Source organism: Salinivibrio sp. PR932, assembly GCF_001996125.1.
Taxonomy (GTDB): domain Bacteria; phylum Pseudomonadota; class Gammaproteobacteria; order Enterobacterales; family Vibrionaceae; genus Salinivibrio; species Salinivibrio proteolyticus.
On record NZ_MUFM01000004.1, the window covers coordinates 57,672 to 115,061 of the forward strand.

Here is a 57,390-nt window from a genome sequence, read left to right on the forward strand (position 1 = left end):
CTTTGCCGTTTGTTGCGCCGAGCGGGTGCGAAACGGGTCGATATTTATTGTATTGCGCGGACCAAGCTCCCTTGAGATAAACAGCAGTGCCCACAAATTAGCCACATTGAACAAGGGGTGATAGCAAGTAAAAACCGGAGTACACTGTACAAAACACACTGGATTAGTCAGGTATTTGTCGTGTCAGAAGTCAAAATTTCAGAAAATGCACAAAGCCACTTTGTGAAGCTGCTTGAGCAGCAGCCCGAGGGCACCAATATTCGCGTGTTTGTGGTTAACCCAGGCACGCCAAACGCCGAGTGCGGTGTTTCTTATTGTCCACCCGAAGCAGTAGAAAGCAGCGATACCGAACTCAAATTCAACGGCTTCTCTGCTTTCATTGATGAGCTAAGCCTACCGTTTTTAGACGAAGCGGAAATCGACTTTGTCACCGATAAAATGGGCTCACAGCTAACGCTGAAAGCACCGAATGCGAAAATGCGGAAAGTGGCCTCCGATGCGCCTTTAATGGAGCGTGTTGATTACGTGATTCAAAGCCAAGTCAACCCACAGCTTGCCAGCCATGGCGGCCATGTTAACTTGATTGAAATCACCGATGACGCCGTAGCGATTTTGCAATTCGGTGGCGGTTGCAATGGCTGTTCAATGGTAGACGTGACCTTAAAAGAAGGGATCGAAAAGCAGTTGCTGGCCGAGTTTAGCGGCGAGCTAAAGGGTGTGCGCGATGTGACCGAGCACGCGCGTGGCGATCACTCTTACTATTAAGACGCTGCCCTTCCATCGCAAAAACAGGCCAACTGGCCTGTTTTTTTGTTGATAGGTCTCAGTGCGTGACGTCAAAAAAGCTATCTCGTCGCCAGTGGTAAACAAAGCACACCGCGAGACTGAGTCCTCTTAGCGCCATAAAAGTAAGCATCGCTAACCATAGGGCGTGATTGCCCCACCCTTGCGCTAACCACCATGCAGCAAAAAAGCCCGCGGTGGCGACAAACATCCCATTGCGCATGTCTTTACCCCGCGTGGCACCAATAAAGATACCATCGAGCAAAAAGCACCACATCGACACTAAAGGCATAGCCACCAGCCAAGGTAAATAACGTGCCGCTTGGTCACGCACCGCTTCGATATCGGAAATCAGCGCAATGATGTGATGGCCTGCCACGCCAAATGCCAGCGTGATCGCCAAGCAAATCACCAACGACCAAAAAGTGCTGCCTATCAGTGACACTAACAACTCAGACTTGCTCTGCGCGCCAATCGCTCTACCCACCATCGCCTCCATCGCATAGGCAAAGCCGTCCATCGCAAAAGAAATCAGCATCAGAAAGCTCATCAGCACCGCATTGGCGGCCACAATGTCATCGCCGAGTGTGGCCCCTTGGAAGGTCATGAAGGTAAACGCCAACTGCAAGCTAAGGCTACGTAAAAAGATGTCTCGATTAAGCTTTAGCAAGCGGCTCATCCCAGTCAGCCCACGCTCAAACACCGACCGAATGGTCGGTAGCTGACGCGATTGCCAGATACCTTTGACAAAATAGAGCCCCAGCATGAGGCCGAGATAATCGGCGGCCACACTCGCTGCAGCGGCCCCTTCGACTTTCATATCGAGGCCCACCACAAACAGTAAATCAAGAACAATATTGGCACTGTTAACCACAATCAGTAGCCACATCGGCTGGCGCGCATTTTGCGCCCCCAGTAGCCAGCCCATGATCACCAAATTCATTAAGGTCGCTGGCGCACTAAAGATCCGAATGGAGAAATACTGGCTCGCATAGTGTTTGACTTCAGCACTGGCATCACTAAAGTGCATCACCCCCTCTAAAATGGGCACATGCAGTGCGATTAACAGTACAGCTAGCAAGCCCGCTAAGGTCGCCCCACGCACCAAGGTGGCCGCCAGCTCACGGTTATCACTCGCGCCATAGGCTTGCGCGGTAAACCCGGTGGTCGCCATACGCAAAAAGCCCAACAGCCAAAAGGTGACATTTATCATGGTGCTGCCAACCGCCACACCACCTAAATACCATGCATGGTCTAAATGGCCGATCACCGCGGCATCCACTAACCCTAACAGAGGGACGGTGATATTGGAGATCACCATAGGTAAAGCCAGCGATAAGACCCGCCAATGAAGCTCACGCTGAGTGAGAGACTGCCACATACTTCCTCGTTCTCAATATTGGACGCCACGCTATGCGTCAGGATGATGTATCATTTTTGATAAAGAACACGATTGCAGCGATAACCGGCAAGGTCAGCGGGTGGCCCTTATCGATGCAGCAGTGTACCATTGCGGCAATCTCATCGACGAGCGGCCATTGCACTGCATCAGTTGCATTGCGCCAACTCGGCTCATCACCTCTGTAAAAAAGGAAAGGTTATGCGTGTATTTTTTGCCTGTGTGTTGGCGGTATTGCTAGCGGGTTGCTCGAAAGTGACCAAGCAAAACTACGATCAGCTCGAAGTGGGCATGAGCTATGACGCGGTTGTGAGCCACATTGGCGAGCCTAGCCAATGCGACGACACCATGGGCTTAACCCACTGTGTGTGGGGCGGCGATGGTAAGCACATCAAAGTGTCTTTTGTCGCCGACAAAGCCACCGTGCTGTCGGCGCAAGGGCTAAAGTAGCCCCTTAATAGCGCAACGCGTGGTCGGCAAGGAGCACCACAAAGGTCGCGAAGATATGCCATATCGAGAATTTAAACGTCTGCCACGCGATGCCTTTTTGCGACTGGGTTTTCAGTCGCCAAGCGTAACCGACAAAGACCAGATTTAACGTGGTCGCCCCTACCAGATACAACCAACCACTCATCCCGGTCAGCCAAGGGAAAATGCCCACGATGACCAGCAGTAGGGTGTAAAGCAAAACCATAGTTTGGGTAAACCCTACCCCATGAGTGACAGGCAGCATCGGCACATCGGCTTTAGCATAGTCATGGCGGCGATGTATCGCTAACGCCCAAAAGTGAGGCGGCGTCCAAGTAAAAATGATCATCACCAGCAGCAGCGCATGGGCGTGAAGCTCTCCGGTCACCGCGGTCCAGCCTAACAAAGGCGGCATCGCTCCCGCCAAACCGCCAATCACGATATTTTGCGGGGTCGCAGGTTTAAGCCACTGGGTATACACCAATGCATAACCGACCAGACTGGCAAACGTTAGCCAAGCCGTGAGCGGATTCAGCCACCAACAGGCAATGAATCCCATCACCATCAGTATCACCGCAAAGGCCAACGCGGCGCCTTGACTCACTCTTCCCTCGGCAACGGGGCGATGGCGGGTGCGCTGCATTTTCGTGTCAATTTTCCAGTCGATAACGTGATTAAACACCGCCGCTGCGCTGGCTTGCGCACCAATGCCAAATAATCCCACCAGCACCGCCGACCAAGGTGGCCAGCCGGGAGTGGCTAAGCACATGCCCACCAACGCGGTGAGAAGCAACATGGCAACCACACGCGGTTTGGTCAGCTCGTAATAATCACGCCAATTGGCGTCAACCCATGTCGAAACACTAGCGGTACGTTGAAACTGTGCCATCACGAGCTCCTTGTCGGGTCGACGGTGAAAGACATAAAAATCGAGTGAGGAGTAATGTGGCCAATAGCGACAATCCACCGAGGTTATGCGCCACTGCCACACTCAGCGGCAGTAGCGCAACCACATTGGTTACCCCTAACGTAATTTGCATCGCCAGCACACCACTCACTGCCATTGCCAGCGCACGCGCCCCAGCACGCCACAGCATCCATGCCCAAGCAAGTACTAATGCGGTGACCACCATGGCACCGAGACGGTGCGTGGCATGAATGGTCACCCGCTCGGCATGGTTCAGCACGCCAAATTGATAGGTGTCGCTAAGCGGACTGACGGGATGAAAGGCGGAAGGGGTGAAAAGCTGCCACCAAGGGCTTTCACAGATAGGAAGCTGAGTGCAGACGGTGGCAGCATAGTTGGCCGAGGTCCAGCCGCCGAGACCGATTTGTACAATCACCGCCACCAAAGCCAACGTGCCCACGCGGCGCGCGGATGATGACATCGAAAACACAGGCAATCGGAGCGCGCCTGTCGCCACCGCCAGCCAAACTAGCAAGCATACCGTGGTGAAACCACCGAGTAAGTGCGCCATCACCACCACCGGCATCAAACTTAAAGTCACGGTCCACATCCCTAAGGCGGCTTGCGCGATGACGACCACACTGAGCAAGGTGGTCAGTGGTCGTAAAGCCTGATAGTCAGGACGTCGCCAGCTGATCCACGCCAACGCAAAAATCGCCAGCCCTAAGGTGCCCGCCACGTAGCGGTGCAACATTTCATTCCATGCTTTATTGATATCAAGCGGCGCATCTGGGAAACGCGACATGGCGACCGATTGCGCGCTTTCACTGGCCGGTACTGCCAAATGGCCATAGCATCCGGGCCAGTCTGGGCAGCCAAGCCCCGCTTCAGTGAGGCGGGTAAACGCGCCGAGGCCGACCACCAGCACAGCCAGTATCAGTGTCGATAAAACGGCGAGTTGGTAGCGACGCGTTGCCATAATCAGCCTACCTTCGACAATTTAAGGAGCCGTTTGAGATCGCGCAATAAGCCTTTGCCTTGCGCGACCCACTTGGTTTTATCGTCACTGACCGGATAGGCCAGCACCACATTATTCATCGGATCGCTTAGATAAATAGTATTTTTATCAAATGCTTGTTGCTGCCATGCCTGCGCCTGCTCTGTGGTCAGGGTTTGCCATGTCAGTACCTCCGGCGCTTTCGGGGCGGAGCGCGTCAGTGCCACGCTACTGACCCGATCGCGCTCTTTGCCGACCGCAATCGGAATTTGTGTTAACTGAAACAGGGCTTGCTCACACACCGAATCACATTGCTCTGGCACCCGATAAATCAACCGCCACTGGCCTTCCTTTGACAGCCAATTCAAGGTCGCCGGCTCAGCGAGAAACTGTCCGTAATTAGTGACCCCTTTTTCATACCAGCTTTGCTCCAGCACCAATTTCGCCACCACCACAGGTAGGACAAAAATGCCAATCAATGCTACGAGCGTTATGCGTCCTTTCACACCGCTTCCCTCTGTTTTGTTTTATACCACCAGATGCCCGCGCCAATACTGACCGCAAGCGCCATGAGTGCCCATTGCAAGGCATAGCCATAGTGTTTTACCGGTGGCATCACAACCGGCTGCCACACCGGCGTTATCCCCGCTTGCGCCAAGGCATCCTGACTCGGCGTGGTCACATCCATCAATGTTTCTGTCCGTATCAACCACTGCGTATTCAACGTTAGCAGTTGGGCGTTAAGTGCTTTCAAATCAATGCGCTGAACCCGAGCGGGCCAGGCGTGCGATGCCGTTTCTTCCTTGAGTACCACCCGCTCAGAGGGTGTATCAACAAAGCCAGACAGCTGGTAGCGCGATGCCAATGCAGGCACAGCCGGCAAGTGGCGCACTGCTGGCGCGGCCACCCAACCCAGTTCCACCAGCCACCACTGCGATGGCTGTTGGCTCGGCACAAAAGGAAGAAAGAGGCGATAGCCTACCCGGCCTTGGTGGGTCTGATTATCCAGCCACACGGCAAATTCAGGGCGAAACTGGCCGTCGAGCGCCAACCGTTGGCCTTTTCGCACCATGCCTGAAAGTGAGTTGGGGGCTTGATTGGCATCAAACTGTGCCAAGTGTTGGGCTTTTTGCACGCCACGCGTCCATTGCCAATGACTTAACTTGACGAGTAGCGCGACCACAACCACAGTCAATATCAGAAACCCCATTCGCCGTCCTTGTTTCATGATTACCTATTGCGCTAAGGAGCGCTTATGCTGGTCAAAGCTATTCTGATTTGTTTGCTGATCTTTATTTTGTTTAACTTATTTCGTGCCATTCCTATTTTGCTCAATGGCAATCGCTCCGTGCCTTTATCTCGCTTTTTGGGTCGTCGCGTTTTATTTTCCGTCTGTATCTTCTTATTGCTTTTATTGGCGCTCTCAATGGGCTGGATTACCCCCAACCCACGCCCCTATTGATCTATAAGATGTATACAAAAACGAACAAGCATAACCACACCACATCAACAAAGTGCCAATACCAAGCACTGGCTTGAAAACCAAAGTGTTGTGTCGGCGTGAAGTGGCCACGTAATACACGTAACCAAATCACAAACAACATGATGGTGCCTAATGTAACGTGTAGGCCATGAAAGCCAGTTAATAAATAAAAGGTGTTGCCATAGACCCCAGAGTCGAGACGTAGATCCATTTCTTGGTAAGCATGGATGTATTCTTCACCCTGAAAAAACATAAACAACGCCCCTAATAACACCGTGGCCAATAGGAAGCTTTTAATTCGCCCCCGTTGATTTTTCTCCATCGCGGTATGGGCAATATGGAGCGTTACAGAAGAGGTCAGGAGTATAAAGGTGTTTAACAGCGGTAACCCCATCGCGGGCATCGCGGTGGTTTCAATCCCGCCTGGGGTCAACGTGAGTGGCCACTGAGCGACGAAATCTGGCCACAATACCGCGGCCGTCATGGCATTGTTACTCGCACCGCCCAGCCAAGGGACGGCGATAAAGCGGGCATAGAAGAGCGCACCAAAAAAAGCCCCAAAAAACATTACCTCAGAGAAAATAAACCAACTCATTCCTTGGCGAAAAGAACGGTCCATTTGCGCCGAGTAAAGTCCTTGCATGGATTCGCGGATCACGTCGCGAAACCAGCCGGTGAGCATAATCAAAATAAGCACAGTGCCAGCCAGTAACAGCCAAGGACCGTTGCCACCAAATAAACCGCCCACCGTGGCACCTGCACCAGCGGCAATCAAAAACAGCGCCACCGCACCCACAATCGGCCAGATACTCGCCGCAGGGACATAATAACGTTCAGGCGTCGCCATGAGCGCCTCCTTATTCCTTGGCGCTGGCGGTCACATCAAACAAGGTGTAGGCCAGCGTTAAGTGGTTAATGTCATCCGGCAGCTCAGGATCCACGTAAAACACGAGGGGCAAAGCCGCATCCTCGCCACGCGGTAAAGGCTGACGGTTAAAACAAAAGCATTCAATTTTGTTCAAGTATTGCGCGGCTATCCCGGGTGAGACCGAAGGCACCGCTTGGCCGATGGTGTCATAGCGCGCATTGTTGGTGGCTAGGTAGTTGATGGTATGGGTTTCACCGGGATGCACCTGCATACGTTTAACTTGGGGCTCGAACGTCCAGCGCATTCCCGGGTTGATGTAGGCAATAAATTCAACGGTCACCAAGCGATCTTGGTCAATGCCCGCACTGGATGCGGCGGCCTCATTATCGGTTTTGCCGTTTATCCCAGTAACGTCACAGAACACGTCATACAAAGGCACTAAGGCAAACGCAAAGCCAAACATCGCGACTGCGAGCAGCAGTAAGCGGCGCACCGAGCGCGCAGACTCAGTGGCCATCGCGCACCTCCTTCAGATCTGGCGGTGTCTCAAAGGTGTGATACGGTGCGGGCGATGGCACTGTCCACTCCAGCCCTTCGGCACCCTCCCACGGCTTCGCCGCAGCAGGCTCACCGCCACGCGCGCATTTGATCACCACCGCGAGGAAAATAAGTTGCGACAAGCCAAAGGCAAAGCCACCGATACTGACAATGGCGTTCACGTCCGCAAATTGCAGGGCATAATCGGGGATCCGGCGCGGCATCCCCGCCAGTCCCAGAAAGTGCATGGGGAAGAAAAGCACATTGACCGAAATCACCGAACACCAAAAGTGCCACTTGGCCAAGGTTTCATTAAACATATGGCCGGTCCACTTGGGGAGCCAGTAGTAAGCCGCGGCCATAATCGAGAACACCGCCCCCGAAACCAGCACATAGTGGAAGTGCGCCACCACAAAATAGGTATCATGATACTGAAAATCGACCGGGGTGATCGCCAGCATCAAGCCCGAAAATCCGCCGATGGTGAACAGCACAATAAAGGCAATCGCAAACAACATGGGCACTTCAAAGGTTAACGAGCCCCGCCACATGGTGGCGACCCAGTTGAAGACCTTCACCCCAGTCGGCACCGAGATCAGCATGGTGCAGAACATGAAAAACAATTCGGCAAATACCGGCATCCCGGTGGTGAACATATGGTGCGCCCATACCAAAAAGCTTAACCCCGCAATCGAGGCGGTGGCATACACCATCGAGCTATAGCCGAACAGGCGCTTGCGTGAAAACGCAGGGACAATGGCCGAGATAATGCCAAAGCTTGGCAAAATCATGATGTAGACCTCGGGGTGACCAAAGAACCAGAAAATATGCTGGAACATCACAGGGTCGCCGCCCCCCGCGGCATCAAAAAAGCTAGTGCCAAAGTATTTATCGGTCAGCACCATGGTGGCGGCCCCTGCCAATACCGGCATCACCGCAATCAACAAAAAGGCCGTGATCAGCCAAGTCCAAACAAACAGCGGCATTTTCATGTAGGTCATGCCCGGCGCACGCATATTGGTGATGGTGACAATCACATTGATGGCGCCCATGATTGAGCTGATCCCCATGATATGCAGGGCAAACACAAACAGGCCGGTACTGTCTGGGCTATAAGTGGTCGACAGCGGCGCGTAAAACGTCCAGCCAAAGTTAGGGCCGCCGCCTTCCATAAACAAGGAGCCAATAAGCAGTAAGAACGCGAACGGCAGGATCCAAAAGCTCCAGTTATTCATCCGTGGCAGCGCCATGTCCGGCGCTCCTATCATCATTGGCACCATCCAGTTAGCCAAACCGGTAAACGCGGGCATCACCGCGCCAAACACCATGATCAGGCCGTGTACTGTGGTCATTTGGTTGAAAAAGTTAGGCTCAACCAGTTGCAAGCCGGGCTGAAAAAGCTCAGCACGAATAACCATCGCCATCGCCCCACCCAGTAAAAACATGGTGAAGCTGAAAATCAGATACATGGAGCCAATATCTTTGTGGTTGGTGGTCAACACCCAACGCATGATCCCACGCGGTTTATGGTGATGATCGTCATGCAAGGTATCTGGGGTAGTATCTGTCATCACGCGCTCCTAAAGATCTTCACCTGACTTCACCGCGTTGATTTGCGCAGCTTGTACGGTATCACCGGTGTCATTGCCCCACGCATTGCGCTCATAGGTCACCACCGCCGCCAATTCTTTGAGCGACAATTGCGGACCAAACGCTTGCATGGCGGTACCTGCTTTGCCGTTGACAACAATATCAATATGGTCGACCAATCTATCCGGCTGAATGGCAATCTCAGCGCCGGCCAACGCGGGGAACACGCCCGGCATCCCTTGTCCTTCGCTTTGGTGACACATGCCACAGCGGCTGTCGTACACCTGTTTGCCTAGCGCCATTAGCTCATCCATCGGCATTTCCATGTCCAGCAAGCGTTGCTCTTCTTCGCGCGCTTTCTGCTGTGCTAGGGCCGTTTTTTGCACCCAAGCATCAAATTCCTCTTGGGGCTTGGCGATCACCACAATCGGCATAAAGCCGTGGTCTTTACCGCACAGCTCTGCACATTGGCCGCGATAAATGCCGGGCTTATCAATTTTGGTCCACGCCTCATTAATAAAACCGGGGTTAGCATCTTTCTTCACCGCAAAGGCAGGCACCCACCACGAATGAATCACATCTTGCGAAGTAATCAAAAAGCGCACCTTACGCCCGACTGGCAACACCAGAGGCTGATCGACCTCGAGTAAATAGGTGTCACGCTTTTGTCTCTCATTGCGGATTTGTTCGGGGCTTGAGGCAAGCAGAGAAAAAAAGGCAACATCATGGTCAAAATAGCGGTAATGCCACTTCCATTGCGAGCCCGTTACCTGCACTGTGAGGTCCGGCTCGGTGGTGTCTTCCATATCGAGTAGCACTTGGGTGGCCGGAATCGCCATACCCACCAAAATCAAAAACGGCACGAGCGTCCACGCAATTTCTACCTTGGTACTTTCATGAAATGAGGCAGGGTTTGCGCCTTTGGATTTACGGTGACGGATGATGGCCCAAAACATCACCCCAAACACCAGCACGCCAATTGCAACGCAGATATAAAAGATGGTCATGTGCAGGTCATACACCTGCTGACTGATGGCCGTGACCCCTTGGGTGAGGTTCCAACCTTCTCGTTCTGCAGCATGCACACCCACTGCAGGAAGGAGCATTGTCCCTATCAAAAGTAGTAATCGGCGCCTCAACACGGCTTCCTCCTGCCTCACTCATGATTGACGCTGGCGAGAATACGCACAGATACAATCACTAACGATAGTTAACGTTTTATTTACAATTAAGTTAGGCAAGGATGGCGAAAAGGACAAAAAATCGAGGCGAAAAAGATCATAAAGCCAGACACGTGCCCACCTTGTGTGAGCACGACGGCAGAAAAGCGATAGCGCGAAAGAAAAGTTATAACTCGAGATGAAGGACAACAGGCGTGAAGCGCAGACGATAGCGTGGCATGGCCGCTAATGCACGTTGCCATAACCGCCAACGGGGACAGGGTTTATCGAGCGGTGATTTTTCTTCTACGCGGCACGCCCACGGCAACGCGTTCACGATCGCCATTCTCGGATCGGCAAAACCATGTTGGTATTGTTCGCAGCCCAACTTTTGTCCCATGCGGGTATGACATTTGTCCCCCGCCAGCACTAAGCATGCCTCCATTTGCGGAAAATGGCGGCTGATATGATGGCAAAAGGCTGAAATTTCGCGGTTACTGCACTCTAGTAAGGCTTGGTCACAAATTAGCATGGTTGGGTGACCAGCAGGTACCGCTAATTGATCCAGCCAATCAAGCTGCTTGACCGAGCCTTGCACCATCCGAAACCGTTCACTGGTATGAAAGAGTCGCTCACGCCAGAGTAAGGTTTCGTCGACATCTACCTCTAGCCAACGGCAACGGCCATTGTCGAGACGGTAAAAACGGGTATCGAGTCCGCCCCCCACGTTAATAATCCACGCGGTGGGATGCTGGGCTAAGAATTGTTTTACAATCGCGTCACATTGACTGGTAAGCGTGGCATAAAGCAGCTGGGTTTGATCCAGGTTTTGCCAATCACATTCGGGCTGGAGAACACACCCCTGACAGGCTGCAGCCGCCACCGGATCGTAAATCACCCCATCATCGGTAAGGCTCTCACGACTGCGCAGCCACATCGGCTTAAATAGCTTGCTAGGAACAGAATGCTGTTGAGTACGCACGGACACCTCCACATACGATAATTATAGATGATAATAATTATCGTTTGCCTGAGCAATAATGCAAAGGTGTTTTTTTAACCGCGGTCAAATCATGGGCGAGCGACGCCCGTGCCAGAAACCTATTACATCCAATCAGCGTTACGGATCACACCCACAGCCACGCCTTCAATGGTCAGTGATTGTGCGGTTAAATCCACCGAGATCGGCATAAATTCGTCATTTTCAGCGTGCAATACCACTTGCGCGCCTTTTTTCTCAAGACGCTTCACGGTCACATCGTCATCAACGCGAGCGACAACGACTTGGCCGTTGTGCACATCTTGGGTCTTGTGCACCGCCAGTAAATCGCCATCTAGGATACCGATGTCTTTCATGCTCATGCCATTGACGCGTAATAAAAAGTCAGCGCGCGGTTTGAACAAGGCAGGGTCAACTTGGTAATGACTTTCGACATGCTCTTGCGCCAATATCGGCTCACCAGCCGCCACGCGACCAATCAGCGGCAAACCTTGATCTTCTGGGGCGACCACTTCTTCTTCGCAAATCAAACGAATGCCTCGTGACGCGCCGGGAATAATCTCCAGCACTCCTTTACGGGCTAAGGCTTTTAGATGCTCTTCCGCCGCGTTCGCGGAACGAAAACCCAACTGACGAGCAATCTCGGCACGGGTCGGCGGCATCCCTGTCTCTTCGATATGGGCTTTGATTAAATCAAAAACCTGCTGTTGTCTCGCGGTTAACGGCTTCATGCTCTTACCTGTCTTTTTATACAGTTAACTGTGAGTATATCCAGTAATTAAATGCTTGAAAAGGCCTAATTCGCGCAGCGAGAAGCGGATCTCATTGTGGCTTGAAACGGTGGGTTAGCGTAATTTCCCGACCTTTCGTTGCGAGTTCGCCGTACTTTTCTGCTATCCTTGGCGCGCATTTTGATTTTGAGGCGCTAACCGTTATGGCTCTCTGGCAAAAACTTTATTATAAGCTATTGAATTTGCCGCTCTCTGCATGGGTAAAAACCCACTGTATTCCATCCGAACCTATTGAGCAGCTCAACCTATCGTTAACACGGCCCATCGTCTATGTGCTGCCGTTTCACTCCCACACGGATTTACTGACCCTTAGGCGAACCTGTTTGCGTCAAGGGCTGCCTGATCCGTTAAAACCCCTCACCATTGGGGATACTACCTTGCCGCGCTACGTGTTTATTAGCCACGGCCGCAAGGTATTTAGTGGTCAGCAAGATTTACCGGCCCGCTCGTTGGCGCATTTTAAAGATTTACTTAACCTTCATCGCCAAGACAGTGAGCTAGATATTCAGCTCGTCCCCGCCTCGGTGCTGTGGCAACGGGATCCGGGTAACGAAACGCAGCGTGATCAAGCGATTTTGCGCGCCATGAATGGCCCTGAGAAACTGTGGACCATTCTGACCCGTGGCCGTGATGGTATGGTGCGTATCAGCCAAGCGGTATCGCTACGCTATATGGCCGACAAGCACGGCACCGACCAAGCGATCGCGCATAAACTCGCGCGGGTGGCGATGATCCACTTCTCGCGCCAAAAACTCGCTGCCTCGGGACCTCGCCTCCCGAATCGCGCCTTGCTCTTTAAGCGTCTGCTGGCCTCGAAAGCGATCGATAAAGTGGTTCATGATGAAGCGCAAAGCCGCAATGTCTCGGTTGAGAAAGTGCGCAAAGAAGCGGTCGATATGATGGAAGAGATCGCCGCTAACTTCTCCTATCGCTTGATTCGCTATAGTGATCGCCTGCTAACTTGGTTGTGGAACAAGCTATACCAAGGCATCAACGTCAACAACGCCGAGCGCGTGCGTCAGTTGGCGCAAGACGGCCATGAAATTGTCTATGTGCCCTGCCACCGCTCACACATGGACTACTTGTTGCTATCGTATGTGCTGTACAAAGAAGGACTGGTACCGCCGCATATTGCCGCCGGCGTCAACCTCAACTTCTTCCCGGCTGGACCCTTATTCCGCCGTGGTGGCGCCTTCTTTATTCGTCGCAGCTTTAAAGGCAACCGCCTGTATTCCACCGTTTTCCGTGAATACCTGGCAGAGTTATTTGCCCGCGGCTATTCGGTCGAGTACTTCTCCGAGGGCGGCCGCTCACGCACAGGCCGCTTGCTACCGGCGAAAACGGGGATGCTTGCCATGACCTTGCAAGCCATGCTTCGCGGTCAACAACGCCCAATCACCTTGGTGCCCGTCTATATTGGCTACGAGCACGTGATGGAGGTCAGCACCTACGCCAAAGAGCTGCAAGGCCAACGCAAAGAGAAAGAAAGCTTTGGTCAAGTGGTAGGCATTGTGCGCAAGCTGCGTAACTACGGACTGGGGTACGTCAACTTTGGCGAGCCTATTCCACTGAACCAACACCTAAACGACAAGGTGCCGGACTGGCATGATTACATCAATCCGATCGAGCCGCAGAAACCCGCTTGGATGAACCCAGTGGTCAATGACTTGGCTGAAAAAGTGATGACTCGGATTAACGATGCGGCCGCCACTAATGCTCTGACTCTTTGTGCCACCGCGCTGCTGGCCTCCCGTCAACGCGCCTTAAGCCGCGAGGCATTGGAGACCCAACTGGCGGTGTATCAACAGCTGCTTACACAAGCGCCGTATTCGGCCTGTTGCAGTGTGCCGCAAGACAGTCCCGCGGACTTAGTCGACCATGCTTTGTCACTGAATAAGTTTGTGGTCGAGAAAGACACCATGGGCGATGTGATCTCGCTGAACCGTCAGCAAGCGATTTTGATGACCTATTATCGCAACAACGTGATCCATTTGGTGGCGCTGCCTTCATTGATTGCGCAGATCCTGATCACCCACAAAACCATCAGCCAAAGTGGCTTACGCGCCTGCGTGCAGCAGCTTTATCCGCTGCTCAAAGCCGAGCTGTTTATGAGTTTTGACCAAGCCAGCTTAGATAGCTACTTTGATGCGCTATTGCATGCCATGCAGGCACAGTCGCTGATTTGTTGTAACGACGATAAAGTGACCATGAACAATGCCAAGCTGGGTGAGTTGCAATTGCTGGGGCGTACCATCGTCGAAACCTTGCAACGCTATGCAATTACGTTGACCTTGTATACCCACCAGCCGCATATTGAAAAGCGTGATCTGGAAAAACACAGCCAAATGTTGGCACAGCGTTTAAGCCGCCTACACGGGATCAACGCGCCGGAGTTTTTTGATAAAGGCGTGTTCAGTACCTTTGTGGATACGCTCCGTGAGCAAGGCTATCTCGATGACGATGCTAAAGCTAATGCTGAGCGCATCCAAGCACTGAATGATTTGGTATGCGGGCTGATTTCACCGGAAGTCCAGCTCACCATTCAGGCAGTGCTGAACCAGCCACTGACGGGCCGAGCAGAAAACACCGAGTCCGACAGCGGGCAATAAGCATCCGATATTGATGCACTAAAAAAGGCGCATGATGCGCCTTTTTTTATGTGTCAGGGTCAGTGATTACTTAAAGGTATACGCCCGCTAAGACGCCCAGAAAAATCACTAAACCCACATAGTTATTGTTCATAAACGCCTGAAAGCAAGGCATTCTTTCTCGATCACGCACTAAATACTGCTGGTAAACAAACAACGCGAACGCGGCCAGCAAGCTCCAATGAAATCCTGCCGATAGGGACAGCCAATTCCCCACCAACATCAGCAGTAACAGTGTCGATAATTGCAAACCACCAATCGCCGCTTTGTCCCAACGGCCAAATAAAATGGCGGTCGATTTCACCCCGATCTTCAAATCATCATCTCGGTCGACCATGGCATAAAGGGTGTCGTAGGCAATGATCCAACAGTTATTTGCCATAAACAAAAGCCATGCAACGGGAGGAATGGTGTCTTGCACGGCGGCAAATCCCATCGGGATCCCCCAACTAAACGCCAGCCCCAATACCAATTGAGGAAGATGGGTATAACGCTTCATAAAGGGATAGACAAACGCCAAGGCGACGCCGACAAAGGACAGTTGAATGGTCAACAGGTTTTGCGTTAATACCAGCGCAAACGAGGCGAGAACCAAGCCAAAAAATAGCGCGAGCGCCTCTTTTTCGCTAATACGTCCAGACGGCAGTGGCCTATCCTTAGTGCGTTTAACATGGCCATCAAAATGACGGTCCGCATAGTCATTAATCACGCATCCGGCGGCACGCATCATGTATACGCCCAATACAAAAACCGCCAGCACATCGAAGGGTGGTAGACCGTCGGCAGCCAAAAATAAGGCCCACAAGGTTGGCCATAAAAATAATAAGGTCCCAATCGGGCGGTCAAGGCGGGCCAGTTGAGCCAGCGCCACTAACTTAGGGCTCATGCGGGGATCTCCTTTCCGTACATGGGCGAATCAGGTAAAAACAATTCCGCCACCAACATCGGACGGTTATGCAGCCAAAGCCGCGAGCGACGCGCTTGAAGTCCACCCGTTGGCATCGCTACTTCCGCCACTTCAATAGCATCACGGCGCGATGCGCGCTGTTTAAAAACATGCTGACCTAACGGCACGGCGCCTAGGGCGTTCAAGTAACCGCCTTGCCCTTCAAGCGTGGAAGCGGGCAACAGCGTGCGTCCACAAACCCATGCGTGGCCGTCTCCCTTTAAGATCACTTCACGCACCACGCACGCCTCGTGACCGATTAATGCCACTTCGTCCGTGGTCAGTTTATCCGGCGTCAGTTGATACACATTGACCACATCCACATCAAAGCGCTGACAGTGGCGCTTGAGTCGAGCCGTCATCGAATGCGATTCGAGTAACCAACTCCCATGTTGAGAGCGTTTTAACGCGGCGATATCTGGTCGTTCCCAGCGCGCTTGTTTCAGCGCCGCCAAATAGGTTTGATTTAAATCCGACATTGTTTCCTGTGCCACATCGCGCAAAATTCGCCCGCTTCATCCCCTCGGTGGCTTACAATATTGCTATACTCGGCTGGCAATTGTAGCAAGCCAGTCCCGATTGGAGAATGCAGGGCGGCCTAACCCTATCATATGAGCAACTGAATTGCTGGGTGGATATGAGAAAGATTCAAACCTTATGGATGGCCTTAGTCGGCCTATTATTACTGACCAGCTCGGCCGTGTTCGCTGAAGCAGAGGGTGACGGACAAGCGCCCAAATACAGCTACTTTTCCCTAGAGCCTGAAATCACCACCAACTATGTCACTGAGGGGAGCCGGCTCGGCTTTATCAATGTCAAAGTGGAGCTGATGGTCGATGACCCGAAACTGGTGCGTGAGCTGGAATATCATGCGCCGCTGATCCGTGATGCCATCATCGAGACCTTGAGTCAGCAAACCGTCACCAAGATAAAATCGCTATCCGGTCGAGAAGCAATCCGTAAAGCCTGCCTGGAGCGCGTCAATGAGCTCTTATTAGCAGAAACCAATCGACGCATTCTCGCCGATCTCTTGTTTACCAAGTACCTATACCAATAGGCGATCGTTATCCGCTACGCGGATAACGCATCTTGCTCAGCATCGCTGGGCACCACTTCAAGGTGGCCACCTTGCGCTAACAGCATGTCGCGCACATTGCTCGGTGGCTCGGCATCGGTAAAGACCATATCGAGTTGGGTAATGTTGCCAAGATTCACCATGGCATTACGACCAAACTTGGTATGGTCGGCAGCCAGCATCACACAGCGGCTGTTATCTAGAATCGCTTTTTTGACACGTACCTCGTGGTAGTCAAAATCGAGCAGCGACCCATCATCATCAATGCCACTGATCCCCAAAATGCCGAAGTCGAGGCGGAACTGGGAGATAAAATCGAGGGTGGCTTCACCCACAATACCCCCGTCACGGTTGCGCACTTCGCCCCCAGCAATAATCAGGGTGAAATCCTGCTTGGGCATTAAGATAGCAGCGGCATTTAAGTTATTGGTCACCACCCGTAAGTTATGGTGATTGAGTAACGCGCGCGCGACCGCCTCCGGTGTGGTGCCGATATCAATAAACAAGGTCGCGCCATCCGGAATGTGCTTCACCAAAGCTTGAGCAATGGTGTCTTTTTCGTGCTGCTGCAAGACCTTACGCGTTGCATACGCGGTGTTTTCCGAACTCGACGGTACTGTCGCCCCACCGTGATGGCGGCGAATGTGGTTCTCTGCGGCCAATTCATTGAGATCGCGTCGAATCGTTTGCGGGCTGACATTGAAGCGCTCAACCAAGTCTTCCGTGCTCACGTATCCTTGTGACTTAACCAGATCAATGATTTGCTGATGACGTTTGTTTTGCTTCACTGCATCTCCCCTTACAAAAAGCCCCCGCGGTCACGGGGGCTTTCTAGTTTACTCATTGCCTATGGGCAATGCCAAGACTGATTGTTTAGGCAGCATGTGCCGGTGACTCACGACGCACGCGGCTCTCACCTACCCATGCTAAGCATAGGAAGAAAATCGCCAAGATACAGCCGCCGGTAAGGAGCATAAAGCCACCGTCCCAACCAAAGTGATCCACGGTATAACCCAATGCAATATTGGCCACTACGGCACCACCGAGGTAACCGAATAGTCCAGTTAAACCTGCCGCCGTACCGGCCGCTTTTTTCGGTGCAAGCTCAAGCGCATACAAGCCGATCAGCATCACCGGACCATAAATCAAGAAGCCAATCGCCACCAGCGCGACCATATCGACGCCCGGATTGCCCGCAGGGTTAAACCAATAGACCAATACCGCCAAGGTGACTAAGACCATGAACAGTACACCCGCTGGCGCACGTGCTCCTTTAAAGAACTTATCTGACATCCAACCACACAGCAGTGTGCCCGGGATCCCCGCCCACTCGTAGAGGAAGTAAGCCCATGAGGACTTATCGACGGTAAAGCCTTTGGCTTCATCCAGATACACAGGCGCCCAGTCCAATACGCCATAGCGAATCAAATAGACAAAGGCGTTAGCAATCGCGATGTACCACAAAAGACGGTTTTTCAGTACATACGTCACGAAGATATCTTTGGCGGTCATTTCCTTCTCAAAGGCTTCTTCGTCGTAGTTTTCTGGATAGTCGTTTTTGTATTCTTCAATCGGTGGCAAACCACATGATTGCGGGGTATCGCGTAGGGTTAACCAGATGAATACCGCGACCAAGGCTGCAAAAAACGCCGGGACATAGAAAGAGGCACGCCAGTCGTCATTGAACAGCCACAGGCCAAGCAAGAATAGCGGACCAATCAAGCCGCCCCCCACGTTATGCGCCACGTTCCAAACAGATACCAGCTCACCACGCTCGCGGCGTGACCACCAGTGCACCATGGTACGCCCGCAAGCCGGCCAGCCCATGCCTTGCACCCAACCGTTAATAAACAGCAGGATAAACATGATGGTAATACTGCTGGTTGCCCACGGCATAAAGCCAAAGCAGAACATCACCAACGATGACATTAACAGGCCAGCACTCAAGAAGTAGCGAGGGTTAGAGCGGTCAGACACGCTGCCCATGAGAAATTTAGACAGACCGTAAGCGATCGAGACAGCAGCTAATGCAAAGCCAAGATCGCCGCGGCTAAAACCATATTCTTCAATAAGAAATGGCATCGCCAAGCTGAAGTTTTTACGCACTAGGTAGTAACCGGCATAACCGATAAAAATACCAATAAACAATTGCCAACGCAGTCGGGTGTAGGTTGAGCCGACTTGCGATTCTGGCAATCTTTGCCGGTGAGGTGCCGGACGAAAGATTCCAAACATGAGAGGGTTCCTCAGTAAGATGTACGCGATGGATAGGTAAAAGGGTTACAAATCAAAAGAGTGAGCATTGAAATATTCGAATACGCTCAACGGGTGGAATATTTACTCAAAATGAAAACAAAAACCGTGAATCCGAACATAAATTATCGATCTAGAACAATAAAAATGTGTGTTCGAATAAAAAAAGAGCAGTAATCTGCTCTTTTTCGTTTGCGTTTGTTTGACGGACAATGTTAGGCCGCGCGTTTGGCATCCCAAAGGCCGAGTAAGCAACCGACGCCTAAACCAAACACGTGCGCCATATTGGCGATATTCATGCCCAGTGGTTGGAAGAACCCAATCACTAACCATGCCAACATAAACACGACATACGGTTTCTCAATGGTTAACCCGCGCTCGGGGGCGAGCCACGTTAACCACCATAAATAGCCTAAGAGCGCGTAAACCACACCGGATAAGCCGCCAAAATAAGGCCCTTCCAGCCAATATTGCCCCAGACCGGAGAAAAGGGCGGCAAAGAGGAAAATCTGCATCAGCTTGCTGCCACCAGCCCGTTGCTCGATACGTCCCCCAAGTACCCACCACCACAATAAGTTAAAGACGATGTGTAGCGCCGAGAAATGAAGCAAGGCGTGACTAAACAACCGCCACAATTGCCAGCGCTGCTCGCTATCAGCGGGAAACAGCAAGCTGCGCACGACGACCTCAAATCCGCCTAAGATCATCATGGCAAACAAGGCGGCACACGCGATCATCACGGTAATCGTCACTGGACCAGACTTGTCTTTCACCGTTTGCCATAACCCTGCGGAGGGATAATGAAACCGAGCGTGACGGGTTTCCGCTACCTGCCAAGACGCAGCCTGATAGCGGCTATGCATAGGCTCCGCCACAAAACGGGCCAGTTCTTGTTCAACCCAGGCGGCTTGGCTGTCATCGACCAGCCATAACGCCACTTGGGCATCCGCTTCCGGTGCCAGCTCAATCGCCACCTTATGCGCTGCTGCATAATCGACAAATGCCTGCGCTAGCCGTGCGTTAGGCAGTACCGCCATTTTTTGCATAGAGGCTCCTTGCGCCTATTCCAGTCCCGACTCAGTTGGCAAGGCCTGACGATGCCAAGCCTCAAAGCCACCATCGACACTGTAGACAGACTCGAACCCTTGGTTAATTAAATACTGTGCCGCCCCTTGGCTGCTAATGCCGTGGTAGCACATCACCAGTACGGGTTGATCAAAATCGACCTGATCCATAAAGGCGACCAAGGTGTCGTTGGTTAAGTGAAAGGCACCTTGAGAGTGCGCCACTTGAAAGGTTTGTGGATCGCGAATATCCACTAATACTGCATTTTGCTGATCATCACGCAGCATTTCCCACGCATCGGTCACAGAGATATGAGCAAACTGATCCATACCTAATTCCACTCCACTCACAGAGTTATTCCCAAAGTTATGTAGCACGATGCTATCGCGCCGCTCGTTATAAACGGCATTGTACCTGAGTTTAGGCCGCCTCGCTTGTTAGACAGGTTAAGTCATGGTCATTTATTGATCGTCTGTGGAAAAAGGTGTGGATTGCGTTGATAAGCGAAGATCGTCGAATAGGATCCACTAGATATAGATCTGATCATGGATAAGCTGTGAATAAGTTACGTGAAACTTTCTAACTCCGATGATCAACAGATATAAAAAAACCGGCCCGCGGGCCGGTTTATTCGCATGGATAGCGCTATAGGGCGTCACCCATGGCATGTTTCAGTTTCTTCATCGCATTTTTTTCAAGCTGGCGAATCCGCTCAGCCGAGACTTGGTAATGATCCGCCAAATCTTGCAACGTGGCCTTGTCATCATCCAACCAACGTGCGCGAACAATGTGTTGGCTTCGCTCATCCAATGCAGCCAGTGCATGGGCAAGACGACGGTTCGCGTGCGATTCCCAGTTTTCCGCCTCTAGCGAGGCCGCCACATCAGAGCTCTTGTCTTCTAAGTAGTAGACTGGAGCCATGGCGGCGCCATCACGCTCATCATCGGCGTTTGCTGGGGCTTCGAAGGTCGCATCTTGCGCGGCGAGACGTGCTTCCATCTCGCGGACTTCTGCTGCATCAACACCAAGTTGCTCCGCCACCATGTTCACTTCATCGTTGTTAAACCACCCCAAGCGCTTTTTGTTTTTGCGCAGGTTAAAGAACAGCTTACGCTGTGCTTTGGTGGTTGCCACTTTAACGATACGCCAGTTACGCAGCACGTACTCGTGAATTTCGGCTTTGATCCAGTGCACCGCAAAGGAGACAAGGCGAACGCCGACTTCTGGGTTAAAGCGTTTGACCGCTTTCATCAAGCCGATGTTACCCTCTTGCACTAAATCTGCCATGGGTAAGCCGTATCCGGTGTATCCACGGGCGATATGAACAACAAAACGCAAGTGTGAGAGGATCAGCGATTTCGCTGCCTCAAGATCACCATGGTAATGGAGACGCTCGGCCAACGCATGCTCCTCTTCGGCAGTGAGCATGGGGTGGCTATTCACCGCCTGCAGGTAACTGTCTAAGTTATCCTGTGCGATGGGGGCCAGTGCGTACATCTCTTTTGTCATTCAAACCTCGTTTCCGAATCGTCGAAGACCGAATTGCTGATTAAGCATGCAAAAATATACCCAAGCGGGGTAAAACTGCAAGCCCTGTTGTGTGTCTCGTGCTCTATGACCGCAATAAGTCTACACAGGTTCAATTTCTTTTAGATGACGACGTGTCGCCAACACCGCGGCCAACACCCCTAATAAGGTGGACACCATCAACAATAGCAAAGATTCATCCCAACCAAGTCCGGTGAGCGTAAAGCGATTGTCATAAAGCTGTGCCAATTGACTGACCGCCGCATCCATTAAAAACGTATTTAATGCGGTAATCACCCATGCTAACACCGCCGCCAATCCGCCTAACCAAGCGCCCATGTAGAGATAGGGACGCAAAATAAAGCTGTCGGTTGCCCCCACCATCTTCATCACTTGAATACGGGATTGATGATGGAGCACCTGTAACCTCAGGGTATTGCCGACCACTAGCAGCACCGCTGCCAGCATCAGCCCCGAGAACAACCAAGCCAAGGTGATAGCGATGTGCTTGATCGCTTCCAGTCTGGCTAGCCAATCGCTGTCGAGACGTACCTCTTCGACACCATCCAATGCAATAAGCTTCGCCGATAACCCTTGCGCCACTTGGCTGAGCGCAACCTGTGTGCCGCTGTCAGAGGCAGACACATCAACGCGCGGCACGACCACTAACACCGCCGGAAGCGGGTTGTTGTCGAGCAAGCTGACGGCTTGCTCAAAGCCACGTTGGACACGCAAAGTATCGAGCCCTTGTGAGGGCGAAATATAGGTCACACTGGCCACATCGGACCAACCGCGAATATCGCTAGCAAGGGCTTGCGATTGTGCCTCGGTCTGCGCTTTATCAAGATAGACACTCAACTCCGCCGGGTTGTGCCATTGGTCGGTCACTGCTAAGACATTTTTAGCCAGTAAGTAGAAAGTGACTGGCAAGGACAGGGCCACTGCCAGTACCGTCAGGGTGAGCAAATTCCCAACCGGACGTTGAAAGAGATCTTGCCATGCTGCGCGGGCGTGTCGGCGCTGGGTTTGTACAAAGCCTTCAGCCATGACGTACCTCCGCCAAGCTGCCTTGGTTTAGTTCAAAACGGCGCAAATGGCGATATTGTTCAAGCAAGGACGTATCATGGGTCGCCATTAAAATGGTGACGCCCACTTGGTTGAACAAACGAAATAGCTCCATGATTTGCGCCGATAATGCAGCATCCAAATTACCGGTTGGCTCATCGGCCAGCAGCACTTGGGGACGATTCACCACCGCACGGGCAATGCCGACACGTTGCTGTTCACCCCCTGACAACTGAATAGGATAACAACGCGCTTTATCCAGTAAGCCGACTTTATCCAGCGCCGCCGAAACCCGTTTTTTGATCTCGTTGTCAGACTGTTGCTCAATGCGCAAAGGGAGCGCGACGTTTTCATACACAGTCGCGTCCATCAATAGCTTGTGATCTTGAAAGATGATCCCTAAATGACGGCGCAAAAAGGGAACATCTTGACGAGGGATCCGAGAAATATCATGACCATTGAAAAAAATCTGCCCATCACTGGGCCGCTCAATGGCACAAATCAGCTTCAGCAAGGTGCTCTTGCCCGCGCCAGAGTGGCCGGTAAGCAGCGCCATATCACCCTTAGGCAAGTCAAAATTCACTTTTTGCAGTGCTTGGCGGCCGCCTCGATAGGCTTTACTGACCTGCTGAAACTGGATCACGGTTACTCCTCCCGGCTAAATAAGGCCTCGATAAAGTCATTGGCATTGAAGGTGCGAAGATCCTCAATGCCTTCGCCTACCCCAATATAGCGGATGGGAATATTAAATTGTTCAGCCACGGCAAAAATGACGCCACCTTTGGCGGTCCCGTCCAATTTTGTGAGGGTAATACCGGTTAGCGGCGCAATGTCATTAAACAGTTTCGCTTGGCTGATCGCGTTTTGTCCGGTGCCAGCATCAAGGGTCAGCATCACTTCATGCGGCGCGCCAACATCCAGTTTTTGCATTACACGCACAATTTTACGCAGCTCTTCCATCAAGTTGGCTTTGTTTTGCAAGCGTCCCGCGGTGTCGGCAATTACCACATCCACATTACGGGCTTTCGCCGCCTCAATCGCATCATAAAGCACAGAGGCACTGTCAGCGCCGGTGTGCTGGGCAATCACAGGCACTTGATTACGCTCGCCCCAAGCCTGAAGTTGCTCGACAGCCGCAGCGCGGAAGGTGTCACCAGCAGCTAGCATCACCGATTTGCCTTGGTCTTGGAATTGACGCGCCATCTTACCAATGGTGGTGGTTTTGCCCACCCCGTTCACGCCAACCATTAAGATCACATAAGGCTTTTGATCGCTAATCACCAGCGGCTGTTCAACTTTTTCCAGCATCTGCGCCATTTCTTGTTTGAGAATGCCATACAGGGCTTCCCCATCTTTCAGATCGCGACGGCTAGCTTTATCGGTCAGGTTATCAATGATTTTGGTGGTTGCTTCCATACCCACATCGGCAATCAGCAACTGTTCTTCAAGCTCTTCGAACAATTCATCATCGATCTTTTTGCCACTAAATAGGCCAAAGAACCCAGACCCTAAGTTGGTCTTGGTTTTTTGTAAGCCACGTTTTAGGCGGGCAAAGAAGCCTTCGCGCTGCGGTTTTTCCCGCTCGCGAATCGCAGTAGATTGTGAGTGTGAGTGTGAGTGTGAGTCTGGCTCTGGCTCTGGCTCTGGCTCTGGCTCTGGCTCTGGCTCTGGCTCTGGCTCTGGCTCTGGCTCTGGCTCTGGCTCTGGCTCTGGCTCTGGCTCTGGCTCTGGCTCTGGCTCTGGCTCTGGCTCTGGCTCCTGGCTCTGGCTCTGGCTCTGGCTCTGGCTCTGGCTCTGGCTCTGGCACGGTATGCGTGTCGCTTTCTACCTCAGGCGCAAGGCTTTCTTGTTCATTTTGTGATGCAGCCTGTTCATTGAGGCTATCAACCGATGTGGCTGACTCCACCGCGTCTTCCGCCACGTCTGACGGCTGAGTATGCGATTCTTGTTCTGGTTCTGGCTGTTCTTTTTTGCGGCCGAAACCCAGCCACGACATTAATCCACGTTTCTTTTTTTCTGCCATTGGCAAATCCTAAAGCATGCTTGGTACAATCAGCGGCACATTACCGAATCGGCATAGTCTATCACCTTCTTTACGGTCAAAAAATCTATGGTTAAACGCGCCTCCCGGAAACCTTCATCTGCTTCGCCATCCCGTGCGGCAGGTACTGTGAGAATTATTGCTGGCCGCTGGCGTGGCCGAAAGTTGGCAGTACAGGATGCGCAAGGCCTGCGCCCCACCACAGACAGAGTCAAAGAAACAGTGTTTAACTGGTTAGCCCCCTATCTGCCTGGTGCCCGCTGCTTGGATGTTTTTGCCGGTAGCGGCGGGTTGGGGTTTGAAGCTCTCTCACGCGGTGCTGCATGGGTCACATTTTGCGAAATGAATCCCCAAGCGGCGAAACAGCTGAGCACCAACCTCACCCAGTTACAGGCAGCGCAGGCGAATGTGGTACAAGGCGACGCCTTAGCCAAATTGCGCGCAGGCCATCAGGGTGAACCGTTTGATATCGTCTTTGTTGATCCTCCCTTTCGAGAAGGATTACTGGCAGACACTCTGAATGCGCTAGAATCGCAAGGTTGGCTGTCACCCGATGCCTGTATTTATGTCGAAGCCGAGAATGAACTCAGCACGCACGATGCACCGGCTAATTGGCGGTTGCACCGAGATAAATCCGCGGGCCAAGTCAATTATCGACTGTATTTTAGAGAGGATGCATGAAAGCACTGATTATTCTGGCTAAAGCTGCCATCGCCTTTGTATGGCTGGTATTGATTGCCAATATGTTTCACCCCTTCCCGGGCGTGGCCGCGATGGCGCTGTATATTATGACTGGCTTTTTATTGGTGATGCATGGATTGCAGATGCTGATCTTCTTAGGCGCGTTTGGCGATAAAATTGCGATGACGCGTTGGGAGAAGTGGTCCATTTTGATTTTTGGTATTTTCGCGCTGCTCGATATTCGTCGAAAATATATGGTCTGAGCTAGTCATCACGGTTGTGTTGGCATTGCCAGCACAACTCAAAACTGCCCGCATTATCCTCACCACAATAGCCACACACCCAGCGTGTCTGGCTTTGTGCTTCGTATTCTTGGAGTAACACGCGCGCTTGATGGGTATGCTCTGGTGCTACCCAAAGCGTGACGCCTTGCACATCGGTCGGCAGTTCACCGACCGCCGCGCTTAAGGCCTCACCTTTTAGCACACAATCGATATTGTGGCTCGCCAGCAACCCCTTCAGGCTGTGTGCTTCAAGTGTATTACTGGCTTGATAGACCTTTTCCACCCCGTCGCCTCACGATGCGTAAATCACTGATGCAGTGATCAGAGCTTGAGCCATAAAGTAGGTTGTCATTACTACTGCCTGAGAAGCACGAAACTCACCTTTAAAGCGTGAAAACGCCAACACCGTATCTGAGATCATAAATAAAATGGCCCCACCAAATGCCAATGCTGCGGGCGTCGAGTGGGTATTGAGCCAATACTCGCCGGCCGCCCATGCCATTTGTACGATCACCGCAATATAAACGGCAACTGGCAACGCTAACTTGCCGAGACTGGGCAGTAATAACAAAAAGACAATGATCCCGAGTCCGGACAGCAAGGACGGCAACCACCACACAATATGGCCATCGAACTGATACCAGAACGCGACGGTATAGACGATATGGGCAAACAAAAAGCTAGTGAGCCCCTGCACAAACCTATCTTTGGGCAGCATTAAGAAGATATCACCGACCAGCGAAAGCAGCAGCGCCGAGAGCACGAGCTGAGCGTAAGTCGACTCGGTAATCTGGGTACTGCCAATCAGTACCAGCAGCACTATAGTGAGCGGCTTAAACAGATAAAACTGCCAGCGAGGACCACGGTAGGCTGCGGAGATATGTAGCAGTCCAGAACAACAGACAGCGAACCAGCTCCACATGATTATCATTCCTTTCACGACAAGGACGCCAAGTCTATGCCGCGTTGGGCAGATGTCCAGCTACCCTTGGTGAGAACAAGATCCAGTTAGAAAAAATGACGACAAGAAAGGGCAATCACATTCGCCTTTGGTGTTAGCCGCTCCACTGAGGCCACACTTGTGCGTAAAACCAAAGCGCGCCGGCGGTAAAGAGAAAGATAAGACCGGCAGCCAGCCGCCAAATCAAACGATGACTGCGCGGGACCAGCTCCGCTTCACACGCTTTGCACACGGACACGAATTGGCGTAAGTCGTCCACTTCAAAGCCTTCTTCATGCACCACTTTGTTGCGGATCGTCGCCACAAAACGCAGCTTGCCGATCACATCATTGGGCAAACGTTTTTGGCAACTATCGACAAGCTGGTGCAAGCCTTTTCCATCCGCGTGGTAATGCTGACGCAGCAGGCTTTCTAAACGCCGACTGTGTTTGATCACCACTGCTACTTCATCCATGGTTTCTCCCTTCGCTGGTCACTCACCAGTTTATACAGTATGGCGGTTTTTGTGTCGATTGGATGGCGGGTCTATCACGATTGCGATCTTGACCAATGGATTGACCCTATACGTCTGACCGATTGGCCGCCCATCAAGGAACCAACCAAGCGGTGGCTCGGTGACGCTGCAGCCACGCTGTGACCAAAGCGGCGCCACTAAAGGCATACAGAGTAAGCACTGGGATCCACCACCAAGCCGGCGATAACGTGGGCCAATAAGTACGTATTGGCCACAAAAATAAAGGGTGGATAAGGTAAATGCCCAAGCTATAGCGACTAAGTTGCGCCAGCCATGCCGGGCTTGCCCGTCCCGCCATCAACGCACGCACAGCCAGAAATACTGCAGCGCTGATTAAAACGGTATTCACCGTGGTGTATGACAGCCAACCTTGGGTGATATAGCGTTGGTGGGCAAGGCTGGTCGCTAAAACCTGATACATGGTTGCGCCCAATGCCGCCACGCCCAAACCCCACCACAACACCCGAGCACGCGGGTATTGGTGCAACCAAAAACCTAGCCATAAATAGCCGCCATACAAGATGAAATCGTTGCGCCACCAGCCTTGTCCTCCGGTTAAATACCAAGCCGTCACGCCAATCCACAGCAAGCCGACCAGTGCGATGGCTGTAGACGGCAAACGAGCTAATATCGGCCGTAACACCGGCACCCAAAGCAGCAAGGGAATGTAGTAATAGAAAAAGCCCAAGTGGTAATAGGTTTCGTGCCATGGCGCCTCTTGTAGGGTCGAGAGCGTGGTAGCCAGCGAAAAGCCTTGCGCTGAAAGGCCCGAAATCACCGCAAACATGGCAGACCACACCACAAAAGGCACCACGACTTTCATCACCCGCCGACGCAAAAAGTGTGACCAATTAAAGGGTTTACTCGCCGACAACAGCAGCAAGCCCGAGATCATGATAAACACCGGTACCGCCCAGCGGCTGACGGTATTGAGTCCTACCGCAATCAGCCAATCGCTGTCTGGAATTTGACCCAGCTCCATACGATAGGGGCCCAATACATGAATCGCCACCACAAACAGGGCGGCCAGCACACGTAATCCATCGAGATAGTCGATATGCCCTTGGGAAGAATCATCCTGCATTTGTTAACACCTTTTTACGTTTCAGGCTGTCAGACGCTCTCAACATATTACGCGAACTTACGGTGAGATAACCGACAACTGCGCAAAGATACAGTCAAATATGTCAGTTTTTATCCATAAAACCAGTACACGGATCGGTTTATTGAGTTAAAAATTAGTGTTTAATCTTGCAATCTAGTTAAAAAAACAATTAACATCCGGCCTCCTTTTCCCAGAGACGGGAAAATGCAGTTCAACCAAGGAGACGATGACATGCACTCAAGTACCACTGAGCAACAAGGTGGGCCGCAAAAGCGCACGCTGTTTACGCGCTTTCTCGATACCGTCGAATGGCTCGGCAACTTGCTTCCTCACCCAGTGACACTGTTCGCAATCTTCTGTGTCGCGATTCTTCTCGCGTCCGGTATTGCCGGTTACTTTGATCTTGCCGTCGCCGACCCTCGCCCTGAGGGCGCGAAAGGACGTGCCGCCGATGGCATGATTTATGTGCAAAGCCTACTAAACGCCGAAGGCTTGCAAATGATAGTCACCAACTTGGTGAAAAACTTTACTGGCTTTGCCCCACTCGGCACCGTACTGGTGGCCATGCTCGGTGTATCGGTCGCAGAGCATTCGGGACTATTGTCAGCCTCGATGCGCGGCTTGGTAATGGGCGCGTCGCGCCGTACCGTGACCTTTACCATCGTGTTTGCCGGTATTATCTCGAATACGGCTTCAGAGTTGGGTTATGTCGTTCTGATCCCACTTGCGGCGATGATCTTCCACTCATTAGGTCGTCATCCATTGGCTGGCCTTGCCGCCGCGTTTGCCGGGGTATCCGGCGGTTACTCGGCGAACTTGTTGTTGGGAACTGTCGACCCTTTATTGTCTGGGATCACCGAGTCAGCCGCGCAAATGATTGACCCAGACTACAGTGTCGGCCCAGAGATGAACTGGTACTTCATGTTTGTCTCCACCTTCTTTATCGCCTTTGTCGGTGCGTGGATCACCGATAAGATTGTCGAGCCTAAGCTGGGCCAGTATGACCACGACCAAGCCTCTGAAGATGTCGCCGCCGCCTCCGCGAGCAAGCTAAATGATGACGAGAAACGCGGTCTTCGTAATGCCGGGATTGCGGTGCTGATTGTCAGCGGCATTTTAGCGCTCACCATCGTCCCTGAGTGGGGACCACTGCGTCACCCCGAGACCAATGAAGTGGCAGGCTCGCCGTTTTTGAAAGGCATTGTTGCCTTTATTATGGTGTTCTTTGCCGTTCCCGGTATTGTGTTTGGCCGTACCGTCGGCACCATCAATAACGATCGCGACGTGATTGATTCAATGTCTAAGTCGATGAGCGCTATGGGCATGTACATCGTATTGGTGTTTTTCGCCGCCCAGTTTGTCGCCTTCTTTAAGTGGACCAATTTTGGCCAAGTGATTGCGGTCGGCGGCGCTGACTTTTTGCAAACCATCGGTTTAACCGGGCCAGCATTATTCTTTGCCTTCATCTTGATGTGTGGCCTGATTAACCTCTCGGTCGGCTCGGCATCGGCGCAGTGGGCCATCACCGCCCCCATCTTTGTACCTATGTTGATGCTGGTCGGTTATGCCCCAGAGACGATTCAAGCGGCGTATCGGATTGGCGACTCCGTCACCAACATCATTACCCCGATGATGAGTTACTTCGGGCTGATTCTGGCGGTGGCGTGTCGCTATGTGAAAAACCTTGGCATAGGCACCTTGATTGCCACCATGTTGCCTTATTCGATGATCTTTATGGTGGGATGGAGCATCCTATTCTACGTATGGGTTTTCGTGCTAGGTTTGCCTGTCGGCCCCGGCGCAGAAACGTATTACAACTTCAATCAGTAATTCCCCCAGCGGGATGGTTTCGGCAAGCATGCAGTCATGCTTGCCTTTTTCTTTTCATTATCCCGTCATTTTCATCCCTACCCGAAGGCGGTTATAGTAGCTTTATCACAGCGATGGTAAGCAATGACAATGACAACCCCAGCTCATGCCGACAAACCGGCGGCCTTTGACCCTGACGCAATGGCGCGGGAAGCCCAATTTACCGATGCCTTTAAAGACGCCATTACCCCCTTTTGGCAACAGCGCGAACAGGGCACATTTCATGGCGAAGGCGGCCTAAGACTGCATTGGTGCAGTTTTACTCACCCAAAACACACCAAAGCGGTGGTGGTGATTAATGGCCGGATTGAAAGCGTGATGAAATACCAAGAGATCTTCTACGATCTCTTTCAGATGGGCTATGACGTCTACAGCTTTGACCACCGCGGCCAAGGCTTGTCTCAACGCTTGGTCTTAAAGCCACGCGATCTGGGCCATGTCGAACGCTTTGATGATTATGTCGCGGATGTGGCGACATTTATGCAACAAGTCCGTGCCCACCGTCATTATGATGATTGGTTTATGCTCGGCCATTCAATGGGCGGGGCAATTGCCACCCTATACGCTCACCAGTATCCGGGGGCTGTGCAAGCTATCGCCCTGACGGCCCCCATGTTTGGTGTGCAAGTTAGCCCTTGGCTTGGGCGTATCGCCCCTTGGCTATGTCGCTCCTTAGCGCGCTACCAACATCCACCACGCTTTGGACCCGGCCAAGTCGGCTATCGCCATGTACCCTTTGAGCAAAATCGCCTCACTCATTCTCGTGCCCGCTATGCGTGGTTTCGCCAGCTTTATATCAACCAGCCACAGCTACAAATCGGTGGACCCAGCGCGCGTTGGATAGCGGAAGGATTAGCCGCGGGGACGCGCTGTCTGGCCCTTGCTCCCTCGCTGACCACCCCGACGTTTATCTGCCAAGCGGGCGAAGAGTTGATCGTTTCTAACCCTGCGATGTCGCAATTTCACGCCGTACGTAAACAAGCCGGTCAACCCAGCCAATGGCGAACGTTCGACGGTGCTCGGCATGAAATTTTATTCGAAACGGATAATCACAGAGTCACAGCACTGCGTGAGATTGATGCCTTTTTCTCGCGCTATGTTGGCGAGTAAAAGCGGAAAAAAGACAGTGATACTGTTCCCTTTTTAACCCCAATAAGTTGCAGTAGACTCAGAGCATACTGTGATTATGATCGCCTGAACCAATGAGGACATGATGTACAAACTCGTCGCTTCTGATTTGGACGGTACCTTGCTAACCCCCGAGCACCGTATCGCCCCCTATACCAAGCAGGTGCTGCAACAACTTCACCAGCAAGGCATTCACTTTGTGTTCGCCACCGGACGTCATCATGTTGATGTGGCAAGCATTCGTGAAACCGTGGGGATCCCTGCTTATATGATCACTTCTAACGGTGCCCGTGTACACGACAGCAATGACCAGCTGGTGTATCAGCACAACGTTGATCCCGCGATCGTCGCAAGCCTGATTAACGAGGTGAAGCACGATCCAACCGTCACCATTCACCTGTATCGCGATAATGATTGGCTGTTGAGCAAAATGGATGAAGAGCTCGCACGTTATCACCAAGACTCTGGCTTTAACGCTAAGGAGTTTGATGTGGACAACCCACCGGTCGATAACATCGCGAAGATTTTCTTTATTCGCCACGATCACGACCACTTACTCAAATATGAGCATCAGTTTTTGTCGCAATACGGCGATAGCATCAGTATCGCTTTCTCGACCCCCTTCTGCTTGGAAGTGATGGGCAATGGGGTATCCAAAGGCGCCGCACTCGAGGAAGTCGCGCGTCGTCATCAGCTCAATCTGGCCGACTGTATCGCGTTTGGCGATGGCATGAACGATGTCGAGATGCTGCGCGCCGCCGGTCGCGGCTTGGTGATGGCTACCGCACAAGCGCGCGTCAAAGCCACCTTGTCGGACAACGCGATTATTGGCAGCCATGCCGATGAGGCAGTCGCGCGCTACTTAAACGCGCACCTGCTCGCACCACAATACTAAGCGGTTGGCTCACAGTGTGAGCCAAGGATGTCATCTGACGATGCACGACTCCCCCGCCATCGTCAGAATGGTCTGCCATTGCGCTGCGGTAACCGGCATCACACTCAGCCGGTTACCTTTTTTCACCAACGGCATCTCAGCCAGCGCAGGGTTTTGCTTCATCTGCGCCAGCGTAATCAACGGTAAATGACGCTGATACGCCACATCCACCATAAACCAACGCGGGGCTTCTGGGGTGGCTTTAGGGTCAAAGTAGCCACTGTCTGGCTCAAATTGGGTATGGTCGGGATAACACTCGCGAGTTACGGTCGCCACACCAGCCACCCCAACATGCTTACAAGAGGAATGGTAAATCAACACCTGATCGCCTACCTTAACCTCATCACGCAACATATTACGCGCTTGATAATTGCGCACCCCTTCCCAGCATGAAACCTTTTGCTGCTTTAAGGTGTCTATCGAAAACGTATCTGGCTCTGTTTTAAATAACCAATAACCCATGTTGGCTCACTCTCATTCGATGCAGTTGTCGGCAATCTTGCCCGTCAGTGTGTATCGGTGCAAGTCTGGCACGAGCCCACTATTCACAAGGAGTGTCGTGTGCAACGTCCCCATCGTTTACTGGTGATCACCACCGCTAGCCTACTCACGTTAGTCGGCTGTACCTCATCGAAAGGCCCTGTTGAACTGGGTCATCGCAGTGACATGCTAGACGCGGGGCTAAGCCATACACCGACCCCGTTTATGCTCAGTGGTATGGTCTCTGTCAGCCCTGAAACGGCCAGCTTCACACCCTGTGGCAGTCAAAAGCAATACTGGCTGAACTTAAGCCATGAGCAACGCACGGCACTCGATCAGCTGGGTGGGCCTGTGTATGGTGAATTTGAAGGCTTCTTTACCCCAGTGGAAAGCCGCGGTTTTAGCGCGGACTATCCTGCGTCAGTCACCATGACGCGTATCAATCTAGTCACTACCGAACTCAATAGCTGCGCGCAACCCCGCCATGCCGTCTTAGCGGACGGACAATCACCACGCATGTGGTCTGCCGCCGTTGGCGAACATAATATGGCGTGGGAAAGCGACGGGGATAGCCAAGAGATACCGCTGACAGGCAAGCAGAGGGATGACACCACCGCCCATTTTCGTGCGCGCAATGCCGCATTAACGCTAACCGCAACTGGCTGCCAGCAAAGTAATACTACCTTGTACGGTTGGCGCGCGACCCTAAAAACGCCCCAACGCACCTACCAAGGCTGTGCTCTGCTGCCCTCGTATGATCACTCGCAGCATTGGGCGGGCGAATATCAAGGGCAAAGTCAAAGTCCCGGTCAGCCGGTTTTAACCACACAGCTTACCTTGCTGCCTGATCATAGCGCCATCACCAGCTACCACCCGCAAGGGGAAGCGGTGACCAAAGAAACCGGGATTTGGCAGCCAGTCGGGGAGAATCAAGTCCAAGTGCTCACTACCCGCAGTGGTGAGCAAATGGTGGTGTCTGAGCGCATATATACACGCAACGGGTTTACCCTCACCGCCTCCGAGGAAACCTTTAATGGCAACACGTATCCTTTGGGCACAAAGGGGTTAACACTTAAACGCCAAGTGAGGAACCCAGACAGCAGCCAACAATAACCTGGCATTCGTGGCTGGGCTTGCGCACAATAGCGCGCTGTTAACAAAGGAGACAATGATGGCCCGTTCGCCCTGCCGCCAATGCGGTTTTACCTATCACTGTATCTGTCACTGCTATTGGCCGCTGGAAAGCCAATTGCAATGTGTACTGGTGATGCACGAAAACGAAGCGGCGCGCCAATCCAACACCGGCAAACTGGTTAAAGCGGCGCTGCCCCACACTCAGATAGAGATTTGGCAACGCAAACAACCACCGCAAGCCTTGCTCGACAGCTGGGCGCGCGGTGATGTGTCACCTTGGTTGTTGTTTCCCAGTGATGATGCTATCCCCGCCGATAGACTGTTCGCTGACGCGGCTCGGTCTGTCTCTTGCACGGAGACGTTAGCCGCCACCAATGCACCTCGCGCGCCGTTACAGTTTGTGGTGCTGGATGCCACTTGGCAGCAGGCGCGAAAAATGCTCAATAAAAGTCCGTGGCTCAATGGTCTGCCACGGGTCAGTTTGCCGTCGACTACCGCCTCACAATATACGCTTAGGCGCAACCAACCACCGGGACACCTGTGTACCAGTGAAGCGGTGAGTGCATTACTACGAAGCCAAGGCGACGTGAACGCCGCCACGCAGCTGGACCATTTTCTTGTCCACTTTATGGAGAGCTACGAAGCCGATCGCCACCATCACACTACACCGCTCCCCGCCCCCAAGATGCTGACGTCAAACGCGTGAACAAAAAAACGCCGAGCACAGCGCGCTGCCATGCTCGGCGTTTACGTCGTTTATGGGCTACAGCTTAAAGCGGCTGATCTCTTGCTCGAGGCTATGAGAAAGCTCGGATAACATCGCGGCTTGACGCGCGGCTTCATCCGCTTCGGTCGATAGCTCATTGGACACATCGCGAATGCCCTCTGAGTTACGGGTGATCTCCGCAGTGACGCTCGATTGCTCTTCCGCTGCCGAGGCAATTTGGGTAGCCATATCGCTAATTTGGCTCACCGCCGCGACAATCTGGCTCAAGCTTTCGTTCGCCGCGCTAGCATCTTCCACACTGGCATGAGCACGCTGCTGGCTGTCTTGCATCATGGTCACCGCGCGACCGGTTGCCTGCTGCAAGGTATCAATCATCTGCTGAATCTCGGTGGTTGAAGCATGAGTACGCTGGCTCAGAATCCGAACCTCATCGGCCACTACCGCAAAGCCACGGCCATGCTCACCGGCGCGTGCTGCTTCAATCGCGGCATTCAATGCCAGCAGATTGGTTTGCTCAGCCACTTCTTGAATGGTCGACAAGATGCTGGTGATGCTGTGCGCATGCTGATCCAGCTCACCAATCACACCGGTCGCCGCTTCCACTTCACGGGCAAGCTCGGTGATCGAGTGCTTACTTTGCTCCACTTGCTGGCCGCCATCGTTGGCAACGCTTTCAGTCTCTTGGGCGGTGCGCGCGGTGTTATCGGCATTGCCGGCAATATCTTGGGTCGCCGAGGCCATTTCATGGATAGCGGTCGCCACCATATTGATTTCATCTTGCTGATGACCAATCCGGGTGGAGCGCTCTTCCGCTTGTGCTGCGGTCAGCTCGGCTTGTTGCTTGAGCGAGCCAGACAGCTGACGTAAGTGTGACACCATAGTGTGCATGTTGCCGACAAAGCGATTGAAGTTGTTGGCAAGTTTGCCAATTTCATCATTACTGTGTGGCTCAAGGCGCTGGGTTAAATCCCCTTCACCGGAGGCAATTTCTTCTAGCGCGGCGGATACATTGAGCAAGTCACGGAACAACACGTACATCAACCACGTCACGGCACCGGCCACCAGCAAAGTGATCACCACCGCGGTCAGCACCAGATTGAACAAGGTATCACGCTGGCTTGCGTATTCAGTGCGCTTATCCAGCTCAATCGCCAGTACCCAATCGGTGTTAGGAACCGACGCAAAATAAAACAGTTTATCAACCCCATCGACAGGCAATTCTACTAGCGATTGCTGTGCCAACGCCTGACGCACGCGGTTTTCATTCAGCTCAGGAGACAGGCTGCGATACGGTTTTAGCAGGCGCGCTTTGTCTTTGTGGGCGAGAAAAGTGCCATCAGCACCTAACAGCATCGCGTTCGCATTTTTGCCCACTTTTAATTGGGTCACGTCACGGATCAGCTGGTCAATCAACACATCTGCGCCCACCACACCGATTAATTCGCCATTACGACGCACCGGCTCGGCCAAGGTCACCAGCATCGCACCAGTAATCGCATCACTGTATGCGGTGGTAATAATCGGGCTACCCGCGCTCACGGCTTGCTTGTACCACGGGCGGGCGCGAGGGTCATAATCATCGCGGTTGCGCTCTGGGCGCGAGCGATACATGGCGCCTTTTGGAGTACCATAATAGATATCGTCAAACCCACCGGCCTCACGTGCTTGCTGTAAATAGCTCACACGATGGCTACTGCTGGTGTAATCGGTAAAGGCACTGGTGATATCGGCACGGATTTGCACCCAACCGCTGATCGATTCGGTCGCCGCATCGGCGATACCACTGACGCGGCTATAGATGCTCGACTGGGTTTGGGCTTGAATTTGGCTTACAGCAAGCCAGGTGAGAAAGGCGGCCATCAGCAATACAGCAGATAAGCATGCCCCAATTAATTTTTGTTTTAGTGATAACTGCATGGGAACGGCTCTCAAAGCAACGACAGGTTAATTCCAAACTCCCCGATAACCGAGGTAGCAATAGTGAACAGCCGTCACCCCGTCCCTAGGGTACCGCGAGCCCATCCTGCGCGTCGCGGGTTCACAGCGCCGGATAATTTTTATCCGACATGGCAAGCGCGCGCTAATGTAACAGCGCGCAACAAAGATTGCCATTTTTTAGACAAAAAACAGTCAACTAGAGAATATTTAGAACAAAGATCACATAAACCAACCATCGCTTATGATACGCAGTTTGTTGCAAACAACACAAAAGCAAGCATCTGAGGATTAAGCACTCCTCGCAAGACCTACAGAAACGCGGCCTATTGGCGGACCTCAATAATAACTCGGCTATCTGCATATGAATCAATCAGCGCACCTATCTTTTTCGTATTCTCTGAATCGAGAAACGCATCCCATTCATCCAGAATCAAGTGACCCGAACTATTTTCCAGTAACCACTGAATACTCTTGGCGGAGTACATACCATCAGACAGTATTGCTGAATCATCCCAAGGCCACAGTAAGCGCTTAGACGGGTTGAAGTAGAGATAATCATTTTTGGCACAGAGGTGCCTTAAGAAAGACGTTTTCCCAGATCCGTTTTCTCCAACAACGCGAAAACGGCCCTCCTGCGCTTGAGTAAGGTTCACAGTATCAACGCTCTCGTTATCTTTAAGGATCGCGACATTCCATTGTGGTTGGTAAAGTGACTTACGTTTCGAAAAACACGTCATCACCGACAGCTGGCCTTTGATAGACGGAAAAGAGATTAACAAGCTAACAATATCAGACGCAGAATTTAAAAGATGATAAATGCGTGTGAGGTTAACAATCGACGCCACTTTTACCTCCATCGGGACACTGCTAGACGTAAAAATGAACAGTAATACACAGGAAGTTGGCGCAAGCGCGAGTAAGGAAGAGACCAACAATGCCTTATACCTAAACACAGCCTCTTTGATTCTCAGCCCTAAGTATTTCGCTTTCCCTTCCTCGAAGCGCGTTTGATAAGCCAATGCATTCACCGACGAACCAAAATGTACATTGTCATGGATAGTCGATAACGTTGATGTCAGTGATGAACCCGCTTTATGGGTGGTAACAGCGTTCTTTTCTAGGTGCGAGGAAATGGTTTTATTGAACCCCAAGATAAGCAGCACACTGATCATAACGCTGACAAAAAAACGCCAATCAATAAAAGCGGTGATCATTAGCAGACTCAGGAAGAAGTTGAGCCCAGACGACATCCCCCAAAAGGCATAGCCAATAAAGTCAGAAATCGCACTCTTCCCCTGAGAAACGTACACGCCCAGCGTATGGTCGACAGTGCGACTGTCAGTGCAAGATTGATAGCGATTAGTCGCGGATTGCCAAAATCGACTCAGTGATTCACACAACCACTTTTCTTTATACACATCAGAAAAGTAGCCGATTATATGGGGAAGAATCATCGCGACAATATATAGGAACACCCAGAGCTTCAATGCTTCATAATATTGATTAATTTCAAGAATATAGCCTGAGACCATCACAGAGGCGAAAATAGAAAAAGCAATCGAAGACTGATGAAGCAGCACAAATAGAAACGTATAGAGCGTGTTTTTATTCGATATACCACGGCATATCTCTCTCACGCTAAGAAAAGAAATCACTCAACCACTCCTTGGTTCTGCTTAAGGAAAAACGGGGCGTTTCCATCCTTTATCCACCCCGCAGCAGATTCTCTATGTGATTAGAGATTAAGTAATATATTCAGTAGGATAACGTGCATTTGGTCACGTTTTTTATACATGCTGTCCGGCCACCCAGCCGGAGCTCCAGGCCCATTGGAAGTTATAGCCGCCGAGCCAGCCGGTGACATCTAGCACTTCACCGATAAAATACAGGCCGGGAATATCTCGCGCTTCAAGCGTTTTCGAGGAAATCGCGTGGGTATCCACCCCACCAAGCGTCACTTCTGCAGTGCGGTAACCTTCAGTGCCGTTTGGGGCAATAGACCACTGGTGAAAGTAGTGATGAAGTTGATCGAGCTGCTTGTCATCGAGCTGCTTGAGCGGTTTATCCGGCAAGCTATCGCGCGCAATCAAGACCTCGACCAAACGTTTGGGGAATAGGCGAGACAGTGAGGTTTTTAAGGTTTGGTTGGGATGCTTATCACGCATCGCCACCAGCACGTCTTTTAGCGACTCACTAGGGAGTAAATCGATGGTGACCGCTTCGCCCGGCTGCCAAAACGAGGAGGTTTGCAACACCGCCGGTCCCGATAAGCCGCGGTGGGTAAAGAGCAGGTTCTCGGTAAAACACACCCCCGATTCGGTGGTGATCGAACATGGCACCGACACCCCGGAAATATCGGCAAAGCGCGTTTTGTCTTCTTGGTGCAAGGTATACGGCACCAAGGCGGCGCGAGTGGGCAGCACTTTTAGACCAAATTGCTCAGCAAGCTGGTAACCAAAAGGGGTGGCGCCAAGCTTGGGCATCGAAAGGCCGCCCGTGGCGACCACCAACGACTGGCAGCGTACCGGCTCTCCATTGAGTTTAAGGCGAAAGCCGGCTTCTTCTTTTTCGATATCATGCACTTCACAGCGATAGCGTTGACTGATGGTGGCTTGGTCGCATTCGGCCAACAGCAGGTTAACGATATCTTTAGCGCTGTCATCACAAAATAGCTGGCCGTGGTCACGCTCGTGATAGGCCACACCATGGGTGGCCACCAATCCAATAAAGTCCCATTGGGTGTATTGCGCCAATGCGGATTTGACGAAGTGCGGATTCTCACACAAGAAGTTATTGGCGGTGACGTCATAGTTGGTGAAATTGCAGCGCCCGCCGCCTGAGATCAGGATCTTGCGGCCCGGTTTTTTGGCATGGTCCACCACCAAAACACGGCGGCCACGTTGGCCAGCTTGTGCCGCACACATCAATCCTGCCGCACCGGCGCCAATCACAATTACATCATACTTAGTCACACGCTTACCTGTTTATTCTCTGCTCACCCTGTGGGAGCGGCATTGTAGCAGCCCGCACGTGAGCGGCAAGCGCGATTTAACGCGCCTGCACCTCAGGTGGTGCCATCATGGCACCTACGTTTTGCTCAATCATCCGAGGGTCCATATGCAACGTACGGGTTGGGAGGGCAATATCCGCACCGTGCTGATGAATAATACCAATCACTTGCAGCAACACATCTTGCTTCACGCGGTGATAACGTTGCCAGTTCACCGTTTTGGTGAAGGTGTAAATAAAGAAATCGAGCGAGTGTGGGCCAAAGCTGTTGAAGTTCACAATCAAGGTTTGTCGGGTTTCAATGTCTGGGTGGGCTTCAAGCATGGCATAGACATCATCAATCACCGCGCTGATTTTATCGGCGTCTTGGTAACGTAGTCCGATGGTTTCATAGATGCGGCGGTTGAGCATCCGCGAGGGGTTTTCCACCACTACGTTACTAAATACTGAATTAGGAACGTATAAAGGGCGCAAATCAAAGGTGCGTACCACCGTCATGCGAATACCAATTTTTTCCACCGTGCCCTCAATATTGCGATCGGGAGAGCGTACCCAGTCGCCCACTTTAAATGGGCGATCAAAGTAAATCATCACCCCACCAAAGAAGTTCGACAGTAAGTCCTTGGCGGCAAAACCAACAATTAAACCCCCGACCCCACCAACGGTCAGTAGGCCAGAAACACTGACCCCGAGGCTTTGCAGCAAAGAAATAATCCCCACGCACACAAACAGCGCACGCAGTATATTGCCCATGGTGTTGATGGTGGTGTGATCACGATTGCCGGTTTCAATCATGACTTCTTCACCGCTGTTGACCAAGCGCAGCAAAATCCAAATGACCACCCACACCACCACCAAGTCTTGCACCAAGGTGAGCCAACTGAGCGAGACATCGCCAGCGGTATTATCGATGATAATTTCAATGGAGTGCGAGGCATGCCATAGCCAAATCAGCACACTTAGCGGTGTATCGATAGCCGGCCAAATAATATCGTCCCAGCGGGTAATGGTCTTTTCCGCCAGCGCTTTGAGTCGCCCCACTAATACATGCCAAATCGCCCACGCGATAGCACTAAAACCAGTTAAAGTGACCACATCGGAAATCCATTCCCACGCGGCGGCTTGATGTAGGGTCTGCCACCAGTCAATCAGGCTTTGCATGCTTTCCTCAACAGACGGTTTTTCTCAGAATGTTGTCAGCCTAACAAAAAAAATGCTGACCTGAGTCAGCATTTTGTTGGATATGAGAGCGTTCGCTTACCAGCCCGCAAAAGCGACAAGAAAAAAGGTCGCGAGCAAAGCACCGAACAATGCCACATTAAGCATAAACAGGTGACGGACTTTATTGCACTTACCCACAAACAGCTCGTCATGATGGTGCAAGTACTCTTGGCTACGAATGTACTGGTACAGGCGCTTTTGACGAGAAATATCGCCTTGGGGTGAGAGTGAGAAAAAGTTGTTATCTCCACGACAAATTTGCTGATAAAGCAATGGATTGGCGTCGCGTAACATCACAACCAATGCGCGTAGTGAAGACAAGTAGCGCGCAAAATTAACCAATGTGACGGTAAACACTGCCACAATTAGGATATCACCGTTCATATACATCTCCCTCCGCAACCCAGTGAGGCGGCCGAGGGAGAAAGATAAACTTACAGCCCTGCGGTGCCGTCCATCACTGACGATGAGTCCTCTTGAGCCATGGCAGACAAGTCTTTATCAATAAAGAACAAGGCTTTGCCATCTTCGCCCACCAACTCGATCTTATCGAGTATGCCTTTAAACAGCTTTTCTTCCTCGTGCTGCTCAGCCACGTACCACTGCAGGAAATTAAAGGTTGAGTAATCCTGAGTTGTAAACGCAACGTGCGCTAGGCTATTGATCTTTTCCGTGATTAAACGCTCGTGTTGATAGGTTTCACGGAATACTTCGCCCAATGATGCGAACTCGTGGCGCGGTGCGTCAATTGAGCCCAAAATAGGCATCGCACCAGTCTCGCTCACGTAGGTGAAAAGACGCTGCATATGCTGCATTTCTTCCTGCGCGTGCTTATGGAGGAATCGCGCAGCGCCTTCAAATCCTTTGTCTTCACACCAAGCACTCATTTGTAAGTATAGATTTGATGAGAAAAACTCCAAATTGATCTGCTCATTGAGTCTGTCAACCATGGCGGGTGCTAACATATAAAACGTCCTCTTTATTTGGGGTTAGCTGTCATTCTGACCAGCAGCACGTCCCTTTTCAAGCGGATATCGCCGACAAACGTGTGTGGTGCCGAGTCATCTGCCGAATTTATGACAAACATCATTGTCGAATTCTTAATCGGAATGCGATCGCAGTGACTGTTTTTAATACGCAAGCTCGCTAGACTGCGATGACAACCTCACATAAAAAGGATAACTATATGTCATATAAGCATATTTTAGTTGCTGTTGATTTGTCGGAAGACAGCGAACGTTTGGTGGCCAAAGCCGATTCTCTTGCCCAAGCTGTCGGCGCGAAATTATCGCTGGTCCACATCGATGTGAATTACGCCGAGCTTTATACCGGACTTATCGATATTAACTTGGTCGAATCGCGTAACCGCGTCATTGAAGAAGCTCAGCACAAACTGAATCAACTGGCGGGCAACGCACAGGTGCCAGTGACGCATACCCTGGTTAGCAGCGGCGACCTTGCTGAAGAGATCACAGAATCGATTCAAAACATGGGAATTGATTTGGTTGTCGTTGGCCATCACCAAGACTTTTGGAGCTCGCTGCTCTCATCTACCAAGCAGCTGCTCAACAAAACACCGGTCGATCTGTTGATGGTGCCGATCCGCGACTAATCTCTGACGTCACACAGGGCGATGAAGGCGGTCACTCCGCCTTCTTTTTGACCTTATTGCACTGTGTTCAGCGAACCAATTGCGTCCCCGCGATGAAACGGTACACTGCCTTTTTATTTACAATATCGAAGGAACCGAGTCATGGGGTATCTTAGCGGGGTCACACTGCTGTGGGCCTTTTCATTTAGTTTGATTGGGGTGTATCTCGCCGGCCAAGTGGACAGTTATTTCGCGGTCATGATGCGCATTGTACTCGCCGGGCTGGTATTTTTACCCTTCTTGCGTCCTCGCCAAGTAAGACCGGCCTTTGCCGCTCAACTGATGCTGGTCGGGGCATGTCAGCTCGGCATCATGTACTGCTTCTTCTATCAGTCTTTCCTATTCTTGTCCGTGCCAGAGGTGCTGCTGTTTACCGTCTTTACCCCGCTTTACGTCACCTTGATTTACGATGCCTTGAAGCGTCAGTTTAGCGCGTGGTATCTGGTCACCGCCGCGATAGCGGTGCTCGGCGCCGTGGTGATCCGCTACGCCACCGTCAATCCAGACTTTCTGGTCGGCTTTTTGGTGGTACAAGGTGCGAACCTTTGCTTTGCGATTGGCCAAGTCGGTTACAAATACCTGATTGAGAAGGAGCAAACGCCCCTTCCCCAACATGCGGTCTTCGGTTGGTTTTATCTTGGCGCCTTAGTGGTGGGCGTGCTGGCTTTCGCACTGTTGGGCAATAGCGACAAACTGCCTGCTACGCCAACCCAGTGGGGTGTATTAATTTATCTAGGCACTATCGCGTCAGGGCTGGGCTATTTCTTTTGGAATAAGGGCGCTACGCTGGTCAACTCGGGGGCACTCGCGGTGATGAACAATGCGCTGATCCCAGCCGGGATTGTAGTGAACGTGCTGATTTGGAACCGCGATGCGGATCTTCTGCCGCTACTCAGCGGTGGGATACTGATTTTAGCCGCGCTGTGGTTTAACCAAACTTGGGTAAAGCGCCGCGTCGAGGCCCAGCGGGGTGCCGCCCAGCGGGGTGCCGCCCAGCAGTAGGTGGGCCCTCCAAAGACCTCAGTCTCCCAAGTACAAAACAGGCAGGGAAAGCCCTGCCTGTTTACTTAGCCGATAAAGAAGGCTCGATCAGATAAAGGCAAAGGCGTCTGAGTAGAGATGATCACGACTCACACCGCGTTCTTTGCAGAACATGTCGCGTGCGACACCTGCCATTTCAAAACGGCCCGCGATATAAATGTCATAAGCGCCAAGGCTGACAAAATCTTCCATCACCGCTTCTAACACATTGCCTACTTTGCCGCGCCACTCGCCTTCAGCTTGCTCCACGACAGGCATAAAGGTAATGTGCGGATGCTGTTCCGCCAATGCTTGCATCTCGTCATGGGCATAAAGCTGACAAGGGGTACGGGCGCCCCAATAAATAAAGATCGGCGACTGTATCTTATGGCTAATACAGTGATCGACCATGCTGCGCACGTAAGAAAAACCGGTCCCGCCAGCAATCAGTAGCAAGGGACGATCGCTCTCACGCAGCCAAGCATCACCGGCAGGCTCAGTAATTTCAAAGCCCGCTTCACCGCTTTCTAGTACGGCTTTGGCTTTCTCAACCACTTCTAACGCAAACGGATTCTCGTCCGCCGCACCAACGTGCAGCTCGAGTTCACCGCCATTTTGACGACAAGGGCTGCTTGCCAGCGAAAACGGGCGTTTATCTTTTTCGCCCATCACCGCCATCACGTATTGCCCTGGCTGGTAGCGCACCGCTTGCTGCGGTTTCAGGACAATGCGGTAGGTGTGACACGCCAACGGCTCAACGGCTGTCACTTCACATAGTATCGACATTCTGTTCCTCTGTTCGTTTTGCTACAGCCGATGAGGTTATAAGAGGCGGCATCACTACCGCCTTGGGCTGTGTTTTTTATCGTTACGGTGAATGCTAGCGCATTCCAATAGGATTAGTCTAAGATCCCTAATTCATCCCAAATCGCGTCGATGCGCGCAACCACGTCTGGGTCTTTAGCAATGGGCGTGCCCCACTCGCGATCGGTTTCCCCTTGCCATTTGTTGGTAGCATCGAGGCCCATTTTCGAACCCAGCCCCACCACAGGCGAGGCAAAGTCGAGCGAGTCGATAGGGGTGTTTTCCACCATCACGGTATCGCGCGCGGGATCCATACGCGTGGTGATCGCCCAAATGACGTCATTCCAATCACGTGCGTTGACGTCATCGTCACACACTATCACAAACTTGGTGTACATAAACTGACGTAAGAACGACCACACGCCCATCATCACCCGCTTGGCATGACCGGGGTATTGTTTTTTCATGGTTACCACCGCCATGCGATACGAGCATCCTTCAGGCGGTAGGTAGAAATCGACAATCTCTGGGAACTGCTTTTGCAAAATCGGCACAAACACTTCGTTAAGTGCCACGCCTAAAACGGCAGGTTCATCCGGTGGACGCCCCGTGTAGGTGCTATGGTAAATCGGTTTTTTGCGCATGGTCAGATGCGTCACAGTGAACACATGGTGACGCTCAACCTCATTGTAATAACCGGTATGATCGCCATACGGCCCTTCATCCGCGTATTCATTGGGGTCGATATAACCTTCCATCACGATTTCCGCACTGGCCGGTACATCCAAATCGTTGCTGATACACTTGGCCACTTCGGTTTTACTGCCGCGCAATAAGCCAGCAAACGCATACTCGGACAAAGTATCCGGCACCGGTGTCACTGCCCCGAGAATGGTGGCAGGGTCAGCGCCATAAGCCACGGTCACCGGAAATGGTTCATTAGGATGGGTTTGCATCCAATCGTGCAAATCTAACGCACCACCGCGATGGGCTAGCCAACGCATGATCACTTTATTTTTGCCAATCTTTTGCTGGCGGTAAATACCTAGGTTTTGCCGTTTTTTGTTGGGTCCGCGGGTAATGGTCAGTCCCCAAGTCAGCAAGGGTGCCACATCACCGGGCCAGCAACGCATCACCGGAATCTTATCCAGATCGACCTCATCGCCGCTCAGCACCACCTCTTGGCAACGCGGACGCCGTACGGTTTTCGCTGGCATGTTGAGCACTTGACGAAACACCGGCAGTTTATCGAGCGCATCTCGAAAGCCTTTGGGCGGCTCAGGTTCTTTCAAGTAGGCAAGCAGTTTACCCACCTCTCGCAGCTCAAGCACATCCTCACGCCCCATGCCCATCGCAACGCGTTTTGGGGTTCCAAAGAGGTTGGCAAGCACGGGCATCTCATAGCCAATGGGGTTTTCGAACAATAACGCCGGACCGCCCGCTCGCAGGGTACGGTCGCAAATCTCGGTGATCTCCTGATCAGGATCCACCGGTTGGGCGATGCGTTTGAGCTCGCCTTGGGCTTCAAGATAGTCGATAAAATCGCGCAGATCGGAAAATTTCATATCAGGCTCAACGGGTTAATAAACGCCTTAATGATACCAAGCAAACCGGTATCCGGATCGGTGAAGCGGTGACATTAGCGCGACGACAGCGCAGATGCAATGTGCTGACGGCCTAGCGGGCCCAACTCGGCTTGTAAGCCGGTTAGCCATTCCCCTTTACCCGCCTCGACGAGCAGTTGCGCTACCTGATCACCTTGGCGCAATGACAGCTGTGCCACGAGAAAATCAGCAACCGGCGCTGGCAACGGTGACAAGCTGGCAAGCTGGCGAATCGCGGTGGCACGCAAAGAGGGGTTTCTTGCCGCGGCCATCATTTGGCTTACCGAAAAGCTATCACTCACCTGCCCTTTCAGGGCATGTAAGGCCTCTAAGCTATACACATCCGTGCCTCGACGCCATAATCGCGCGTACAGTTCCGGATGCTGCGTTTTCTCGGCGAGCACCGCCAAGATTGCGTTGTCAGGCAGCCAGAGCAACCGTGGGTCATGCAGGTATTGATCGGCCAAATAGTCCAAACCATTGGCCTCATAGTCACCAATCATCGCTACCAAGGCATCACGGCGCCGCGCATAATCAGGGCCGTCAGGTTTCACCCAATCAGCAATCACCAGCTGGCGATAGCTTAATAGCATGCCGAGCTCCTGGGTCAGTTGCTCGTGCTGATACCGATTTAATTGCTGACGTGCCGCTGCCGCATAGTGGAAAGCGGGAGTGGTAACCCAATAGCCGTCTTGCTGATGACGTAACAAAAAATGCGGTTGCTGGTGACTAAGATCGCGCAAGAAAGTGCGCCAATCGGGGTTATCTAACCGTGTGGGTGTGGAAAGGAGTCGGAACAAAGTCGCCTCTTGGATCAACGGCGACAGGCTTTGTAGGTGAGCACGCAATCCGTCAATATCACCAGCCATTTGTCGCTGAAACGCGATCGCCATGGCTTGCTGGGTAGAAGGCGTCTCTAATAAGCCATCAATAAACGCCTGTGTCACGATTTGTCCGCTCGGCGTTGACGCCTCCGTGACCGCTGCGCGGCTGGGCATTGTGCCTACGACTAGGCATGCTATCAGCACTAACACGCGAAAACATCTTGCCATCCGTTGCAATCCTGTACCACTTGTAGCAATCCGGCTACATCCATGTCGGGTGAGACCATTGTGCGAAGTCAGCGTTCAATAGGCAATAAAAAAGCACTGCCCGCAGACAGTGCTTTTCACAATTACGATCCGGATCAGGAGTTTTGACGTCGCATGGCGTCAAAGAACTCATCATTGGTCTTCGACATGGCCAGCTTATCAATCAAGAATTCCATGCCTTCGATTTCCCCCATTGGGTGGACAATCTTACGCAGGATCCACATCTTCTGTAGTTCATCCGCTTTAGTCAGCAATTCTTCGCGACGGGTACCAGAGCGCGTGAAGTCAATGGCTGGGAAGACACGCTTCTCGGCAATCTTACGTGACAGGTGCAGTTCCATGTTACCTGTACCTTTAAATTCTTCGTAGATGACTTCGTCCATCTTCGAGCCTGTATCCACCAGCGCAGTCGCGATAATGGTCAAGCTACCACCTTCTTCCACGTTACGAGCCGCACCAAAGAAGCGCTTAGGACGGTGCAAGGCGTTGGCGTCGACACCACCGGTCAATACTTTACCGGAAGACGGTACAACTGTGTTGTAAGCACGCGCCAGACGAGTAATCGAGTCCAGCAGGATCACCACGTCTTTTTTGTGTTCGACCAAACGCTTGGCTTTTTCAATTACCATTTCGGCCACTTGTACGTGACGGCTTGCTGGCTCATCAAAGGTCGATGCCACCACTTCCCCTTTCACCAAGCGCTGCATCTCGGTCACTTCTTCCGGACGCTCATCGATCAACAGCACCATCAACTCACATTCTGGGTGGTTGTAAGCGATGCTTTGCGCGATGTTTTGCAGCAGCATGGTTTTACCCGCTTTTGGCGGCGCAACAATCAAACCACGTTGACCTTTACCAATTGGCGAGGCTAAGTCGAGCACACGGGCAGTGATGTCTTCTGTCGAGCCGTTTCCGCGCTCCATCACCATACGTTCGCTGGCGTGCAAAGGGGTTAAGTTTTCGAAGAGGATTTTACTGCGGGCGTTGTCTGGTTTGTCGCTGTTAACTTGGTTAACTTTCAATAGCGCGAAGTAGCGCTCGCCGTCTTTAGGGGGACGAATTTTACCCGCGATGGTATCGCCTGTGCGCAGGTTAAAGCGACGAATTTGGCTTGGCGACACATAGATGTCATCTGGGCCGGCCAAATACGAGCTATCTGCGCTACGCAGGAAGCCAAACCCGTCTTGAAGAATTTCCAGCACGCCATTGCCGAAAATGTCTTCACCGCTTTTTGCGTGCTGTTTGAGGATCGAGAAAATGATGTCCTGTTTACGCAAGCGAGCTAGGTTTTCGAGTCCCATGCTTTCGCCAAGCGCAACCAGCGTCGAGACGGGTTGAGTCTTCAGTTCGGTAAGATTCATAGTGGTGAGTGTCTTGTTTGTCAAAGTTGAGGTCTGAAATTAGTTAGCGTGTCGAGACCAGTGGCATGTTCGAGAGATGAACAGAAGTACAATTTCCGTGCAATAAGGTAGCACCAAAATGGGGTATCGTCTAGTTGACAGAAAAACGACCGCCACTGGGAGGCAGTGGCGGCCGTCTTAACATTATAGGTTAGCGTCAAGGAACTCTTTCAACTGAGTTTTTGACAATGCACCAACCTTAGTTGCTGCCACGCCGCCATCTTTAAATAGCAGCAATGTCGGGATACCACGGATGCCGAACTTAGGCGGTGTACCTGCGTTCTGGTCAATGTTCAGTTTTCCGATGGTGACTTTACCTTCGTACTCGTCAGCGATTTCGTCCAGAATCGGCGCGATCATTTTACATGGCCCACACCATTCTGCCCAAAAATCAACCAGTACAGGTCCTGCAGCATTTAAAACGTCTGCGTCAAAGCTGTCGTCGGTTAGCTGCAAAATTTTGTCGCTCATCTTCTACTCCAATACATGTTTTTGTTACTGGCTAAATTGCGACCAGTAAATAATGGCACTATTTGACTGGATTCGCTTCCGTATTGCAAGCCTAAGCTGATATTCTATCCGGATGAAAATGACGCATATCACAGAGCAGAAATTTGCCGAGCTCGGCTTGCACGCCGATGTTCTCAAGAGCTTGGAGGCCAAGGGGTTCACCCAATGTACGCCTATCCAAGCAAAGGCATTGCCGGTCCTGCTCACCGGCCAAGACATTGCAGGACAGGCGCAAACGGGGACAGGCAAAACCCTGGCGTTTCTGGCTGCAACGTTTCATCACTTGTTAACCACTGACGCACCAGCGTCACGGAAAACTAACCAACCACGGGCAATCATATTAGCTCCTACGCGCGAATTGGCCATTCAGATCTATAACGATGCGGAACCATTACTCGCGAATACCTCGATTACCGCAGGGCTTGCCTATGGTGGCGAAGGTTATGACAAACAGCAACAGACACTTGAACAAGGCGTTGATATTTTAATCGGCACCTGCGGCCGTATCATCGACTTCTACAAGAAGAAAGTGATTGATTTGCATGGCATTCAGGCGGTGGTGTTGGATGAAGCGGATCGCATGTTCGATTTAGGCTTTATCAAAGATATTCGCTTCTTGTTTAACCGTATGCCTGCGGCTAACAAGCGCTTGAACATGTTGTTTTCTGCCACCTTGTCTTATCGCGTTCAAGAACTGGCCTTCGAGCACATGACCAACCCAGAGCATGTGGTGATCGAGCCAGAACAAAAAACCGGCCATCGCATTAAAGAAGAGCTTTTCCAGCCTTCTAACAACGAAAAAATGCCGTTGCTGCAAACCTTGATCGAAGAAGACTGGCCGGAGCGTGCGATCATTTTTGCTAACACCAAGCATCGCTGCGAGTCAATTTGGGCCCACCTTGCGGCAGACGATCATCGCGTTGGTCTACTGACTGGTGACGTTCCGCAGAAAAAGCGGGTGAAAATCCTCGAGCAATTCACCAAAGGTGAGATTGATTTGTTGGTGGCCACTGATGTCGCCGCGCGCGGCTTGCATATTCCGCAAGTCACCCACGTGTTTAACTACGACTTGCCCGACGATGCCGAAGACTATGTCCACCGCATTGGTCGTACCGGTCGTGCTGGTGCCAGTGGCAGCTCTATCAGCTTTGCCTGTGAAGAATACGCCATCAATTTGCCCGCCATTGAGGAATACATTGAACACAGTATTCCGGTCAGCGAATTTGATCGCAGCGCACTGCTCACGGATTTACCGGCCCCGAAAAAGATAGCCAAACGTCAGGTGAACAGTCGTCGTAATACAGGCAAAAACAACAGCGGCAACAACCGCAACCGTCAACGTCGACGCCCACAAAAGTCGGCATAACATTCGGCAGTTATGAGGTAAGGTCGCGCCATGCGTCGTGATGGAACCACCGCTCACACATCGTCGCTTTATGCGGCGATTGATTTAGGCTCTAACAGCTTTCACATGCTGGTTGTGCGTCAAGTAGCTGGCAGTGTGCAAACACTGGCCAAAATTAAGCGCAAAGTCCGCTTAGCGGCGGGAATGAACGCACAACGTCAGCTCAGTGACGAAGCCATGCAGCGCGGCTGGGAATGCCTCGCGCTTTTCGCTGAACGCTTGCAAGACTTTGAAGCCGATCACATTCGGGTGGTGGCGACAGCCGCATTACGCCGAGCCTCGAACGCTGATGTGTTTCTCGCCAAAGCGAACCAGCTATTAGGCCACAACATCGAGATCATCTCTGGTGAAGAAGAAGCGCGCACCATCTACCAAGGGGTAGCACATACCTCGGGCGGCCCAGGAAAACGCTTGGTGGTGGATATTGGTGGGGCCAGCACCGAGCTGATCATTGGCCAACAATTTGAGCCTGCGCTATTGCAAAGCCTTAACATGGGCTGTGTGACCTTCCTTGAAGACTACTTTGCCGACCGTGTCCTCAATCAAGCGGCGTTCGATGCCGCAATTGCCGGAGCCAAAGCGGAATTAGCGCCTCATATGGCTGCCTATCGCGCCCTCGGATGGGATTGTTGCGTAGGCGCCAGCGGAACAGTGCAAGCCTTGCAAGAAATTATGGTGACGCAAGGCATGGACGAAGTCATCACGCTGGAAAAACTCCATCGTCTACGCGACCAAGCCATTGCGTGCGGACAAATGGATGCCCTCGACATTGACGGCCTCACGCTTGAACGCGCCTTGGTTTTCCCAAGCGGGTTATCGATACTGATCGCCATTTTTGAATGCTTGGATGTCACCAGCATGACACTGGCTGGCGGCGCACTCCGTGAAGGTCTGGTGTATGAAATGATGACCGCAATGCGCCACAGCGATATACGTGCGCGCACCATCGCCAGTATTCAATCTCGCTATCAGCTCGATGAAGCGCATGGCATGACGGTGGCACAAACGGCGTTGGATTTGCTTCACCAATGTCCGCCTGACTGGGTGCCAGAGCCCCACGCCAGTAGCTTGCTTCATGCCGCAGCCTGTGTGCACGAAATTGGCTTAAGCATTGGCTTTAAACAAGACGGCGACCATGCGGCCTATTTGATCACCCATCTCGACTTACCCGGCTTTACGCGCGCTCAAAAGCAGCTGATTGCCACCTTGCTTCGCTACTATCGTGAGCAACTGGTTCGCATTGATGGCCAACATGCTTTGTCAGCGCAAAGTGCCAATCGCCTCCTGCGTTTGCTGCGTTTGGCGGTGATTTTGTGCCACCGCCGAGACAGCCGCGTACGGCCACTCAGTCGCCTTTGTGCAAACGGTGATGCGCTCACCTTAACCTTAGACACCACGTTGCTGGATACCAGCCCATTGCTGAGTGCCGAGCTGGAGCAGGAAGCCTTGCGTCAATCCAGCCTTGGTCAACCGCTGGTCGTGATCACCCACGCTGATGGCGGTGTCTAAATCGCACTTGCCCATCTCATGAGCACAAAAAAGCCCGCCTAGCGCGGGCTCTTACTTGGTCAATCGTCGCGTGACTACGCAGAAATACCACTGTGGCGCAGCAGCGCATCAGGGCTTGGCTCACGGCCACGGAAGCGAACAAACAACGCCATCGGCGCTTCGCTTCCCCCACGACTGAGGATATGGTTGAGGAAGTCTTCACCGGTTTCGCGATTAAAGATCCCCTCTTCTTCAAAGCGAGAATAGGCATCGCTCGACAGCACTTCAGCCCACTTGTAGCTGTAATAACCTGCGCTGTAGCCACCCGCAAAGATGTGCCCAAACGCATGCGGGAAGCGATTCCACTCCGGCGTGGGCACCACAGAAACCTGCTCACGTACGGCGTTAAGCGTTTCCATGATCCGTGGACCCACCTCGGGGTCAAATTGACTGAACAAGCTAAAGTCGAACAAGCTGAATTCGAGCTGGCGCAACATCGCCATCGCTGAATTGAAGTTTTTCGCCGCCAGCATCTTCTCTAGCATATCGTCCGGCAAGGCTTCTCCGGTTTGATAGTGGCCCGAGATAAAGCTCAGCGCCTCTTGCTCCCAGCACCAGTTCTCCAAAAACTGGCTCGGTAGCTCTACCGCATCCCAAGGCACACCGTTGATCCCCGAGACATCCGCCACTTCGACTTGTGTCAGCATGTGGTGAATGCCGTGACCGAATTCGTGGAACAGGGTTTCAACTTCGTCATGGGTAAACAGCGCAGGATCATCACCGACCGGTGGGTTGAAGTTACAGGTCAAGTACGCCACCGGCGTTTGTAACTCGCCATTTGTTTTACGGCGACGAACGCGACACTCATCCATCCATGCACCGCCACGCTTATTCTCACGTGCGTACAAGTCTAAATAGAAGCTCCCGCGCAGCGTGCCCTGACTGTCGTGAATGTCATAAAAACGCACATCTTTATGCCACGTATCGACACCTTGGCGTTCGGTTACCGTCATGCCAAACACACGCTTCATGACTTCAAACAGGCCACTTAGCACGCGCGATTCTGGGAAGTAAGGCCGTAGCGCTTCATCAGAAATCGCATAGCGCGCCTGCTTGAGTTTTTCGCTGTAGTAAGGGATATCCCAAGGCTCCAGCGTCTCCACCCCAAACTCTTGCTTGGCGTAAGCTTTTACTTCCGCGAACTCTCGCTCGCCTTGTGGACGGGCTTTGCTGACCAGCTCATTCAAAAAGCCCATCACCTGCTCGGGGCTCTCTGCCATTTTGGTCGCCAGCGACAGCTCGCTGTAGTTGTTAAAGCCCAACAAGCGCGCCAGTTCATATTTTAAACGTAGCGACTCATTCATCAGCTCGGTGTTGTCCCACTGGCCAGCTTGCGGTCCACGATCAGAGGCGCGCGTAGAGAAGGCTTCATACATTTCTTGACGTAAGGCTTGGTTATCGCAGTACATCATGACCGGTAAGTACGAAGGAATATCAAGGGTCAGTAAGTAACCTTGCTGAGATTTACTCTCAGCTTGCGCTTTCGCTGCGTTCAGCGCTGATTCGGGCAAGCCCGCTAACTCACTTTTATCACTCACCAGCTTGCTCCACCCCATAGTGGCATCCAGCACATTGTTGCTAAATGAAGAAGAAAGCTCCGACAAGCGTTTTTGAATTTCACCAAAACGGTGTTGTTGATCGGCAGGCAGCGCAATGCCAGACAGCTCGAAATCACGCAGCGCATCGGTGATGGCTTTTTGCTGGGCCGTATCGAGTGATGAAAAGTCCGCGCTATCTTTGATGGCTTTGTAGGCGTGATACAAACCTTTGTGCTGACCGCGCCACGTCGAATATTCCGACAACAGCGGCAGACAGCTTTCGTAGGCTTCACGTAGTGGTTTGCTGTTGACCACGGCGTTCATATGGCTTACTGGCGACCATAAACGGCTGAGGCGATCTTCGACTTCGGCGAGCGGCGCACAAACCGTCTCCCAACTTGGCGACGCTTGCTCAGCTGCCTGCTCGACCGCTTGGCGACAATCGGCAATCGCGGCGTCCACTGCCGGCTTAACATGCTCTGGATTGATCGCTGAAAATGGAGGTAAATCCTCAAATTGAAGTAGCGGGTTGGACATAATGCCTTCCTTTTTGCTGACGAGACGCCCGTGCTTCGCGCGTCTAAACGATAAGTGACCTCATGTATATGCCGTCTGTGAGAACGCTTTTCAATCCCTGCACTCCAACTTATACAGATTGCGACCGTTACAAAATGATTCTGAGACTGCCGCCACACCACAGGTTTGATAAGCTTACATTCACTCAACCTCAATGGTCAGCGCGGCGCCACTTTACAAGCGACCTGAAACGCGACAAGCTGACCACGAAACAAAAGCCAGAAGCACGCTCGTGCGTATAAGATGGAGAAAGACATGGCGAAGCATTTCGACTACATCTGTATCGGTGGCGGCAGCGGCGGTATTGCCTCTGCCAACCGTGCCGCGATGCACGGTGCCAAAGTCGCCCTGATTGAAGCAAAACACCTCGGTGGAACCTGTGTAAACGTGGGCTGTGTGCCCAAAAAAGTGATGTGGCATGGTGCGCAAGTTGCCGAAGCCCTCAATCTTTATGCCCCGGATTATGGGTTTGATGTTGAAGTGAAAGGCTTTGACTGGTCAACCTTGATCAATAACCGCGAAGCCTACATCGGCCGTATCCACAAAGCCTACGAAAACGTGTTGGGTAAAAACAACATTGATGTCATTCACGGCTTTGCGCGCTTTGTCGATAACAAAACCGTCGAGGTAGACGGCGAACACTACACCGCCGATCATATCTTGATTGCGGTTGGTGGCACCCCCACGATTCCGAACATTCCCGGTGCTGAACATGGCATCGACTCAGATGGTTTCTTTGCCCTCACCGAACAACCTAAGCGTGTCGCCGTAGTCGGTGCTGGCTATATTGCGGTTGAAATCGCAGGCGTACTGCATGCGCTAGGGTCCGATACCCACTTGTTTGTGCGCAAAGACCGTCCGCTGCGAAGCTTTGACCCCTTGGTGACTGACACCTTGGTCGAAGTGATGGAAAAAGAAGGCCCGACGCTGCATACCCAGTCGGTGCCTGTCTCTGTCACCAAAGAAAGCGACGGCAGCCTGACCCTTGCGTTCGAGAACGGCACCACGCATAACACAGACACACTGATCTGGGCGATTGGCCGCCATCCAACCACCGACAAGATCAATTTGGCCGCGACCGATGTACAAACCACCGCGAACGGCTACATCAAGGTAGATGCTTACCAAACCACCAGCGTGCCGGGCATATACTGTGTCGGTGACATTATGGATGGTGGCATTGAGCTCACCCCTGTGGCGGTAAAAGCAGGTCGTCTGCTCTCGGAGCGCCTATTCAATGGCCAGAGCGAGGCAAAAATGGACTATGACCTCGTCCCAACCGTGGTATTTAGCCATCCGCCAATCGGCACCATTGGCTTGACCGAGCCCGAAGCGCGCGCCAAATATGGGGATGACAATATCAAGGTCTACACCTCGACGTTTGCGGCAATGTATACGGCCGTCACCCAGCACCGCCAACCTTGTAAAATGAAACTGGTGTGTGCCGGTGACGATGAAAAAGTCGTGGGCCTTCACGGTATCGGCTTCACCGTCGATGAAATGATCCAAGGGTTTGCCGTGGCAATGAAAATGGGAGCGACAAAAGCAGATTTTGACAGTGTGGTCGCGATTCACCCGACCGGTTCAGAAGAGTTTGTTACCATGCGCTAAACCCGGTATCGGTAAGAGCAACGCCGAGCACTGTGCTCGGCGTTTTTATTTACTCCACTGCGCGCAAAAGCGTGCCAAGCCTTCTTTGATATCATCCAACAACACGGACGCGGCATCAGCATTATCCTGTTTTGCTGCCAGCTCCAAGGCTAACGCTTGTTGTTGCAGTTCAATCGCCGCTAGGTTACTGGCACTACCCTTTAGCTTGTGCGCTTCACGTGCCAAGTTAGCAAAATCTGCCGCTGCAATCTGTTGTGCCATGGCTGGAAGCTGCTCCTCAGTCTCTTCGACAAAGATGGTACAGGCTTCATCAAGCAAGGCTTGGCTATCCATCAACCGACTTAAGGCTTCCTCTTTGTCCCACACGCTTGCGTCGTGATCTGTCTTTCCGTGGCTGTCACTCATGCTCAATCCTTTTACTGAAAACGGTGATTCACCTACAAGCGACAAGGGCTTGTTGATTAGCTTGTCATCACCTTGTTTCTAATCGTTACTAAGCTTAAACGCCTGCGTCTAGCACATTGTAGATGTGGCAAAACTCAGGTCCAATCATGCTCGCTTTTCCCCCAATATCAATAATAGAAGTGAGTGCGAATCATGATGGATATGTTGCCTTGGTTAATCGTTTCTGGCCTGATCGTTTCCGTTATCACTGGTCTGTTGACCGTGTTGATGGTTAAAGGCCTCGATTAATCACCGCTGACTCCATGGGTAACCATGGAGTCTGTTCCTTTACCTTCAGGCTAGGCGTTTTTACTGGCTTTCGCCTTTTTCTTCTCTTTTTTGCTTTTTGCCGTCTTTTTGCCTTTTTTACCCTTTTTCAGGGCTTTTTTGGTTAGCTTTTCATCCTTGGCTTTTTTCTTCACCTTTTTCGTCACTGATTCAGACGATGCAGGCAAAGGCGTAGGCCGACACAGATAGCTTTTATCTCTGGCCACACGCGCACATTTGCTGCACGCCACGCAAGGCGGCGAGACAATCGTCGCGAGCAGCTCTAACTCAGCATCCACGTCTCCGCGACGCCACTTACACAGCGACTTAGCCACCTAATGATCCACCGTAAGTGCTGCATTGATATACATATCAAAGCGGTTTTTCTTTGTCGCAATGCTCGAATGAGGGGCTATGCCGGCTAACGGCTCAGCATAATCTGGGCGTTTGACCACCACACGACTGCGTGCCAGTGCCAGTGCGGGATCTAACAGGCTATCCGCATCTGTATCCGCCCCGACTAAGGATTGAAAGACACGCATTTCTTTTTTGACTAGCGCGGCCTTTTTCTTATGCGGATACATGGGGTCAAGATAAACCACATCTGGCCGCTGTAGCCCGGGTGTTTGCGCCATCTCGGTGAGAGCCTGCGCACTGCTTGCATGCAACAAGGTCATGCGTGCGCGCATCCAAGTACCAATTTCTGCATCTTGATAAGCGCGCTGCAGACCATCGTCCAACAGCGCTGCCACCACAGGATGACGTTCAATCAACTGCACCTCACAGCCAAGCGAGGCAAGAACAAACCCATCACGCCCAAGCCCTGCGGTGGCATCAAGGACACGCGGTGTCACGCCTTTATTTAATCCAACCGCTTTCGCGATCGCTTGGCCTTTGCCACCACCAAACTTACGGCGATGGCCGACCGCCCCGTCGACAAAATCAACGTAGACCGCCCCTAATTTAGGCTCATCTTGTTTGCGAAGCTCCAACCGTGTCTCTGTCATCACCAACGCAAACGGTGAATCATTCTCATGAGTGAGTGACCACTTACTTGTTAGCCTTTCAAATTCTTGTTGTTTCTCTGCGACATCACAGATAAGGGTCAGTTGCACGTTGGATCTCCACAGCCAATGATTGGCCGAGTATATCAGAGATGGATTTTTTCCTTCACGCTGTTCTGTGTCTCGGGCCAGCCTCTCACTTGCTGCTCCAGCGGCGCTGGTACACTAAAGTGATAGCCTTGTGCGTAATCGACCCCCAGTAAACGCAATTTCTCTAAAATCTCGCTATTTTCAACAAACTCAGCCACGGTTTTTTTGCCCATTTGCTT

General features: G+C 52.1%; 59 protein-coding genes and 1 pseudogene (2 of these 60 running past the window's edge). 18 read left to right on the top strand and 42 right to left on the bottom strand.

From position 1 onward, the window contains the following. Both BZG84_RS02640 and nfuA read left to right on the top strand, forming a co-directional pair. A protein-coding gene (locus BZG84_RS02640; RefSeq protein ID WP_077677967.1) for a ComF family protein crosses the window boundary here: on the top strand, positions 1–75 show its final stretch. Its footprint begins 642 nt before the window's first position; 75 of the gene's 717 nt are visible here — the last part of the coding sequence; the start codon falls outside the window, past its left edge; the stop codon is at positions 73–75. Between the two features lie 105 nt (positions 76–180). Then, the gene (gene nfuA / locus BZG84_RS02645; protein WP_077455024.1) at positions 181–765 is read left to right on the top strand and encodes a Fe-S biogenesis protein NfuA; all 585 of its coding nucleotides are present in this window, start codon (positions 181–183) and stop codon (positions 763–765) included. Between the two features lie 58 nt (positions 766–823). Here nfuA and dinF read toward each other — a convergent pair whose 3' ends face one another. Then, complete coding sequence (gene dinF / locus BZG84_RS02650; protein ID WP_077480925.1) at positions 824–2,164, bottom strand: MATE family efflux transporter DinF; 1,341 nt, start codon at positions 2,162–2,164, stop codon at positions 824–826. A gap of 219 nt (positions 2,165–2,383) precedes the next feature. Here dinF and BZG84_RS02655 point away from each other — a divergent pair, with 219 nt between their 5' ends. Continuing rightward, positions 2,384–2,632, top strand: coding sequence for a DUF3862 domain-containing protein (locus tag BZG84_RS02655; protein ID WP_069589015.1), 249 nt, complete (start codon positions 2,384–2,386; stop codon positions 2,630–2,632). A gap of 4 nt (positions 2,633–2,636) precedes the next feature. Here the strand turns inward: BZG84_RS02655 and cyoE are convergent, their stop codons facing one another. From cyoE to BZG84_RS02675, 4 genes are read right to left on the bottom strand one after another with little or no spacing between them, the layout of a single operon-like run. Then, the gene (gene cyoE / locus BZG84_RS02660; protein ID WP_077480927.1) at positions 2,637–3,539 is read right to left on the bottom strand and encodes a heme o synthase; all 903 of its coding nucleotides are present in this window, start codon (positions 3,537–3,539) and stop codon (positions 2,637–2,639) included. Beyond that, entirely contained in the window at positions 3,514–4,536 is a 1,023-nt protein-coding gene (locus BZG84_RS02665; RefSeq protein ID WP_077677968.1) for a COX15/CtaA family protein, read from the bottom strand. The genes cyoE and BZG84_RS02665 overlap by 26 nt, the downstream gene beginning before the upstream one ends. Positions 4,537–4,538: 2 nt before the next feature. Further along, positions 4,539–5,060, bottom strand: a complete 522-nt coding sequence (locus BZG84_RS02670; RefSeq protein ID WP_077480931.1) for a hypothetical protein — start codon at positions 5,058–5,060, stop codon at positions 4,539–4,541. After that, positions 5,057–5,764, bottom strand: coding sequence for an SURF1 family protein (locus BZG84_RS02675; RefSeq protein WP_158011462.1), 708 nt, complete (start codon positions 5,762–5,764; stop codon positions 5,057–5,059). The genes BZG84_RS02670 and BZG84_RS02675 overlap by 4 nt, the downstream gene beginning before the upstream one ends. A gap of 45 nt (positions 5,765–5,809) precedes the next feature. Here BZG84_RS02675 and BZG84_RS02680 point away from each other — a divergent pair, with 45 nt between their 5' ends. Beyond that, positions 5,810–6,016: a DUF2909 family protein gene (locus BZG84_RS02680; RefSeq protein WP_077480935.1), complete on the top strand. Its 207-nt coding sequence runs from the start codon at positions 5,810–5,812 to the stop codon at positions 6,014–6,016. A 1-nt stretch (position 6,017) separates the two neighbouring features. Here the strand turns inward: BZG84_RS02680 and BZG84_RS02685 are convergent, their stop codons facing one another. The 6 genes from BZG84_RS02685 to lexA form a co-directional block, all read right to left on the bottom strand. Next, a complete protein-coding gene (locus BZG84_RS02685) occupies positions 6,018–6,884 on the bottom strand; it encodes a cytochrome c oxidase subunit 3 (RefSeq protein ID WP_077677969.1) in 867 nt (288 codons plus the stop codon). A 10-nt stretch (positions 6,885–6,894) separates the two neighbouring features. Next, a complete protein-coding gene (locus tag BZG84_RS02690) occupies positions 6,895–7,422 on the bottom strand; it encodes a cytochrome c oxidase assembly protein (protein WP_077480939.1) in 528 nt (175 codons plus the stop codon). Then, positions 7,412–9,013: a cytochrome c oxidase subunit I gene (ctaD, locus tag BZG84_RS02695; RefSeq protein ID WP_077480941.1), complete on the bottom strand. Its 1,602-nt coding sequence runs from the start codon at positions 9,011–9,013 to the stop codon at positions 7,412–7,414. Before ctaD ends, BZG84_RS02690 begins: the two co-directional genes overlap by 11 nt. A gap of 9 nt (positions 9,014–9,022) precedes the next feature. After that, positions 9,023–10,138 carry a cytochrome c oxidase subunit II gene (gene coxB, locus BZG84_RS02700; protein WP_077480943.1) on the bottom strand — a complete coding sequence of 372 codons (1,116 nt, stop codon included), beginning with the start codon at positions 10,136–10,138 and terminating at the stop codon, positions 9,023–9,025. Positions 10,139–10,379: 241 nt separating this feature from the next. Next, complete coding sequence (locus tag BZG84_RS02705) at positions 10,380–11,174, bottom strand: class I SAM-dependent methyltransferase (RefSeq protein ID WP_332254837.1); 795 nt, start codon at positions 11,172–11,174, stop codon at positions 10,380–10,382. Positions 11,175–11,296: 122 nt separating this feature from the next. Beyond that, positions 11,297–11,923: a transcriptional repressor LexA gene (gene lexA, locus BZG84_RS02710; protein ID WP_069589035.1), complete on the bottom strand. Its 627-nt coding sequence runs from the start codon at positions 11,921–11,923 to the stop codon at positions 11,297–11,299. 203 nt (positions 11,924–12,126) lie between these two features. Here lexA and plsB point away from each other — a divergent pair, with 203 nt between their 5' ends. Next, a complete protein-coding gene (gene plsB, locus BZG84_RS02715; protein ID WP_077480945.1) occupies positions 12,127–14,592 on the top strand; it encodes a glycerol-3-phosphate 1-O-acyltransferase PlsB in 2,466 nt (821 codons plus the stop codon). A gap of 70 nt (positions 14,593–14,662) precedes the next feature. Here plsB and ubiA read toward each other — a convergent pair whose 3' ends face one another. Both ubiA and BZG84_RS02725 read right to left on the bottom strand, forming a co-directional pair. Then, a complete protein-coding gene (ubiA, locus tag BZG84_RS02720; protein ID WP_077480946.1) occupies positions 14,663–15,517 on the bottom strand; it encodes a 4-hydroxybenzoate octaprenyltransferase in 855 nt (284 codons plus the stop codon). Continuing rightward, the gene (locus BZG84_RS02725; protein WP_077455005.1) at positions 15,514–16,056 is read right to left on the bottom strand and encodes a chorismate lyase; all 543 of its coding nucleotides are present in this window, start codon (positions 16,054–16,056) and stop codon (positions 15,514–15,516) included. Before BZG84_RS02725 ends, ubiA begins: the two co-directional genes overlap by 4 nt. A 158-nt stretch (positions 16,057–16,214) precedes the next feature. Between BZG84_RS02725 and BZG84_RS02730 the strand changes: the two genes are divergently transcribed. Then, positions 16,215–16,634, top strand: a complete 420-nt coding sequence (locus BZG84_RS02730) for a flagellar basal body-associated protein FliL (RefSeq protein WP_069589058.1) — start codon at positions 16,215–16,217, stop codon at positions 16,632–16,634. 14 nt (positions 16,635–16,648) lie between these two features. Here the strand turns inward: BZG84_RS02730 and BZG84_RS02735 are convergent, their stop codons facing one another. The 8 genes from BZG84_RS02735 to ftsY all read right to left on the bottom strand — a co-directional run bounded on the left by BZG84_RS02735 (position 16,649) and on the right by ftsY (position 24,023). Continuing rightward, positions 16,649–17,440 (bottom strand): DeoR/GlpR family transcriptional regulator, encoded by a 792-nt coding sequence (locus BZG84_RS02735; protein WP_077480948.1) that lies wholly within the window; start codon positions 17,438–17,440, stop codon positions 16,649–16,651. Between the two features lie 85 nt (positions 17,441–17,525). Then, positions 17,526–18,887, bottom strand: coding sequence for a glycerol-3-phosphate transporter (gene glpT / locus BZG84_RS02740; RefSeq protein ID WP_077639818.1), 1,362 nt, complete (start codon positions 18,885–18,887; stop codon positions 17,526–17,528). A gap of 233 nt (positions 18,888–19,120) precedes the next feature. Continuing rightward, positions 19,121–19,951 carry a rhomboid family intramembrane serine protease GlpG gene (gene glpG, locus BZG84_RS02745; RefSeq protein ID WP_077639817.1) on the bottom strand — a complete coding sequence of 277 codons (831 nt, stop codon included), beginning with the start codon at positions 19,949–19,951 and terminating at the stop codon, positions 19,121–19,123. 15 nt (positions 19,952–19,966) lie between these two features. Beyond that, entirely contained in the window at positions 19,967–20,299 is a 333-nt protein-coding gene (glpE, locus tag BZG84_RS02750; protein WP_069589045.1) for a thiosulfate sulfurtransferase GlpE, read from the bottom strand. A gap of 316 nt (positions 20,300–20,615) precedes the next feature. Continuing rightward, positions 20,616–21,479, bottom strand: a complete 864-nt coding sequence (gene rpoH, locus BZG84_RS02755) for an RNA polymerase sigma factor RpoH (protein ID WP_069589047.1) — start codon at positions 21,477–21,479, stop codon at positions 20,616–20,618. Positions 21,480–21,599: 120 nt separating this feature from the next. Then, the gene (gene ftsX / locus BZG84_RS02760) at positions 21,600–22,544 is read right to left on the bottom strand and encodes a permease-like cell division protein FtsX (RefSeq protein ID WP_077677970.1); all 945 of its coding nucleotides are present in this window, start codon (positions 22,542–22,544) and stop codon (positions 21,600–21,602) included. Continuing rightward, positions 22,537–23,205: a cell division ATP-binding protein FtsE gene (gene ftsE, locus BZG84_RS02765; RefSeq protein ID WP_069589049.1), complete on the bottom strand. Its 669-nt coding sequence runs from the start codon at positions 23,203–23,205 to the stop codon at positions 22,537–22,539. Before ftsE ends, ftsX begins: the two co-directional genes overlap by 8 nt. Before the next feature lie 2 nt (positions 23,206–23,207). Further along, positions 23,208–24,023, bottom strand: a complete 816-nt coding sequence (gene ftsY, locus BZG84_RS02770) for a signal recognition particle-docking protein FtsY (RefSeq protein WP_445177053.1) — start codon at positions 24,021–24,023, stop codon at positions 23,208–23,210. Between the two features lie 649 nt (positions 24,024–24,672). Here ftsY and rsmD point away from each other — a divergent pair. Both rsmD and BZG84_RS02780 read left to right on the top strand, forming a co-directional pair. Continuing rightward, entirely contained in the window at positions 24,673–25,284 is a 612-nt protein-coding gene (gene rsmD / locus BZG84_RS02775; RefSeq protein ID WP_077481782.1) for a 16S rRNA (guanine(966)-N(2))-methyltransferase RsmD, read from the top strand. Further along, the gene (locus tag BZG84_RS02780; RefSeq protein ID WP_069590257.1) at positions 25,281–25,547 is read left to right on the top strand and encodes a DUF1145 domain-containing protein; all 267 of its coding nucleotides are present in this window, start codon (positions 25,281–25,283) and stop codon (positions 25,545–25,547) included. The genes rsmD and BZG84_RS02780 overlap by 4 nt, the downstream gene beginning before the upstream one ends. Before the next feature lies 1 nt (position 25,548). Here BZG84_RS02780 and BZG84_RS02785 read toward each other — a convergent pair whose 3' ends face one another. The 4 genes from BZG84_RS02785 to BZG84_RS02800 form a co-directional block, all read right to left on the bottom strand. Further along, positions 25,549–25,851, bottom strand: coding sequence for a putative signal transducing protein (locus BZG84_RS02785; protein ID WP_077481784.1), 303 nt, complete (start codon positions 25,849–25,851; stop codon positions 25,549–25,551). 9 nt (positions 25,852–25,860) lie between these two features. Then, a complete protein-coding gene (locus BZG84_RS02790) occupies positions 25,861–26,490 on the bottom strand; it encodes a lysoplasmalogenase (protein WP_077454998.1) in 630 nt (209 codons plus the stop codon). 133 nt (positions 26,491–26,623) lie between these two features. After that, positions 26,624–26,983: a DUF4145 domain-containing protein gene (locus tag BZG84_RS02795; protein WP_077481786.1), complete on the bottom strand. Its 360-nt coding sequence runs from the start codon at positions 26,981–26,983 to the stop codon at positions 26,624–26,626. A 133-nt stretch (positions 26,984–27,116) separates the two neighbouring features. Next, positions 27,117–28,127 carry an acyltransferase gene (locus BZG84_RS02800; RefSeq protein ID WP_077481788.1) on the bottom strand — a complete coding sequence of 337 codons (1,011 nt, stop codon included), beginning with the start codon at positions 28,125–28,127 and terminating at the stop codon, positions 27,117–27,119. A 252-nt stretch (positions 28,128–28,379) separates the two neighbouring features. Here BZG84_RS02800 and BZG84_RS02805 point away from each other — a divergent pair, with 252 nt between their 5' ends. The 3 genes from BZG84_RS02805 to BZG84_RS02815 all read left to right on the top strand — a co-directional run bounded on the left by BZG84_RS02805 (position 28,380) and on the right by BZG84_RS02815 (position 32,040). After that, positions 28,380–29,978, top strand: a complete 1,599-nt coding sequence (locus BZG84_RS02805; protein WP_077677971.1) for an AbgT family transporter — start codon at positions 28,380–28,382, stop codon at positions 29,976–29,978. Between the two features lie 129 nt (positions 29,979–30,107). Beyond that, positions 30,108–31,127: an alpha/beta fold hydrolase gene (locus tag BZG84_RS02810; protein ID WP_158011463.1), complete on the top strand. Its 1,020-nt coding sequence runs from the start codon at positions 30,108–30,110 to the stop codon at positions 31,125–31,127. A gap of 103 nt (positions 31,128–31,230) precedes the next feature. Continuing rightward, complete coding sequence (locus BZG84_RS02815) at positions 31,231–32,040, top strand: Cof-type HAD-IIB family hydrolase (protein WP_077479549.1); 810 nt, start codon at positions 31,231–31,233, stop codon at positions 32,038–32,040. A 30-nt stretch (positions 32,041–32,070) separates the two neighbouring features. On the opposite strand, the gene BZG84_RS02820 is transcribed toward BZG84_RS02815, so the two are convergent. Then, positions 32,071–32,541, bottom strand: a complete 471-nt coding sequence (locus BZG84_RS02820) for an EVE domain-containing protein (protein WP_077479550.1) — start codon at positions 32,539–32,541, stop codon at positions 32,071–32,073. Between the two features lie 99 nt (positions 32,542–32,640). Here BZG84_RS02820 and BZG84_RS02825 point away from each other — a divergent pair, with 99 nt between their 5' ends. Both BZG84_RS02825 and BZG84_RS02830 read left to right on the top strand, forming a co-directional pair. Further along, complete coding sequence (locus tag BZG84_RS02825; protein WP_077479551.1) at positions 32,641–33,672, top strand: hypothetical protein; 1,032 nt, start codon at positions 32,641–32,643, stop codon at positions 33,670–33,672. 55 nt (positions 33,673–33,727) lie between these two features. Next, a complete protein-coding gene (locus BZG84_RS02830) occupies positions 33,728–34,399 on the top strand; it encodes a tRNA-uridine aminocarboxypropyltransferase (protein ID WP_077677972.1) in 672 nt (223 codons plus the stop codon). Positions 34,400–34,456: 57 nt separating this feature from the next. Here BZG84_RS02830 and BZG84_RS02835 read toward each other — a convergent pair whose 3' ends face one another. The 6 genes from BZG84_RS02835 to ftnA form a co-directional block, all read right to left on the bottom strand. Beyond that, the gene (locus BZG84_RS02835; protein WP_077677973.1) at positions 34,457–36,337 is read right to left on the bottom strand and encodes a methyl-accepting chemotaxis protein; all 1,881 of its coding nucleotides are present in this window, start codon (positions 36,335–36,337) and stop codon (positions 34,457–34,459) included. A 344-nt stretch (positions 36,338–36,681) separates the two neighbouring features. Beyond that, positions 36,682–38,013: an ATP-binding protein gene (locus BZG84_RS02840; protein ID WP_077677974.1), complete on the bottom strand. Its 1,332-nt coding sequence runs from the start codon at positions 38,011–38,013 to the stop codon at positions 36,682–36,684. A gap of 132 nt (positions 38,014–38,145) precedes the next feature. After that, positions 38,146–39,330: an NAD(P)/FAD-dependent oxidoreductase gene (locus tag BZG84_RS02845; protein ID WP_077677975.1), complete on the bottom strand. Its 1,185-nt coding sequence runs from the start codon at positions 39,328–39,330 to the stop codon at positions 38,146–38,148. 76 nt (positions 39,331–39,406) lie between these two features. Next, a complete protein-coding gene (locus tag BZG84_RS02850; protein WP_077479556.1) occupies positions 39,407–40,528 on the bottom strand; it encodes a mechanosensitive ion channel family protein in 1,122 nt (373 codons plus the stop codon). 96 nt (positions 40,529–40,624) lie between these two features. Continuing rightward, entirely contained in the window at positions 40,625–40,972 is a 348-nt protein-coding gene (locus BZG84_RS02855) for a universal stress protein UspB (protein ID WP_077479557.1), read from the bottom strand. A 50-nt stretch (positions 40,973–41,022) separates the two neighbouring features. Beyond that, on the bottom strand, positions 41,023–41,553 hold the full coding sequence (ftnA, locus tag BZG84_RS02860; protein ID WP_069590230.1) for a non-heme ferritin: 531 nt from the start codon (positions 41,551–41,553) through the stop codon (positions 41,023–41,025). A 221-nt stretch (positions 41,554–41,774) separates the two neighbouring features. Between ftnA and BZG84_RS02865 the strand changes: the two genes are divergently transcribed. Together BZG84_RS02865 and BZG84_RS02870 are read left to right on the top strand one after the other, a co-directional pair. Then, complete coding sequence (locus BZG84_RS02865) at positions 41,775–42,200, top strand: universal stress protein (protein ID WP_077479558.1); 426 nt, start codon at positions 41,775–41,777, stop codon at positions 42,198–42,200. A 141-nt stretch (positions 42,201–42,341) separates the two neighbouring features. Further along, a complete protein-coding gene (locus tag BZG84_RS02870; RefSeq protein ID WP_077479559.1) occupies positions 42,342–43,241 on the top strand; it encodes a carboxylate/amino acid/amine transporter in 900 nt (299 codons plus the stop codon). Positions 43,242–43,328: 87 nt separating this feature from the next. Here BZG84_RS02870 and fre read toward each other — a convergent pair whose 3' ends face one another. The 5 genes and pseudogenes from fre to trxA all read right to left on the bottom strand — a co-directional run bounded on the left by fre (position 43,329) and on the right by trxA (position 48,629). Next, complete coding sequence (gene fre, locus BZG84_RS02875) at positions 43,329–44,045, bottom strand: NAD(P)H-flavin reductase (RefSeq protein WP_077479560.1); 717 nt, start codon at positions 44,043–44,045, stop codon at positions 43,329–43,331. A 131-nt stretch (positions 44,046–44,176) separates the two neighbouring features. Continuing rightward, a pseudogene (ubiD, locus tag BZG84_RS02880) lies at positions 44,177–45,628 on the bottom strand (4-hydroxy-3-polyprenylbenzoate decarboxylase); the annotation flags it as partial. A gap of 74 nt (positions 45,629–45,702) precedes the next feature. After that, the gene (locus BZG84_RS02885; RefSeq protein WP_077479561.1) at positions 45,703–46,665 is read right to left on the bottom strand and encodes a hypothetical protein; all 963 of its coding nucleotides are present in this window, start codon (positions 46,663–46,665) and stop codon (positions 45,703–45,705) included. 188 nt (positions 46,666–46,853) lie between these two features. Then, positions 46,854–48,119, bottom strand: coding sequence for a transcription termination factor Rho (rho, locus tag BZG84_RS02890; protein ID WP_069590220.1), 1,266 nt, complete (start codon positions 48,117–48,119; stop codon positions 46,854–46,856). 183 nt (positions 48,120–48,302) lie between these two features. Next, positions 48,303–48,629 carry a thioredoxin TrxA gene (gene trxA / locus BZG84_RS02895; protein WP_069590219.1) on the bottom strand — a complete coding sequence of 109 codons (327 nt, stop codon included), beginning with the start codon at positions 48,627–48,629 and terminating at the stop codon, positions 48,303–48,305. Positions 48,630–48,741: 112 nt separating this feature from the next. Between trxA and rhlB the strand changes: the two genes are divergently transcribed. Then, the gene (gene rhlB, locus BZG84_RS02900; RefSeq protein ID WP_077456815.1) at positions 48,742–50,034 is read left to right on the top strand and encodes an ATP-dependent RNA helicase RhlB; all 1,293 of its coding nucleotides are present in this window, start codon (positions 48,742–48,744) and stop codon (positions 50,032–50,034) included. 30 nt (positions 50,035–50,064) lie between these two features. Next, a complete protein-coding gene (gppA, locus tag BZG84_RS02905) occupies positions 50,065–51,582 on the top strand; it encodes a guanosine-5'-triphosphate,3'-diphosphate diphosphatase (protein ID WP_077677976.1) in 1,518 nt (505 codons plus the stop codon). A gap of 74 nt (positions 51,583–51,656) precedes the next feature. Here gppA and prlC read toward each other — a convergent pair whose 3' ends face one another. Further along, complete coding sequence (prlC, locus tag BZG84_RS02910) at positions 51,657–53,696, bottom strand: oligopeptidase A (RefSeq protein ID WP_077677977.1); 2,040 nt, start codon at positions 53,694–53,696, stop codon at positions 51,657–51,659. A gap of 294 nt (positions 53,697–53,990) precedes the next feature. On the opposite strand from prlC, the gene gorA reads away from it, so the two are divergent. Further along, positions 53,991–55,346: a glutathione-disulfide reductase gene (gene gorA, locus BZG84_RS02915; RefSeq protein ID WP_077677978.1), complete on the top strand. Its 1,356-nt coding sequence runs from the start codon at positions 53,991–53,993 to the stop codon at positions 55,344–55,346. Positions 55,347–55,391: 45 nt separating this feature from the next. Here the strand turns inward: gorA and BZG84_RS02920 are convergent, their stop codons facing one another. The 4 genes from BZG84_RS02920 to BZG84_RS02935 all read right to left on the bottom strand — a co-directional run. Then, positions 55,392–55,751 (bottom strand): Hpt domain-containing protein, encoded by a 360-nt coding sequence (locus tag BZG84_RS02920; protein WP_069588212.1) that lies wholly within the window; start codon positions 55,749–55,751, stop codon positions 55,392–55,394. A gap of 338 nt (positions 55,752–56,089) precedes the next feature. Continuing rightward, a complete protein-coding gene (locus BZG84_RS02925; RefSeq protein WP_077479566.1) occupies positions 56,090–56,392 on the bottom strand; it encodes a hypothetical protein in 303 nt (100 codons plus the stop codon). Then, positions 56,393–57,172: a class I SAM-dependent methyltransferase gene (locus BZG84_RS02930; RefSeq protein ID WP_077479567.1), complete on the bottom strand. Its 780-nt coding sequence runs from the start codon at positions 57,170–57,172 to the stop codon at positions 56,393–56,395. Between the two features lie 35 nt (positions 57,173–57,207). Then, positions 57,208–57,390, bottom strand: partial view of an ABC transporter substrate binding protein gene (locus tag BZG84_RS02935; protein WP_241825747.1) — the final stretch only. 3,006 nt of this gene lie beyond the right edge of the window; only the last 183 of its 3,189 coding nucleotides appear in the window; its start codon lies beyond the right edge, outside the window; the stop codon is at positions 57,208–57,210.

Excerpts from the sequence above, each read along its gene's own strand:
- dinF (WP_077480925.1), bottom strand. The coding sequence starts at position 2,164 with ATGTGGCAGTCTCTCACTCAGCGTGAGCTTCATTGGCGGGTCTTATCG.
- BZG84_RS02655 (WP_069589015.1), top strand. The coding sequence starts at position 2,384 with ATGCGTGTATTTTTTGCCTGTGTGTTGGCGGTATTGCTAGCGGGTTGC.
- cyoE (WP_077480927.1), bottom strand. The coding sequence starts at position 3,539 with ATGGCACAGTTTCAACGTACCGCTAGTGTTTCGACATGGGTTGACGCC.
- BZG84_RS02665 (WP_077677968.1), bottom strand. The coding sequence starts at position 4,536 with ATGGCAACGCGTCGCTACCAACTCGCCGTTTTATCGACACTGATACTG.
- BZG84_RS02675 (WP_158011462.1), bottom strand. The coding sequence starts at position 5,764 with ATGGGGTTTCTGATATTGACTGTGGTTGTGGTCGCGCTACTCGTCAAG.
- BZG84_RS02680 (WP_077480935.1), top strand. The coding sequence starts at position 5,810 with ATGCTGGTCAAAGCTATTCTGATTTGTTTGCTGATCTTTATTTTGTTT.
- BZG84_RS02685 (WP_077677969.1), bottom strand. The coding sequence starts at position 6,884 with ATGGCGACGCCTGAACGTTATTATGTCCCTGCGGCGAGTATCTGGCCG.
- BZG84_RS02690 (WP_077480939.1), bottom strand. The coding sequence starts at position 7,422 with ATGGCCACTGAGTCTGCGCGCTCGGTGCGCCGCTTACTGCTGCTCGCA.
- ctaD (WP_077480941.1), bottom strand. The coding sequence starts at position 9,013 with ATGACAGATACTACCCCAGATACCTTGCATGACGATCATCACCATAAA.
- coxB (WP_077480943.1), bottom strand. The coding sequence starts at position 10,138 with ATGCTCCTTCCTGCAGTGGGTGTGCATGCTGCAGAACGAGAAGGTTGG.
- lexA (WP_069589035.1), bottom strand. The coding sequence starts at position 11,923 with ATGAAGCCGTTAACCGCGAGACAACAGCAGGTTTTTGATTTAATCAAA.
- plsB (WP_077480945.1), top strand. The coding sequence starts at position 12,127 with ATGGCTCTCTGGCAAAAACTTTATTATAAGCTATTGAATTTGCCGCTC.
- ubiA (WP_077480946.1), bottom strand. The coding sequence starts at position 15,517 with ATGAGCCCTAAGTTAGTGGCGCTGGCTCAACTGGCCCGCCTTGACCGC.
- BZG84_RS02725 (WP_077455005.1), bottom strand. The coding sequence starts at position 16,056 with ATGTCGGATTTAAATCAAACCTATTTGGCGGCGCTGAAACAAGCGCGC.
- BZG84_RS02730 (WP_069589058.1), top strand. The coding sequence starts at position 16,215 with ATGAGAAAGATTCAAACCTTATGGATGGCCTTAGTCGGCCTATTATTA.
- glpT (WP_077639818.1), bottom strand. The coding sequence starts at position 18,887 with ATGTTTGGAATCTTTCGTCCGGCACCTCACCGGCAAAGATTGCCAGAA.
- glpG (WP_077639817.1), bottom strand. The coding sequence starts at position 19,951 with ATGCAAAAAATGGCGGTACTGCCTAACGCACGGCTAGCGCAGGCATTT.
- glpE (WP_069589045.1), bottom strand. The coding sequence starts at position 20,299 with ATGGATCAGTTTGCTCATATCTCTGTGACCGATGCGTGGGAAATGCTG.
- rpoH (WP_069589047.1), bottom strand. The coding sequence starts at position 21,479 with ATGACAAAAGAGATGTACGCACTGGCCCCCATCGCACAGGATAACTTA.
- ftsX (WP_077677970.1), bottom strand. The coding sequence starts at position 22,544 with ATGGCTGAAGGCTTTGTACAAACCCAGCGCCGACACGCCCGCGCAGCA.
- rsmD (WP_077481782.1), top strand. The coding sequence starts at position 24,673 with ATGGTTAAACGCGCCTCCCGGAAACCTTCATCTGCTTCGCCATCCCGT.
- BZG84_RS02780 (WP_069590257.1), top strand. The coding sequence starts at position 25,281 with ATGAAAGCACTGATTATTCTGGCTAAAGCTGCCATCGCCTTTGTATGG.
- BZG84_RS02790 (WP_077454998.1), bottom strand. The coding sequence starts at position 26,490 with ATGTGGAGCTGGTTCGCTGTCTGTTGTTCTGGACTGCTACATATCTCC.
- BZG84_RS02795 (WP_077481786.1), bottom strand. The coding sequence starts at position 26,983 with ATGGATGAAGTAGCAGTGGTGATCAAACACAGTCGGCGTTTAGAAAGC.
- BZG84_RS02800 (WP_077481788.1), bottom strand. The coding sequence starts at position 28,127 with ATGCAGGATGATTCTTCCCAAGGGCATATCGACTATCTCGATGGATTA.
- BZG84_RS02805 (WP_077677971.1), top strand. The coding sequence starts at position 28,380 with ATGCACTCAAGTACCACTGAGCAACAAGGTGGGCCGCAAAAGCGCACG.
- BZG84_RS02810 (WP_158011463.1), top strand. The coding sequence starts at position 30,108 with ATGACAACCCCAGCTCATGCCGACAAACCGGCGGCCTTTGACCCTGAC.
- BZG84_RS02815 (WP_077479549.1), top strand. The coding sequence starts at position 31,231 with ATGTACAAACTCGTCGCTTCTGATTTGGACGGTACCTTGCTAACCCCC.
- BZG84_RS02820 (WP_077479550.1), bottom strand. The coding sequence starts at position 32,541 with ATGGGTTATTGGTTATTTAAAACAGAGCCAGATACGTTTTCGATAGAC.
- BZG84_RS02830 (WP_077677972.1), top strand. The coding sequence starts at position 33,728 with ATGATGGCCCGTTCGCCCTGCCGCCAATGCGGTTTTACCTATCACTGT.
- BZG84_RS02835 (WP_077677973.1), bottom strand. The coding sequence starts at position 36,337 with ATGCAGTTATCACTAAAACAAAAATTAATTGGGGCATGCTTATCTGCT.
- BZG84_RS02850 (WP_077479556.1), bottom strand. The coding sequence starts at position 40,528 with ATGCAAAGCCTGATTGACTGGTGGCAGACCCTACATCAAGCCGCCGCG.
- BZG84_RS02855 (WP_077479557.1), bottom strand. The coding sequence starts at position 40,972 with ATGAACGGTGATATCCTAATTGTGGCAGTGTTTACCGTCACATTGGTT.
- ftnA (WP_069590230.1), bottom strand. The coding sequence starts at position 41,553 with ATGTTAGCACCCGCCATGGTTGACAGACTCAATGAGCAGATCAATTTG.
- BZG84_RS02865 (WP_077479558.1), top strand. The coding sequence starts at position 41,775 with ATGTCATATAAGCATATTTTAGTTGCTGTTGATTTGTCGGAAGACAGC.
- BZG84_RS02870 (WP_077479559.1), top strand. The coding sequence starts at position 42,342 with ATGGGGTATCTTAGCGGGGTCACACTGCTGTGGGCCTTTTCATTTAGT.
- fre (WP_077479560.1), bottom strand. The coding sequence starts at position 44,045 with ATGTCGATACTATGTGAAGTGACAGCCGTTGAGCCGTTGGCGTGTCAC.
- BZG84_RS02885 (WP_077479561.1), bottom strand. The coding sequence starts at position 46,665 with ATGCCCAGCCGCGCAGCGGTCACGGAGGCGTCAACGCCGAGCGGACAA.
- rho (WP_069590220.1), bottom strand. The coding sequence starts at position 48,119 with ATGAATCTTACCGAACTGAAGACTCAACCCGTCTCGACGCTGGTTGCG.
- trxA (WP_069590219.1), bottom strand. The coding sequence starts at position 48,629 with ATGAGCGACAAAATTTTGCAGCTAACCGACGACAGCTTTGACGCAGAC.
- rhlB (WP_077456815.1), top strand. The coding sequence starts at position 48,742 with ATGAAAATGACGCATATCACAGAGCAGAAATTTGCCGAGCTCGGCTTG.
- gppA (WP_077677976.1), top strand. The coding sequence starts at position 50,065 with ATGCGTCGTGATGGAACCACCGCTCACACATCGTCGCTTTATGCGGCG.
- prlC (WP_077677977.1), bottom strand. The coding sequence starts at position 53,696 with ATGTCCAACCCGCTACTTCAATTTGAGGATTTACCTCCATTTTCAGCG.
- gorA (WP_077677978.1), top strand. The coding sequence starts at position 53,991 with ATGGCGAAGCATTTCGACTACATCTGTATCGGTGGCGGCAGCGGCGGT.
- BZG84_RS02920 (WP_069588212.1), bottom strand. The coding sequence starts at position 55,751 with ATGAGTGACAGCCACGGAAAGACAGATCACGACGCAAGCGTGTGGGAC.